Annotated in this window: 44 protein-coding genes and 4 tRNA genes (1 of these 48 running past the window's edge); 31 read left to right on the top strand and 17 right to left on the bottom strand. The window is 49.5% G+C overall.

The genetic code is table 11. From position 1 onward, the window contains the following. Window positions 1-1,250: the 5' portion of a quorum-sensing sigma-54 dependent transcriptional regulator LuxO gene (gene luxO / locus BZG83_RS03030; RefSeq protein WP_232112025.1), read on the bottom strand. Its footprint begins 196 nt before the window's first position; the window shows 1,250 of its 1,446 coding nt (coding positions 1-1,250); the start codon lies at window positions 1,248-1,250; its stop codon lies off the left edge, out of view. A 305-nt stretch (window positions 1,251-1,555) separates the two neighbouring features. Further along, a complete protein-coding gene (gene uvrB, locus BZG83_RS03025; protein WP_077455456.1) occupies window positions 1,556-3,583 on the bottom strand; it encodes an excinuclease ABC subunit UvrB in 2,028 nt (675 codons plus the stop codon). A 652-nt stretch (window positions 3,584-4,235) separates the two neighbouring features. On the opposite strand from uvrB, the gene BZG83_RS03020 reads away from it, so the two are divergent. From BZG83_RS03020 to gloA, 11 genes are all read left to right on the top strand, one after another. Continuing rightward, window positions 4,236-4,311 (top strand) — tRNA-Asn (locus BZG83_RS03020). 141 nt (window positions 4,312-4,452) lie between these two features. After that, window positions 4,453-4,528 (top strand) — tRNA-Asn (locus tag BZG83_RS03015). Between the two features lie 133 nt (window positions 4,529-4,661). Continuing rightward, window positions 4,662-4,737, top strand: a tRNA-Asn gene (locus BZG83_RS03010). Window positions 4,738-5,330: 593 nt separating this feature from the next. After that, window positions 5,331-5,915, top strand: a complete 585-nt coding sequence (gene rsxA / locus BZG83_RS03005) for an electron transport complex subunit RsxA (RefSeq protein WP_069590073.1) — start codon at window positions 5,331-5,333, stop codon at window positions 5,913-5,915. Beyond that, window positions 5,912-6,487, top strand: a complete 576-nt coding sequence (gene rsxB / locus BZG83_RS03000) for an electron transport complex subunit RsxB (RefSeq protein WP_077479315.1) — start codon at window positions 5,912-5,914, stop codon at window positions 6,485-6,487. The genes rsxA and rsxB overlap by 4 nt, the downstream gene beginning before the upstream one ends. After that, on the top strand, window positions 6,487-9,024 hold the full coding sequence (gene rsxC / locus BZG83_RS02995; RefSeq protein ID WP_077479314.1) for an electron transport complex subunit RsxC: 2,538 nt from the start codon (window positions 6,487-6,489) through the stop codon (window positions 9,022-9,024). Before rsxB ends, rsxC begins: the two co-directional genes overlap by 1 nt. 5 nt (window positions 9,025-9,029) lie before the next feature. Then, entirely contained in the window at window positions 9,030-10,109 is a 1,080-nt protein-coding gene (rsxD, locus tag BZG83_RS02990) for an electron transport complex subunit RsxD (protein ID WP_077479313.1), read from the top strand. Then, window positions 10,106-10,741 carry an electron transport complex subunit RsxG gene (gene rsxG / locus BZG83_RS02985; RefSeq protein WP_077479312.1) on the top strand — a complete coding sequence of 212 codons (636 nt, stop codon included), beginning with the start codon at window positions 10,106-10,108 and terminating at the stop codon, window positions 10,739-10,741. Before rsxD ends, rsxG begins: the two co-directional genes overlap by 4 nt. After that, entirely contained in the window at window positions 10,741-11,439 is a 699-nt protein-coding gene (locus BZG83_RS02980) for an electron transport complex subunit E (protein WP_443216366.1), read from the top strand. Before rsxG ends, BZG83_RS02980 begins: the two co-directional genes overlap by 1 nt. Before the next feature lie 12 nt (window positions 11,440-11,451). After that, the gene (nth, locus tag BZG83_RS02975) at window positions 11,452-12,093 is read left to right on the top strand and encodes an endonuclease III (RefSeq protein WP_069590063.1); all 642 of its coding nucleotides are present in this window, start codon (window positions 11,452-11,454) and stop codon (window positions 12,091-12,093) included. A 44-nt stretch (window positions 12,094-12,137) separates the two neighbouring features. Continuing rightward, window positions 12,138-12,554, top strand: a complete 417-nt coding sequence (gene gloA / locus BZG83_RS02970; RefSeq protein ID WP_069590061.1) for a lactoylglutathione lyase — start codon at window positions 12,138-12,140, stop codon at window positions 12,552-12,554. 86 nt (window positions 12,555-12,640) lie between these two features. Here gloA and motY read toward each other — a convergent pair whose 3' ends face one another. Beyond that, window positions 12,641-13,498, bottom strand: a complete 858-nt coding sequence (gene motY / locus BZG83_RS02965) for a flagellar protein MotY (protein WP_232112026.1) — start codon at window positions 13,496-13,498, stop codon at window positions 12,641-12,643. A gap of 177 nt (window positions 13,499-13,675) precedes the next feature. Here motY and rnt point away from each other — a divergent pair, with 177 nt between their 5' ends. The 3 genes from rnt to BZG83_RS02950 all read left to right on the top strand — a co-directional run bounded on the left by rnt (window position 13,676) and on the right by BZG83_RS02950 (window position 17,773). After that, on the top strand, window positions 13,676-14,353 hold the full coding sequence (gene rnt, locus BZG83_RS02960) for a ribonuclease T (protein ID WP_077479309.1): 678 nt from the start codon (window positions 13,676-13,678) through the stop codon (window positions 14,351-14,353). A 476-nt stretch (window positions 14,354-14,829) separates the two neighbouring features. After that, window positions 14,830-16,137: an outer membrane protein transport protein gene (locus BZG83_RS02955; RefSeq protein WP_077479308.1), complete on the top strand. Its 1,308-nt coding sequence runs from the start codon at window positions 14,830-14,832 to the stop codon at window positions 16,135-16,137. A 313-nt stretch (window positions 16,138-16,450) separates the two neighbouring features. Beyond that, window positions 16,451-17,773 carry a Na+/H+ antiporter family protein gene (locus BZG83_RS02950; protein ID WP_077479307.1) on the top strand — a complete coding sequence of 441 codons (1,323 nt, stop codon included), beginning with the start codon at window positions 16,451-16,453 and terminating at the stop codon, window positions 17,771-17,773. An 84-nt stretch (window positions 17,774-17,857) separates the two neighbouring features. Here the strand turns inward: BZG83_RS02950 and BZG83_RS02945 are convergent, their stop codons facing one another. Then, window positions 17,858-18,196, bottom strand: a complete 339-nt coding sequence (locus BZG83_RS02945) for a Grx4 family monothiol glutaredoxin (RefSeq protein ID WP_069590051.1) — start codon at window positions 18,194-18,196, stop codon at window positions 17,858-17,860. A gap of 283 nt (window positions 18,197-18,479) precedes the next feature. Here BZG83_RS02945 and sodB point away from each other — a divergent pair, with 283 nt between their 5' ends. After that, on the top strand, window positions 18,480-19,064 hold the full coding sequence (sodB, locus tag BZG83_RS02940; protein ID WP_069590049.1) for a superoxide dismutase [Fe]: 585 nt from the start codon (window positions 18,480-18,482) through the stop codon (window positions 19,062-19,064). Window positions 19,065-19,230: 166 nt separating this feature from the next. On the opposite strand, the gene asd is transcribed toward sodB, so the two are convergent. After that, complete coding sequence (gene asd / locus BZG83_RS02935) at window positions 19,231-20,352, bottom strand: aspartate-semialdehyde dehydrogenase (protein ID WP_069590083.1); 1,122 nt, start codon at window positions 20,350-20,352, stop codon at window positions 19,231-19,233. A gap of 545 nt (window positions 20,353-20,897) precedes the next feature. Here asd and nhaC point away from each other — a divergent pair. Beyond that, on the top strand, window positions 20,898-22,325 hold the full coding sequence (gene nhaC / locus BZG83_RS02930) for a Na+/H+ antiporter NhaC (protein WP_069590047.1): 1,428 nt from the start codon (window positions 20,898-20,900) through the stop codon (window positions 22,323-22,325). A gap of 100 nt (window positions 22,326-22,425) precedes the next feature. Here the strand turns inward: nhaC and BZG83_RS02925 are convergent, their stop codons facing one another. The 4 genes from BZG83_RS02925 to yejK all read right to left on the bottom strand — a co-directional run bounded on the left by BZG83_RS02925 (window position 22,426) and on the right by yejK (window position 26,673). Further along, a complete protein-coding gene (locus BZG83_RS02925) occupies window positions 22,426-23,817 on the bottom strand; it encodes a TRAP transporter large permease (protein ID WP_077479306.1) in 1,392 nt (463 codons plus the stop codon). Next, window positions 23,814-24,386, bottom strand: coding sequence for a TRAP transporter small permease (locus tag BZG83_RS02920; RefSeq protein WP_077479305.1), 573 nt, complete (start codon window positions 24,384-24,386; stop codon window positions 23,814-23,816). Before BZG83_RS02920 ends, BZG83_RS02925 begins: the two co-directional genes overlap by 4 nt. A 71-nt stretch (window positions 24,387-24,457) precedes the next feature. After that, the gene (locus BZG83_RS02915) at window positions 24,458-25,438 is read right to left on the bottom strand and encodes a TRAP transporter substrate-binding protein (RefSeq protein WP_077479304.1); all 981 of its coding nucleotides are present in this window, start codon (window positions 25,436-25,438) and stop codon (window positions 24,458-24,460) included. A gap of 218 nt (window positions 25,439-25,656) precedes the next feature. Next, a complete protein-coding gene (yejK, locus tag BZG83_RS02910) occupies window positions 25,657-26,673 on the bottom strand; it encodes a nucleoid-associated protein YejK (RefSeq protein WP_077479303.1) in 1,017 nt (338 codons plus the stop codon). 77 nt (window positions 26,674-26,750) lie between these two features. Between yejK and BZG83_RS02905 the strand changes: the two genes are divergently transcribed. From BZG83_RS02905 to BZG83_RS02895, 3 genes are all read left to right on the top strand, one after another. Continuing rightward, window positions 26,751-26,969 carry a YejL family protein gene (locus BZG83_RS02905; RefSeq protein ID WP_069590037.1) on the top strand — a complete coding sequence of 73 codons (219 nt, stop codon included), beginning with the start codon at window positions 26,751-26,753 and terminating at the stop codon, window positions 26,967-26,969. 42 nt (window positions 26,970-27,011) lie between these two features. Further along, window positions 27,012-28,886, top strand: a complete 1,875-nt coding sequence (locus BZG83_RS02900) for a DUF3413 domain-containing protein (RefSeq protein ID WP_077479302.1) — start codon at window positions 27,012-27,014, stop codon at window positions 28,884-28,886. 107 nt (window positions 28,887-28,993) lie between these two features. Continuing rightward, window positions 28,994-29,070, top strand: a tRNA-Pro gene (locus BZG83_RS02895). A 43-nt stretch (window positions 29,071-29,113) separates the two neighbouring features. On the opposite strand, the gene BZG83_RS02890 is transcribed toward BZG83_RS02895, so the two are convergent. Then, on the bottom strand, window positions 29,114-31,186 hold the full coding sequence (locus tag BZG83_RS02890; protein WP_077479301.1) for an alpha-amylase: 2,073 nt from the start codon (window positions 31,184-31,186) through the stop codon (window positions 29,114-29,116). A gap of 118 nt (window positions 31,187-31,304) precedes the next feature. Beyond that, window positions 31,305-34,253 carry a bifunctional diguanylate cyclase/phosphodiesterase gene (locus tag BZG83_RS02885; RefSeq protein ID WP_077479300.1) on the bottom strand — a complete coding sequence of 983 codons (2,949 nt, stop codon included), beginning with the start codon at window positions 34,251-34,253 and terminating at the stop codon, window positions 31,305-31,307. A 235-nt stretch (window positions 34,254-34,488) separates the two neighbouring features. Here BZG83_RS02885 and BZG83_RS02880 point away from each other — a divergent pair, with 235 nt between their 5' ends. Continuing rightward, complete coding sequence (locus tag BZG83_RS02880; RefSeq protein ID WP_077479299.1) at window positions 34,489-35,247, top strand: sulfite exporter TauE/SafE family protein; 759 nt, start codon at window positions 34,489-34,491, stop codon at window positions 35,245-35,247. Window positions 35,248-35,257: 10 nt separating this feature from the next. Here BZG83_RS02880 and BZG83_RS02875 read toward each other — a convergent pair whose 3' ends face one another. The 3 genes from BZG83_RS02875 to BZG83_RS02865 form a co-directional block, all read right to left on the bottom strand. Continuing rightward, window positions 35,258-37,210: a DNA topoisomerase III gene (locus BZG83_RS02875; RefSeq protein ID WP_077479298.1), complete on the bottom strand. Its 1,953-nt coding sequence runs from the start codon at window positions 37,208-37,210 to the stop codon at window positions 35,258-35,260. Window positions 37,211-37,308: 98 nt separating this feature from the next. Then, window positions 37,309-37,857, bottom strand: coding sequence for an NAD(P)H nitroreductase (locus BZG83_RS02870; RefSeq protein WP_069590027.1), 549 nt, complete (start codon window positions 37,855-37,857; stop codon window positions 37,309-37,311). A gap of 113 nt (window positions 37,858-37,970) precedes the next feature. Next, window positions 37,971-39,983, bottom strand: a complete 2,013-nt coding sequence (locus tag BZG83_RS02865; RefSeq protein WP_069590026.1) for an NADPH-dependent 2,4-dienoyl-CoA reductase — start codon at window positions 39,981-39,983, stop codon at window positions 37,971-37,973. A 214-nt stretch (window positions 39,984-40,197) separates the two neighbouring features. On the opposite strand from BZG83_RS02865, the gene sppA reads away from it, so the two are divergent. From sppA to BZG83_RS02845, 4 genes are all read left to right on the top strand, one after another. Beyond that, complete coding sequence (gene sppA / locus BZG83_RS02860) at window positions 40,198-42,084, top strand: signal peptide peptidase SppA (protein WP_077479297.1); 1,887 nt, start codon at window positions 40,198-40,200, stop codon at window positions 42,082-42,084. Between the two features lie 134 nt (window positions 42,085-42,218). Further along, complete coding sequence (gene ansA / locus BZG83_RS02855; protein ID WP_069590079.1) at window positions 42,219-43,232, top strand: asparaginase; 1,014 nt, start codon at window positions 42,219-42,221, stop codon at window positions 43,230-43,232. Window positions 43,233-43,339: 107 nt separating this feature from the next. Then, window positions 43,340-44,008, top strand: coding sequence for a glutathione S-transferase family protein (locus BZG83_RS02850; protein WP_077479296.1), 669 nt, complete (start codon window positions 43,340-43,342; stop codon window positions 44,006-44,008). Between the two features lie 124 nt (window positions 44,009-44,132). Continuing rightward, a complete protein-coding gene (locus BZG83_RS02845; protein WP_077479295.1) occupies window positions 44,133-45,437 on the top strand; it encodes a YjiH family protein in 1,305 nt (434 codons plus the stop codon). A 57-nt stretch (window positions 45,438-45,494) separates the two neighbouring features. On the opposite strand, the gene BZG83_RS02840 is transcribed toward BZG83_RS02845, so the two are convergent. Beyond that, window positions 45,495-45,776, bottom strand: coding sequence for a YeaC family protein (locus tag BZG83_RS02840; RefSeq protein ID WP_077479294.1), 282 nt, complete (start codon window positions 45,774-45,776; stop codon window positions 45,495-45,497). 152 nt (window positions 45,777-45,928) lie between these two features. Between BZG83_RS02840 and BZG83_RS02835 the strand changes: the two genes are divergently transcribed. The 3 genes from BZG83_RS02835 to BZG83_RS02825 all read left to right on the top strand — a co-directional run bounded on the left by BZG83_RS02835 (window position 45,929) and on the right by BZG83_RS02825 (window position 49,127). Then, entirely contained in the window at window positions 45,929-46,786 is an 858-nt protein-coding gene (locus BZG83_RS02835) for a DUF2989 domain-containing protein (protein WP_077479293.1), read from the top strand. A gap of 359 nt (window positions 46,787-47,145) precedes the next feature. Beyond that, window positions 47,146-48,141, top strand: a complete 996-nt coding sequence (gapA, locus tag BZG83_RS02830) for a glyceraldehyde-3-phosphate dehydrogenase (protein ID WP_077479292.1) — start codon at window positions 47,146-47,148, stop codon at window positions 48,139-48,141. A gap of 92 nt (window positions 48,142-48,233) precedes the next feature. Beyond that, entirely contained in the window at window positions 48,234-49,127 is an 894-nt protein-coding gene (locus tag BZG83_RS02825) for a D-hexose-6-phosphate mutarotase (RefSeq protein ID WP_077479291.1), read from the top strand. A 95-nt stretch (window positions 49,128-49,222) separates the two neighbouring features. Here BZG83_RS02825 and BZG83_RS02820 read toward each other — a convergent pair whose 3' ends face one another. After that, a complete protein-coding gene (locus BZG83_RS02820; RefSeq protein ID WP_077479290.1) occupies window positions 49,223-49,978 on the bottom strand; it encodes a MipA/OmpV family protein in 756 nt (251 codons plus the stop codon). A 319-nt stretch (window positions 49,979-50,297) separates the two neighbouring features. Between BZG83_RS02820 and BZG83_RS02815 the strand changes: the two genes are divergently transcribed. Genes BZG83_RS02815 through BZG83_RS02805 form a run of 3 tightly spaced genes read left to right on the top strand, consistent with a single transcriptional unit; the run spans window position 50,298 to window position 55,134 of the window. Then, window positions 50,298-52,232: a PrkA family serine protein kinase gene (locus BZG83_RS02815; protein WP_069590012.1), complete on the top strand. Its 1,935-nt coding sequence runs from the start codon at window positions 50,298-50,300 to the stop codon at window positions 52,230-52,232. 41 nt (window positions 52,233-52,273) lie between these two features. Then, window positions 52,274-53,548, top strand: a complete 1,275-nt coding sequence (locus tag BZG83_RS02810) for a YeaH/YhbH family protein (RefSeq protein WP_077479289.1) — start codon at window positions 52,274-52,276, stop codon at window positions 53,546-53,548. A gap of 41 nt (window positions 53,549-53,589) precedes the next feature. Further along, on the top strand, window positions 53,590-55,134 hold the full coding sequence (locus BZG83_RS02805; RefSeq protein WP_077479288.1) for a SpoVR family protein: 1,545 nt from the start codon (window positions 53,590-53,592) through the stop codon (window positions 55,132-55,134). A gap of 124 nt (window positions 55,135-55,258) precedes the next feature. Here BZG83_RS02805 and fadR read toward each other — a convergent pair whose 3' ends face one another. Then, the gene (gene fadR / locus BZG83_RS02800; protein ID WP_077479287.1) at window positions 55,259-56,110 is read right to left on the bottom strand and encodes a fatty acid metabolism transcriptional regulator FadR; all 852 of its coding nucleotides are present in this window, start codon (window positions 56,108-56,110) and stop codon (window positions 55,259-55,261) included. Window positions 56,111-56,515: 405 nt separating this feature from the next. Between fadR and nhaB the strand changes: the two genes are divergently transcribed. After that, the coding region (gene nhaB / locus BZG83_RS02795; protein WP_077479319.1) for a sodium/proton antiporter NhaB at window positions 56,516-57,671 on the top strand (1,156 nt) is incomplete at its 3' end.

Here is a 57,671-nt window from a genome sequence, read left to right as displayed (position 1 = left end):
CGTGCCGTCAACGTTTGCAGTGCCACCTCTGACCGAGTGTCCGGATGGGACGATGCAATTTCGACACCAGATGCGCGCGCGAAAGGAGGCGGAAGCATTTCGGCAGTGACTTCCTCACCATTGTGCAGCACCACTATATTGCGGATTACGTTCTGGAGTTGGCGAACATTTCCGGGCCAATCATACTCAAGCAATTGTTTTACAACGGCTTCATTGAAGCGACAAAAGTCTTTTCCTTCCTCGGCAGAAAACAGCGCCAACAGGGCATTGGCTATTTCTAGGACATCACTGCCTCTGTCTCTTAATGGTGGAAGCGCGAGAGGGATCACATGGAGTCGGTAGTACAAATCTTCACGAAACTTTCCTTGCTGAACCTCTATCCAAGGATCACGATTTGTGGCGCACACAAAACGGACATCCACTTTTTTTACTTTAGAAGAGCCCACTTTTTGAAATGTGCCGGTTTGGATAAATCGCAGCAATTTGGATTGCAAATCCAAATCCATTTCGCAAATTTCATCCAAAAACAAGGTGCCGCCATCCGCTAACTCAGCTGCCCCATCACGCTCAGCCGCTGCACCTGTAAACGCGCCTTTCACGTGACCAAATAGCTCACTTTCAATCAAGTCTTTAGGAATCGCCGCACAGTTCAAGGCAATGATGGGTTTATTGCTGCGCGTACTTGCCGCATGGATGGCTTCAGCACACACTTCTTTACCCGTACCACTTTCCCCGGTAATAAAGACGGTGGCTTTACTGGGCGCCGCCGATTCTATAACCCGATAGACCGCTTGCATGGGTAAACTGCGACCGATGAAGCCATGATATTCTCCCTCTTGCCGTTCAGACTGCGATTGACTCGCTACTTTTGGCTTGAGTGATTTATTCACCGTCACCCTAAGTTGATCTGCTTCACACGGCTTGATCAGAAAATCGTTGGCACCATTGCGCATCGCATCCACCGCCGCGTCAATAGACCCATGCGCGGTCATAATGATCACCGGCAAACTTGGCGCGTTCGCACGGACATGAGCCAATACGTCGATCCCCGACATATCCGGTAACCGAAGATCGAGTATAATTAGCGCGAGCTGATCACCCTGTTGTGCAAAGAAATTCAGCGCTTCCTGACCCGTCCCAACGATCTCTACCTCCACATCAAGTGGGTTTAGGTAAGATTTGTAAAGGGCAGCCACTGACGCGGTGTCTTCTACCATCAGTATGCGTTTACTGTTTGATAGTGTTGGCATTTGTCCTCCGAGGGTGGCGTCTCGCATCCCATAATCGATGAAATTGTTATGCGTCACGCTCATGATGATCGCACGAGCGTATGCGAAATGCGTTGCATTATGCAATCACATTTGCAGCTTAATGATAACAACTCACTAAAACCACACGGTTTGTCCATGTAAAGCCGCATTATAATAGTTGGCACGCTGAATGCATAATAGAGGATGACCCTTTTGGGGTCACCTAGCCAACTGACGTTGTTTGTGAGTACATGCTCACTGAAACACTACAGCCAACCTGTCGTTTTAGGTTGGCTTTTTTTTATTTAGCTATTCGCGATAAACTGCTCTCGCAGCACTTGAATTTGATCGCGTAATTGTGCCGCGCTTTCGAACTCTAAGTTTTGCGCCGCTTCATACATCTGTCCTTCCAGCTTCTTAATCTGAGCATCAATGGCTTGAGGCGATTGCAGTGTATAATCTGCATCCGGCTCTGCCACAGCGCGAAGCGACTTCATGGCTGGCTTACCTTTCTTCACGCGTTTGCCCGCCGCCATTTCCATCACGTCCATGACTTTTTTATTCAGTTTCTGCGGGGTGATGCCATGTTCATTATTATAGGCAATTTGTTTAGCTCGACGTCGCTCGGTTTCATCAATCGCGCGCTTCATCGACTTTGTAATACTATCGCCATATAAAATCGCTTTACCATGGAGGTTACGCGCCGCCCGCCCAATGGTTTGAATCAAAGAACGCTCCGAGCGCAAGAAGCCTTCTTTATCGGCATCCAAAATAGCGACCAGTGAGACTTCTGGCATATCGAGTCCCTCACGAAGCAAGTTAATCCCGACCAATACGTCGAACTCCCCCAAGCGTAAGTCACGAATGATTTCCATACGTTCCACCGTATCAATATCAGAATGAAGATACCGAACGCGAACACCATGCTCTTGCATATATTCAGTCAGATCTTCGGCCATGCGTTTGGTGAGCGTAGTCACTAACACCCGCTCGTCACGTTCTCGGCGTGCTCGAACCTCGGAAAGCAAATCGTCGACCTGCGTCGCGACAGGCCGTACCTCAATCTCAGGATCAATCAGGCCGGTAGGACGCACTACTTGATCAATCACATCTCCCGCGGACTTCTCAAGCTCATAATTACCCGGCGTTGCGGAGACATAGACCGTTTGCGGTGCCAGGGCTTCAAACTCATCAAATTTTAGCGGACGATTATCAAGTGCTGATGGCAACCTAAAGCCATAATCCACGAGGGTTTCTTTTCTTGAGCGGTCGCCTTTAAACATTGCCCCGATTTGAGAGACAGTCACGTGCGACTCATCGATAATCAAAAGTCCATCCGCAGGCAGATAATCGAACAGCGTCGGAGGCGGCTCACCTTCAGCGCGTCCACTCAGATAGCGCGAATAGTTTTCAATCCCTGAGCAATAACCCAACTCGTTCATCATTTCGATATCGAACTGCGTCCGCTGAGTAATGCGCTGCTCTTCAAGAAGTTTGTTATTGTCGAGCAGATACTTTTTCCGCTCAGCAAGCTCAACCTTGATTTTCTCGACCGCATCCAAAATCCGCTCTCGTGGTGTGACATAATGCGTTTTGGGATAAATCGTACACCGCGGAATATCTCTAGCACTGACTTGGCCAGTTAAGGGGTCAAACACGCTAATGGTTTCAACTTCATCATCAAATAGCTCAACGCGGATGGCATCTTGATCAGACTCGGCGGGGAAAATATCAATGACTTCACCGCGCACCCGAAACGTGCCACGCTCAAACGCGAGATCGTTGCGCGTATACTGAAGCTCGGCGAGCCGCTTTAAGATAGTACGCTGATCGAGCAAGTCGCCTCGGCGAATATGCAGCATCATTTTTAAATAAGAATCGGGATCCCCCAAACCGTAAATAGCCGACACAGAGGCCACGATTACCACATCGCGTCGCTCCATCAGCGCCTTGGTGGCAGAGAGTCGCATCTGCTCTACGTGATCGTTTATGGATGCATCTTTCTCAATAAAAGTATCGGTAGAGGGCACATAGGCTTCCGGCTGATAGTAGTCGTAGTAGGAAACAAAATACTCAACCGCATTATCAGGGAAAAACTCTCTCATCTCTCCATAAAGTTGCGCCGCTAATGTTTTGTTAGGGGCAAGGATCATGGTCGGACGGTTAAGCTCAGCAATCACATTCGCCATGGTGAAGGTTTTTCCCGACCCCGTGACCCCTAACAAGGTCTGATGTGCAAGCCCAGCTTCCAACCCCTCACATAATTTATTGATTGCTTCTGGTTGATCACCGGATGGTTGGAATGAAGAACGAAGAGAAAATGTTTTACTCATCAAGCTATCCTTTTGGGCCACAAGCCAATCACGCTATTGTCCGGACTCACTTTGTCGAGTCAATCTGTCGAGCCATTTTACCAAAGCGAACGACAAATCGATCTTTTTTATCCATAAACGTTGACCTTAAAAAACGACCTAGATAGACTGTCTATCCGCTTTAGGAAATCCCCGCTAAAGACACTTTCAAAACGCCAGTATCTAGGCAAAATCATCGATGTTTTCGATAATCTATCCCCGCTATTCACTCATCGTTTATTTTTCATACCGTGCATAAACACGCACCGCTCTTCGTTTTCATCACTCTTCAAAAATTAAAAATCGCGAAATTTCAGTACTCTATAGGTTAACCATATAAGTTTAATTATGATCAATTGCATAAAATCAACACTATAATGATTTCCTCAAGATCTGCACACACACTTATCCACAGATTTTGTGGGTAACTCTACAGAGGCCTTGCGTACTCTGCCTTCTCACAAGTCAAGACATACCATGCAAGCCAAAGCTGCAAAACTTACCGTTTTGTGCGAATTGTCAACATATAGCGTTTACCTTTTCAGCATTCAGTCAAAAAGGTCAAAATTCTTCACTGCATCCCGTTGACACCCCTAAATCTGCTCGCTAAGATTCGCCCCGCTTTCAAGGCAATTCCCCCTTAGTTCAGTTGGTAGAACGGCGGACTGTTAATCCGTATGTCGCAGGTTCGAGTCCCGCAGGGGGAGCCAATTTTTGTGAAAAGCTATGCGTTGCGCATTACCTGTACCACTTCTGCTACGCAGAATATGTCGCAGGACTAGGCGTCCCCGTTGAGTACCGAGCGGGAGCCACTTTTCATCACATGGTGAACGTTATTCTTGAAAAGCAATTCCCCCATAGTTCAGTTGGTAGAACGGCGGACTGTTAATCCGTATGTCACTGGTTCGAGTCCAGTTGGGGGAGCCAATTTTATGTCCGATGACAGACTTAGTTATTCAAGCTAATCGTTCCGCAATGCGGAATATGTCACTGGGCTAGGCGTACCCAACTAGGCGTTCCCGATGACTCCAGTTGGGGGAGCCAATATCAAAAAATCTGTTCCCCCTTAGTTCAGTTGGTAGAACGGCGGACTGTTAATCCGTATGTCGCAGGTTCGAGTCCCGCAGGGGGAGCCACCTTACTTATCACATTGAGACTGTCTGTAAGTGTTTATCCTATCTGCTGCGCAGATTATGTCGCAGGACTAGGCGTCCCCGTTGACTGCCGCAGGGGGAGCCACCTTCTTTATCACATCGATACTGTCTGTAAGTGTTTATCCTATCTGCTGCGCAGATTATGTCGCAGGACTAGGCGTCCCCGTTGACTCCCGCAGGGGGAGCCATCTTCTTTATCACATCGATACTGTCTGTAAGTGTTTAATCTATCTGCTACGCAGATTATGTCGCAGGACTAGGCGTCCCCGTTGACTCCCGCAGGGGGAGCCAYCTTCTTTATCACATCGATACTGTCTGTAAGTGTTTATCCTATCTGCTGCGCAGATTATGTCGCAGGACTTTCTCAATCACTCTCCAAGCCGCTGCGCTTTTTTGCACCACCACAAAACTGATCGTCTTATTGTTCCATCCACTACCCTCAAGTAAGCGTTGTGATGGTCCGTTACGCAGTCCTTACACGAGCCAACACAAAAACCCTGCTTTACAGCGGTTGTTATAGCCGCGCCAAAGGCCGATAATAGGCAGATCACAAAAACATTAAATGATTAAACAGCATGGCTGAGTATTTGTTGCTTTTAGTGGGCACGGTATTGGTCAACAACTTCGTACTGGTGGAGTTTTTGGGCCTGTGTCCATTTATGGGCGTTTCAAAAAAACTGGAAACTGCAATAGGTATGGGTCTCGCAACGACGTTTGTACTGACCCTTGCCTCGGTGAGCTCATATTTGGTTGAAACCTATATACTGGTCCCACTTGAGCTGGGTTATCTGCGAACACTGAGTTTTATCTTGGTCATCGCGGTTGTTGTGCAATTTACCGAAATGGTGGTGCACAAAACCAGTCCCACTCTGTATCGCTTGCTCGGCGTATTCCTGCCTTTAATTACGTCGAACTGTGCCGTTCTTGGGGTCGCACTGCTTAATATCAAGCAACAACACAGCTTTATCGAGTCCATCATCTATGGGTTCGGCGCGGCCTGTGGTTTCTCGCTGGTGCTGGTGCTTTTTGCTGCCATGCGTGAGCGTATTGCGGCCGCTGACGTACCCGCTCCATTTCGTGGCGCCTCCGTGGCAATGATCACGGCCGGGTTAATGTCTCTCGCCTTTATGGGCTTTACAGGATTGGTGAAGTTGTCATGAGYGGAATTGTTATTGCCGTTGTGGTTCTTGCGGCACTGGCAGCCATCTTTGGTGCCATCCTCGGTTTTGCATCGATCCGCTTTAAAGTGGATGCCGACCCAATCGTGGATCAAATTGACGCGATTTTACCCCAAACCCAATGCGGCCAATGTGGCTATCCGGGCTGCCGTCCTTATGCCGAGGCCATTGCAAACGGCGACGATATTAATAAGTGCCCGCCAGGCGGCCAACAAACCATTGAGAACTTAGCCGACTTGATGGGGGTCGAAGCAACAGAACTGGCGCATGACGAAGAAAAAAGCGTCAAAAAAGTCGCCTTTATCCACGAAGAAGACTGTATTGGGTGCACCAAGTGTATCCAAGCCTGTCCAGTGGATGCCATCGTGGGTAGCACAAAAGCGATGCATACCGTTATCGAGCAAGACTGTACCGGTTGTGACCTGTGTGTAGCCCCTTGCCCCACGGATTGTATTGAAATGATTCCGGTACAAGACACACCGGAGACTTGGAAGTGGAAACTGGAACAAATTCCTGTGGTTGACGTAACAAATAAACAGGGAGCACAAGCTTGATGTCAAGCCTTATTGAGCAAATCAAACACGGCCAAGTTTGGGACTTCCATGGCGGCATTCATCCTCCTGAAAACAAAAAACAGTCCAATCACAGTGCCATTCTACCGGTAGCCATGCCAGAAACCTTGGTGCTTCCGCTTAAACAACACATTGGCAGCAAGGGTAAACTTCTGGTCAAGGTTGGCGATCAGGTCTTAGCCGGCCAACCACTGACCGAAGCCGATATGCAGCAATGCGTTCCCATCCATGCCCCAACGTCAGGAAAAGTGATCGCGATTGAAGAGAGAACCATCGCGCACCCATCGGGCTTATCGGATCAATGTGTGGTTATCGCACCGGATGGCAAAGATACTTGGGGACCAAAGCCACATTTACGGCAATATCGCGAACAAGCTCCAGAACAGCTGATCAACCACATTCGTGCCATGGGTATTGCCGGCATGGGAGGTGCAGGCTTCCCGACTGCACGCAAATTACAAAGTGGCGTCGCCCGCACCGAGATCCTGATTATCAATGCAGCAGAGTGCGAGCCTTACATCACGGCAGATGATCGTTTGATGCAAGATTGTGCCAACGAAATCATCACCGGCACCCAGATCCTCATGCATATTGTCAAACCAAAACTTGCCGTGATTGGTATTGAGGACAATAAACCCGAGGCCATCGCGGCATTAAAAGCAGCGGCAGCACAAGCTGAGCAAGAGATCTTAATTCAAGTGGTGCCCACCAAGTACCCATCAGGTGGTGAAAAGCAACTGATCAAACTGATCACGGGTAAGGAAGTACCGGCCAAAGCGTTTCCCGCCAGTATTGGTGTGCTGATGCAAAACATCGGAACGACCTACGCGATTAAGCGTGCGGTGATCGATGGCGAGCCCTTGATTCAACGTGTGGTCACCCTTACAGGGAAAACGTTACAAACGCAGCAGAACCGCTGGGCATTATTAGGTACACCCATTGCGTTTTTGCTTGCCCAGCATGGCTACAAGCAAGATAAAAAATTACCCCGTGTGATTATCGGCGGCCCTATGATGGGCTTTACGGCACCTCATGACGAGGTTCCTGTGACCAAAACCACTAACTGTATATTGGTCCCCACTCGCCGAGAAATCGCCCCAGCTCAACAGGAAATGGCCTGTATTCGCTGTAGCGCCTGTGCTGATGCCTGCCCTGTTAATTTACTTCCTCAGCAATTGCAGTGGTACGCCAAAGATCAAGACTACGACAAATGCCAAGATTACGATTTATTTGACTGTATCGAGTGTGGAGCTTGTGCGTACGTGTGCCCAAGCGAAATCCCCTTGGTGCAATACTATCGCCAAGCAAAAGCTGAAATACGTGAAATAGAAGCAGAGAAAGAGGCCGCCGAGCGCGCACGTCAGCGCTTTGAGGCTAAAAAAGCACGTATGGAGCGCGAAAAGCAAGAGCGTGAAGAGCGACACCGCCAAGCTGCAGAACGCCGTAAGCAAGCCGCTCAGCAGAATGCAGGTAACAATGATGCGCTCGCAGCTGCTGTTGAGCGTGTTAAAGCGAAAAAAGCCGCCCAGCAAAACAGTGACGTAAAACCTGCCGTTGCAGCAGCCATTGCTCGCGCTAAAGCAAAACAAGCGGAAGCCGCTAAGGCGGGACAAGAAACACCCGACAACAGCGAAATGATGAAGCTGCGAGAGGCACGCAAGCAGCAGGCTCGTGAGCGAAAAGCAGCAAAAGCTGCCGCAACGCCTGTAGACGCAGAGCAAAACAGCGAAAAGAAAGATGCAGTCGCCGCTGCCATCGCCCGCGCCAAAGCACGCAAAGCGGCTGAGCAATCCGATGCGCCTGCGAAACCCGCTTCTGCGACATCAGACAGCAGCGATGCGGGTGATAAAAAAGCGGCGGTCGCAGCGGCCGTCGCCCGTGCCAAAGCGCGCAAAGCGGCACAGCAATCCGATGCGCCTTCGGAACCCACTTCCGCGGCACCGGAAAGCAGCGATGCGGGTGATAAAAAGGCTGCGGTGGCCGCAGCCGTCGCCCGTGCTAAAGCCCGTAAAGCAGCACAGCAATCCGATGCGCCTGCTAAACCCGCTTCCGCTACGTCAGACAGCACCGATACAGGAGATAAAAAAGCGGCGGTGGCCGCGGCCGTTGCCCGCGCCAAAGCACGCAAAGCGGCTGAGCAATCCGATGCGCCTGCTAAACCCGCTTCCGCGGCACCAGGCAGCACTGATGCGGGTGATAAAAAAGCTGCAGTCGCAGCGGCCGTTGCCCGCGCCAAAGCACGCAAAGCGGCTGAGCAATCCGATGCGCCTGCGGAACCCGCTTCCGCGACACCAGACAGCACTGATGCGGGTGATAAAAAAGCTGCAGTCGCAGCAGCCGTTGCCCGTGCCAAAGCGCGTAAAGCAGCACAGCAAGAATCAACGGATAGTGAGGCGAGTCATCAAGCGTCTACACCATCCGCTGAGCCACAAAATGACAAGAAAGCAGCTGTCGCAGCCGCCGTTGCGCGCGCTAAAGCGAGAAAAGCTGCCCAACAAACCAGTGAAGATAAGGAATAATTGCCGTGGCGTTTTTTATTGCTAGCTCTCCGCACGCCCACAACAAGCGCTCAACCAGTCAAATCATGCTTACAGTCCTTCTGTGTGCACTACCTGGTTTGGCGGCCCAGTGGTACTTCTTTGGTTGGGGAGTCATCATTCAGTTGGCACTTGCCATCTCGACAGCATGGGCAGCTGAAGCGGTCGTTATGCGACTTCGTCAACGCCCCCCGCTTGCTTATTTGCGTGATAATAGTGCGCTACTCACTGCATTTCTGCTCGCTGTGGCCATTCCACCGCTCGCGCCTTGGTGGGTCATCGTGATTGGTACGCTGTTTTCAATCATTGTAGCGAAGCATATTTATGGCGGCTTGGGACAGAATCTATTCAACCCTGCCATGGTTGGCTATGTGGTGCTTTTGATCTCATTTCCTGTGCAAATGACCACTTGGCTTCCGCCAGAGAGTCTCGCCGCCTATCCACTCACCTTAGGCGATGCTTTATCTGCAATTTTCAGTGGTTTCACCTTAGACGGCTTTAGCGTTAACCAATTACGCATGACCGCTGATGGCGTCACTATGGCCACGCCTCTCGATACGATTAAAACAGCACTCGCTGGGGGTAAAACGGTCAGCGAAGCGCTTCAACAGCCTATTTTCAGTGCCATTGCTGGCGAAGGGTGGGCATGGGTAAATGCCCTATATTTGGTGGGCGGATTGGTGCTAATTCAACGTGGCATCATCAACTGGCATATTCCAGTTGCCATGCTCTCCGCCTTGCTGACATGCGCTTTAATCGGCCATTTGATCGCGCCCGACCAATTAGCCTCTCCGCTCATTCACCTCTTGTCGGGGGCAACCATGCTCGGCGCTTTTTTTATCGCCACGGATCCAGTTTCTGCCTCCACCACTGATAAAGGGCGTTTGTGGTTCGGCGGTATTATTGGGGTATTGGTTTTCTTAATTCGTACTTGGGGCGGTTATCCAGACGGTGTGGCTTTCGCCGTGATTATCGCCAACTTGTGCGTCCCTTTGATTGATTATTACACCAAGCCACGTACCTATGGCCACACCCATAAACGTGCAGAGAAGAAGTCACAATCATGATTGAAACCATTCGCAAACACGGTGGGATCCTTGCGATAGCGGCACTGCTCTCCACCGCGTTAGTTGCTATTACACATGCGCTCACCGAAGACACGATTCAAGAGCAACAACAAAGACAGTTGGCGAAGGCCCTGAACCAAGTGATCCCTGAATCGATGCACGACAACGCCTTACACAAGACCTGTCGCTTGATTCAAAATACCGATGCATTAGGTACCGACGAAGCACAGCCTTTTTACGTTGCCACCCAAAATGACACAGTCACCGCAGTGGCCATTCAAGCCATTGCTCCCGATGGTTACAATGGCGCGATTAGCGTGCTCATTGGGATGGATGCCACCAGCCATAACGTATTGGGTGTGCGTGTTCTTGCCCACAATGAAACACCAGGGCTGGGTGATAAAGTCGATATTCGTGTTTCAGACTGGGTTCAAAGCTTTGCGGGTAAAAAAGTGACGGCAGAGAACGATAATCGGTGGGCCGTGCGCAAAGATGGCGGACAATTCGACCAATTTACCGGCGCGACAATCACGCCTCGAGCCGTGGTAAAAGCGGTGAAAAAGGCAGCTTGGTTTGTCAGCCAGAATCAAGATGTACTGATCAATCAGCCCGTTAATTGTGGAGGTCAATGATGAACACCGCCCATAAAGAGTTGATGARAAACGGCTTGTGGAGTAACAACCCAGCCTTCGTACAACTTTTAGGCCTATGCCCGCTGTTAGCAGTATCAGCAACCGTCACCAATGCCCTCGGATTGGGGGTGGCGACCCTCGCGGTTCTCGTCGGCTCAAACCTCATTGTATCTGTGATTCGAGATTGGGTACCCAAAGAGGTCCGTATCCCGATTTTCGTGATGGTCATTGCCTCTTTGGTAACTTGTGTTCAGTTGGTGATGAATGCCTATGCCTTTGGCCTTTACCAATCACTAGGGATTTTTATCCCATTAATCGTCACCAACTGCATCATTATTGGTCGTGCAGAGGCCTTTGCCTCTAAAAACCCGGTGGGACTGTCAATCAGTGATGGCTTTTGGATGGGGACAGGAATGACAGCCGCTCTCGTGATTCTTGGCGCCATCCGCGAAATACTGGGCAACGGCACCTTATTTGATGGTGCTGACCTATTGCTCGGGGACTGGGCCGCTGCGCTCAGGATTGAGATTTTTCAATTTGACACCAGCTTTTTGCTCGCCATTTTGCCCCCCGGCGCTTTCCTTGCGGTCGGGTTTCTCATTGCGCTGAAAAATATTATTGATAAGCACTTGGCCAGCAAAACAGAAAAAGACCAAAAACCTGTTATCGAGCGCGCGCGGATCACAGGGAATCAGTAACTGAGTAGCACGATGAACAAACAAAAGCGTCAAGAGATACTAGAACGACTGAGAGACAATAACCCTAACCCTCAAACGGAGTTGAACTGGTCAACTCCTTTTGAGTTGCTTATTGCAGTGTTACTCTCAGCACAAGCAACAGACGTGAGCGTAAATAAAGCCACGGCAAAGCTCTATCCGGTAGCCAATACACCACAGGGGTTACTGGATTTAGGCGTTGAAGGCGTTAAACAGTACATCAAGACCATCGGGCTGTTTAACTCAAAAGCAGAAAACGTGATTAAAACCTGTCGCATCTTGGTCGAAAAACACCAAGGCGAAGTGCCTGAAAACAGAGAAGCCTTGGAAGCCCTTCCCGGTGTCGGGCGTAAAACGGCCAACGTGGTACTCAATACGGCATTTGGTTGGCCCACTATTGCGGTCGATACGCATATTTTCCGCGTCTCGAATCGCACCAAGTTTGCCGTGGGCAAAAACGTGAACGACGTAGAAGAAAAGCTGCTCAAGGTGGTGCCAAAAGAATTCAAAGTTGATGTTCATCATTGGCTTATTCTGCATGGACGCTACACCTGCCTGGCGCGCAAGCCGCGCTGCGGGAGTTGCATCATTGAAGATCTGTGTGAATACAAAGAGAAAGTCTACCCCGAAAGCTAACCGCTACAGGTTAGTGACTGGTAAACGAAAAAAGGAGCAACGTCATGTCGAACGGCAGAATTTTACATACCATGATCCGTGTAGGAGACCTTGATCGTGCCATCAAGTTCTACACTGAGGTGATGGGAATGCGCCTACTGCGCACCAATGAAAATGAGCAATACAAATATAGTTTGGCTTTTGTCGGCTACAGTGATGAATCTGAAGGGGCGGTGATTGAGCTCACTTATAACTGGGGCGAGAGCGACTATGATCATGGCAACGCATTTGGTCATATCGCTATTGGTGTCGACGACATCTACGCGACCTGTGAGCAAATCCGTCAGGCTGGTGGAAACATTACCCGTGAGCCAGGTCCAGTAAAAGGTGGCAGTACTGAAATTGCCTTTGTGACTGACCCAGACGGTTACAAGCTCGAGCTGATCCAGAACAAAAGCGCGTCTGCCGGCCTAAACGGCTAACTCACGCGGTTAATTACCACGATTTACGCCGTGGTGAGAATAGAAAGCCCAGCGGTCATGCTGGGCTTTTTGACATTCAATCAGGGCTACAGCAAGGTCCGTCCTAAAGAGATCACCACGCGTCGGTTCTTGCTTCGTCCAATCGGGTCGTTATTGTCTGCAATTGGACGTCGCTCCCCATAGGCTTCCACCGTAATCCTATCTTCAGGAAGTCCAAGAGACGTAAAATAGTCGCGTAACTTTTTGGCGCGCCGTTCAGACATTTGCTGATTAGCGGCACGTGTTCCGCGGGAGTCCGAATACGTTGCCACAAGGATAAGATCGATATCATCACTGTAACGAACAAACTCTGCGATCTGTGTCAGGCGCTGCATACTCGCTTTCGTCAGTTCATCACTGTTTTCTTGATACCGCAGCACCGTAAATGAAATATCTTCAAACGCATACGGCAGTAGGCTATTTAAGCAACGGCTAAACTCATGATATGGCGCACCAAACGCCACCGCAGACAGCGCAATATCAACACGCTGCTGTTGTCGTTGCCAATCTTGAAAGCTAAAGGTAGGGAATCGCCCATCTTCTAACTCACTGAGCATCGCCCATGCCGTTTGTCCGCCAACATAACCATCAAATTGCTTGAAGAACTTCAGTTGATCCATATATTTCGCCGGCTCACCAGGCATCCAGTCTGCGGGCATAGAGAGCAAAGAAACGTCTGCGGTTTTTCCCATCGGACGCTGCATATCGAGTTCAAAGTCTAAATTCATCTCTTTACTGGCGCGAGAGGTAAATGAGGCTTGCCCATAACGAGGAATGATGTGCTCCAAGCGACACTCAATCGGCGTATCTATGGTGACCGTCCAGTTGGATTCCCCTAACGGCGCGACGTAAAGCTTGTTTGCCCATGCGGGTAAGGCCAGCCATAGCCCGCTGACTGCAACCATTATCCCGAACACCGACGGGCGACTCATTGTCCTAAAAACCGATTTTCGCATCATACTCTCTTTACGCTTTAGCGCAGTGTGTAACTTAAGATATCGACGTGAGTCACGCCGACTTTAGCTTAACGCCGCGATTTGCGATAATCACGCTTTTATTCTTCCCAGTAAAGTGACGACTGCATGAGCCAAGATCTCGATCCAAATAGCCTTAAAGCCCGTTTCCGCGGCTATTTTCCTGTTGTTGTGGACGTAGAAACCGCAGGATTTAACGCAAAAACCGATGCTTTGTTAGAAATCTGCGCCGTCACCCTAAAAATGGATGAACAAGGCTGGCTGACACCAGATAAAACCATTCACTTTCATGTCACGCCATTTGAAGGCGCAAACCTTGAGCCAGCGGCGCTCGAATTTACTGGCATTCGAGACCCATTTAGCCCACTGCGTGGCGCGGTTGATGAAGGAGAAGCACTGCGCGAGATTTTCAAGCTGATCCGTAAAGAGCAAAAGGCGGCAGAGTGCCAGCGCGCGATCATGGTCGCCCACAATGCAAACTTTGATCATAGCTTCGTCATGGCCGCCGCTGAACGCGCGCAATTAAAGCGCAACCCTTTCCATCCTTTCGCGACATTTGATACAGCGGCACTCAGTGGGCTTGCGCTCGGACAAACGGTATTAGCAAAAGCCTGCCAAGCCGCTGAGATTGCATTCGACAATAAAGAAGCACATAGCGCCCTTTATGATACTGAGCGCACCGCAGAGCTCTTCTGTGAGATAGTTAATCGCTGGAAACGCCTAGGCGGCTGGCCACTAGCCATCACGTCCGAGAACAGCGATGCATCGACGGCATCGGAGACCTAAGATTATCCATGCATGAGGCGACCCAATCGGGTCGCTTTTTTCACCCAGACACCTTCCCTCGACTTTAGGCTCTTAAGCTTTAAATACGCCCTATTCATTTTGTTAACAATATGTTTGCCATCACATTTTTGCGATCTGGTTGTCACCTAACCTTAACGCTTCCACAAAGAGAATTTAAACAGGCACACAAAGCATGCGCAACAAAGCACAGCAAGAAAAAAGGCGTAAAATCAATAAGTATTTTAATAAATCATTGAGTAGAGTTTTTACTTAAAACGTCCAATACAAACGCATGCTAACAATTCTCGCATATCACTTAGCTTTCCCTTTTGAAACCTCCCTTTAACAAATGGCAAATCGGTGCCACTATTAGGTGTGAATAACATCCGACCACTTTTGTAGCCCAGAGAACATGGGCACGGAAGGGGGCGGCCCTAAAGGACAAGAAGCTAAATAATCAAGGAGTGAGGCGCGCTATGTCATCACTATTTAAAAAATCGCTAGTGGCAACCAGTTTATCTTTGCTAGCCGTGCAAGCTCATAGTGCCGGCTTCCAAGTGTCAGAGACCTCGGTATCCGGTTTAGGGCGAGCCTTTGCCGGTGAAGCCGCGATTGCGGATAATGCCGCAGTCGGCGCACGAAACGCTGCCGCCCTAACCCGCTTCAATACCACCGCGTTTTCGGGTGGTTTAAGTATCATTGACCCAGATGTGCATGCGGACGTTCAAAGCGCAAACAATGGTGCAGTATCAAAAGCAGCTCTAGAAGCTCTAGGAATGTCTACAGAAGCGAAAGATATAGCGCCAACCGAGTACGTACCTAGCTTCCATTTAATCCATCCTATCGATGACCAAATTGTTGTTGGCTTTTCCGCCTTCTCTAATTTTGGCCTATCTACCGAATATCCTAAAGATTTTGCGGCTGGTGTGGGTGCTGGGGATACAGCACTCGTCACGATGAATTTCAACCCTAACATCGCATACAAAATTAACGAACAATGGAGTGTCGGCGCGGGCATTAGCGCAATTTATGCAGATGCAGAGTTGAATCGATTTGCTGGTGCCGCTGCGGGAACACCCTCATTGCCTGGTACATCTTCAGCAACGGATCGCATCGCGCACCTCAAAGGTGATGGCTGGGGTTTTGGATGGAACCTTGGTGCTCTATGGGAAGTTAACGAAGATAATCGCTTCGGACTTTCTTATCGTTCACAGTCTGATATTACCCTTGAGGGTAACTATGAAGGGCTAGCCACAGCTTCTGTAGGCAAGCCTGGACAATCAGTATCAGGCGAACTTGAGCTAAACCTCCCCGAAATCATTGAGTTTTCAGGCTTCCACCAGCTYAACCAACAGATCGCACTACACTATAGTGCTATGTATATCGGATGGGATAGCTTCCAAGAGTTAAAGGCGACTAGCTCTCCATCAAACTGTAATGACGGCACCGCCGGGCAGTGTTTGCAAAAAGATGAAAACTGGGATAACAGCTGGCGCTATGCGTTGGGTGCCACCTATACCATGGACAACCACTGGGCGTTCCGAGCGGGTTATGCGTATGACGAGAGTCCTGTAAACGCTAAAGATCGCACACTGAGCATTCCTGACTCTGATCGTCATTGGTGGAGTCTAGGTGCAACCTATACTGCAAATGACAACCTTTCTATTGATGCTGGATTTGCGTACTTGGACGGAGAGCAGGTAGACGGAAGCGAGGATGGCTTTGCTTTCTCAGCCGGTGGTGACGCGTATATCTACGGGTTGCAGCTGAACTACTTGTTCTAACCTCAATCAGCAAATACTCGTATCAAACGGCCAGCTTTATGTTGGCCGTTTTTTTGTTCGTGTCGAAGTAATAAAAATCTTTTCTGCTGCAGAAATCAACCTGCCAAATAGGTAGACAACCAAACAAACTGGCAAGCCAATTTTTTAGCGCTTTAGCGACCTTCACTTTTTTTGATGAAATAAAATAACAAAAAAAGTCGATTCCCCCTCGACACAGACAAATTTTTGCGCAAACTGGGTGGCTTAATTACAAAACCATAGATAGACCCCGCAGCTTAGCTGCAGTCACAATGCCCATAACAGGAAAGTTTTCATGAACCCGGTAGTTATTTCGGTCTGTGTCATGCTGGCACTGGCGCTAATGCGCGTCAATGTCGTGGTTGCGTTGACATTTAGCGCCGTCTTAGGTGGATTGGTTGGCGGCTTGAGCTTGTCAGACACCATCAGCGCCTTTGAAGGTGGATTAGGTGGTGGCGCCACTATTGCTCTAAGTTATGCCATGCTTGGCACATTTGCCGTAGCAATTAGCCGTTCGGGGATCACAGATGTGCTCGCCCATGCGGTCATCCGTAAACTCAATGCACGCCCAACCGACGCTGCGACAACCACATTCAAGTATCTTGTCTTAATTTTACTCGGCTTACTCGCCATTTCGTCTCAGAACGCGATCCCCGTACACATTGCATTTATTCCTATTGTGATCCCACCGTTACTGCATGTGTTCCAACGCTTAAAGCTCGATCGCCGTTTGGTAGCTTGTGTGCTGACCTTCGGTTTGATTATGCCGTATATGGTGTTACCCGTTGGCTTTGGTGGCATCTTTTTGAACAACATTTTGCTCAAAAACCTGAATGAAAATGGCCTCGATGTGGTTGCCGCTCAAGTACCAACCGCAATGTTGCTTCCCGCCGCTGGCATGGTCGTGGGCTTACTGATCGCCACTTTTATTAGCTATCGCAAGCCACGGCAGTATCAGGAAGGCGCAATTCTCGATGCCGAACCTGAAAACAATCAGGTTGAGTCTCGTAATCTTTGGGTCGCTGGCGTCGCAATTATCGCCGCCCTAAGCGTTCAGTTGATGGCAGGCTCAATGATTGTGGGCTCATTAGCAGGCTTTATGGTATTTACCTTTGGCGGCGTGATCCGCTGGAAAGACACCCAAGATGTGTTCACCAAAGGGGTCCACATGATGGCCATGATCGGCTTTATCATGATCACGGCGGCGGGATTTGCGGCGGTGATGAAGGCCACCGGCGGCGTTGAATCGCTCGTCAGCTCCTTATCTGGCTCAATTGGCGACAACAAGCCGCTAGCCGCGTTTCTGATGTTGGTCGTTGGCTTGTTGGTGACCATGGGCATTGGCTCATCGTTCTCGACCATTCCGATTATCGCAACCATCTATGTGCCATTGTCTTTGGCGTTTGGTTTCTCACCAATGGCGACTATCGCATTGGTCGGCACGGCTGCCGCGCTTGGTGATGCGGGCTCCCCGGCATCCGACTCGACTTTAGGTCCAACATCAGGGCTCAATGCCGACGGACAGCACGAGCATATTTGGGATACAGTGGTTCCTACCTTTATCCACTATAACCTACCTCTGATTGCCTTTGGCTGGTTAGCGGCGATGGTGCTGTAATCGCAAAGGCCTCTGTCAGCGATAAAAAAGCCACGTTTCTCAACGTGGCTTTTTGCGTACTTCAGCGAATGTGTGTCTTCTCAATCACTCATTTTCGCTCGCGTCACGACGCTCTGCCGCTTCTTTGACGAGTGGCTGTAACTCACCCTTTTGGAACATTTCCAAAATAATGTCACAACCGCCGACTAATTCACCCTCAACCCAAAGCTGTGGAAAGGTTGGCCACTGGGCATAAACGGGGAGTTCAGCGCGGATATCTGGGTTTTGGAGTACGTCTACATAAGCAAACTTTTCGCCACATGCCATCAGCGCTTGTGATGCTTGTGATGAAAAACCACAACTTGGCAGCTTAGGAGAGCCTTTCATATACAGCAGAATCGCATTTTCTTCGATTTGCTGCTTAATCTTATCAATCGTTTCCATTGCTTCCTCGAACACTGTCTTTGAGTCTTACCCTTGATTCTACTTGCTAACCGATTGGAAAAAAATGCCTAAATCCATTGTGGGATTAGCAACAAAAATTTTGCCGCCATCCTTTTAATAAAGTAAAAACTTGCTAAACTAGGCGGAGCAAAACGAAAAAGAGTAGCCACACCGCCATGGGGTCATGTTTTACAGCGGTATCAGCTGAGAACATTCCCTCTTTAGAGAATGTCGGTGTCGGACTACAGGAAGCACTCCCCATATAAAAACGGAGATATAAGCAATGTCATTCCAACTACCTGAACTGCCTTACGCGAAAGACGCGCTAGAGCCACACATTTCAAAAGAAACCCTCGAGTATCACTATGGCAAACACCACAACACTTACGTGGTTAAGCTCAATGGTCTGATCGAAGGGACTGAATTCGAAGGTAAATCACTTGAAGACATCATCAAAACCTCTTCAGGCGGTGTCTTCAACAACGCAGCTCAAGTGTGGAACCACACCTTCTATTGGCATTGCCTAAGCCCGAACGGTGGTGGCGAGCCAACTGGTGAGCTAGCAGACGCAATCAACAAAGCGTTTGGCTCTTTCGAAGAGTTCAAAACTCAGTTCACTACCTCAGCAGTGAACAACTTTGGCTCTGGCTGGACTTGGCTGGTCAAAAAAGCGGACGGTTCTGTGGCAATCGTGAACACCTCAAATGCCGAAACACCAGTGACTCACGACGGTGAAACGCCACTGATGACTGTTGATGTTTGGGAACACGCTTACTACATCGATTACCGTAACGTACGTCCAGATTACATGGCTGCGTTCTGGAAACTGATCAACTGGGAATTTGTCGCGAAAAACTTCGCCGCTTAATGACCTAACGTCACATACCCAGTCAGAAGGAGGCGGATATCGCCTCCTTTTTTATGGTTCATATTCAGTATGACACACTGGCGACAGTGAGCTGGCGACGATCCTTAAATGGTGGGCAATAAAAAGCCGCCCAAATTGGCGGCTTGGTTTGGCGAAATAGCCATCATTAATCTTGCGCGGTTTCCGCTAAGATAATGCGCAGCGAGCGACGCAGTGGCTCAGCCGCCCCCCAAAGCAGTTGGTCACCCACCGTAAAGGCATTAAGAAAATCATCACCCATTGCCAGTTTACGCAGGCGGCCTACCGGGATCGATAATGTGCCAGTCACCTTCGCTGGGCTCAAGTCAGTCATGGTCACTTCACGTTCATTAGGTACCACTTTCACCCAATCATTGTGCGAACCAATCATCTCTTCGATTTCATCCATTGGTACTGCTTTTTTCAGCTTCACCGTTAAGGCTTGGCTGTGACAACGCATTGCACCAATACGTACGCAAGTGCCATCGATAGGGATTGGATTGTCTTGTAGACCTAAGATTTTGTTGGTTTCAACAGTCGCTTTCCACTCTTCCTTGCTCTGACCATTATCACGTTTCACATCAATCCAAGGGATCAGTGAGCCCGCTAGTGGCACACCAAAGTTATCGGCAGGGAAATCATCGGAGCGAAGGGTCTGGGCGACTTTACGGTCGATGTCGAGAATCGAGGTCGCGGGACTGGCCAGATCGGTGTTGACCGCATCGTTAATCACGCCCATTTGACTGATCAGCTCGCGCATATGCTTGGCGCCAGAGCCAGACGCGGCTTGATAGGTTTGCGCCGTCATCCACTCGACCAAACCTGATTGGTAAAGACCGCCTAGGCCCATTAGCATTAAGCTAACGGTGCAGTTACCGCCCACAAACGTGCGTGTACCGCCGTGGATCCCTGCTTGAATCTGTTTAAAGTTAATCGGATCCAAGGTGATGATACTATCATCTGCCATTCGCAATGATGAGGCTGCATCAATCCAGTAGCCTTTCCAGCCAGCTTGACGCAACTTAGGATAAACCGCGTTGGTGTAATCCCCGCCTTGGCAGGTGATAATAGCATCTAGGGTTTTAAGGGCCTCAATGTCGTAAGCATCTTTAAGCATGCCCGCATCTTTGCCGAAATTCGGGGCCGCGATGCCAACTTGTGAGGTGCTGAAGAAGACAGGCTCAATATGGTCAAAGTCTTTTTCTTCTACCATACGCTGCATCAGCACAGATCCCACCATGCCACGCCAGCCAATTAAACCTACTCGCATCATAATTTCACACTCCATGTTGTGTGACTGAACCAAACGCTTAACCAGATAAGCACGGTTCGGTCAGTGAAAAAACGCTTTTGATACTAACACGTCGATTTACGATAGTCAGGTCAAGGTCATTAACTGTTCAATTCCTCATCAAACCAAAGGAATCCAGACAGATGTGTATGAAGACATTTAACGTACGTGCGACGAAAAAACACACAACTAGCAACAAAATAAAAACCATATTTTAATTAATTTAAAACCAACTCTTTCCCTAGAGTTAACCTGGATACGGTAATCGCAACCTAATTCGCGGAAGACTCACATTACTGGCAAAAATGTTTCCCATCTCTTTGTGGTGTTAGCTAGAGTATGTCGCCTCACAAACGGAATAGGATACTGACACACGGAGAGTGATGTGAGTTTAGCCCTGGTTAAAGGGGTTAAATTGCGCAGGGAGTAGTCGCGTTATCACATTAGGTCCACCTTCCAATAATGATGTCGATACGTTCGCCCCACGGCTTTGCAAGGAGTGCGACGTGAAGAAGGTTAAGGTTATGACAACACAACAAGCAAGACTGCCATCAGTCTTTCAAGTGATTCTCTCGCTCGGTATATTTCTCGCGCTAGCGTTTTCATTTACGGCAAAACTCGATCTCCCGATCCAATTGGCCCTGTTTATCGGCTGGTTCGTGATCATGGTATTAGGCCTAAAACTCGGTCATCAATATAAAGACCTTGAGGCTGCTGCCACGAAAGGGATCTCAAATGGTTTAGGCGCTGTGCTTATTCTGCTTTCGGTCGGTGCCTTAGTCGGTACATGGATTGCAGGTGGTATCGTTCCAACCATTATCTTCTATGGTCTGAAAGCAATTCACCCTTCTATTTTCCTTCTTGCGACCATGTTGATTTGTTCCCTCACCGCATTGGCTACCGGAACCTCTTGGGGCTCGGCAGGTACAGCCGGCATCGCCATGATGGGCATTGGGCAAGGTTTAGGTATTCCCGCCCCCATGACCGCAGGCGCCGTGCTTTCTGGTTGTTACTTTGGTGACAAAATGTCGCCGCTCTCAGATTCGGTGATTTTGGCCTCATCAATGTCAGGCGTTGAGATCGTTGAGCACATTAAAGGCATGCTGCCAATTGCGCTTATCAGCTACATCATCACCGGTATTCTCTTTACCGCTGTAGGATGGCACTACGCGGGCAACGTGGACATGGGCCAAGTTGAGACCGTGATGTTGGCCATGGAAGATCAATTTGTGATCACGCCGCTCTCTTTCATTCCTGTTTTGGCGGTGTTGGTATTGCTTGCGATGCGTCTACCCTCGTTCCCTGTAATTAGCTTTGGCTCGTTACTCGGTATTGTATGGGCGGTGATGCTGCAAGACATGACTCCCGTGCAGGCAATCAACACCGCATGGGCGCCTTTTCATATCTCCTCGGGCGTCGACTTTATTGATGCCATCTTAAACCGTGGCGGCATGGAATCGATGCTGGGCTCGGTTGCGGTGATCGTGTTTGGTCTTGGCTTCGGCGGATTGCTGGAAAAAGTCGGCGTTTTACATACCATCGCAAATCTGTTTGAGCGTCGCGTTAACAGCGCAGGTAGCCTCGCCACCTCAACTATTGGTACGGCGTTTATGGGGAACATTTTTGGTTCAGCGATGTATGTATCACTGATCCTGACACCAAAAATCTGTGCCAAAAACTACGACCGCTTAGGTTATCAACGCAAAAACCTATCACGAAATGCTGAGTTCGGTGGCACGCTGACATCAGGCATGGTGCCGTGGAGTGACAATGGTATCTACATGGCCAGCATTCTGGGTGTTGCAACCCTGTCTTACGCCCCGTTTATGTGGTTAAGCTTTGTGTGTATCGCTGTCACCATCGTAACCAGCTACATGGGATGGTTTGTTGACAAAGTAGATGACAAACAAACTGCGGCGGAAACCATGACGCCTGCTGCAGAGAAAGCATAATCTTTTTTGTCACGCGGCACGCTCGCCGCGAGCAATCTGAAGACAAAGAAGGCGCCGACTCGGCGCCTTCTTTGTTTGCATCACCAGCACTCAACTCTCGCTAGCGCAATGAATCGAGGTACTCAGGTAAAAAGAGCGAAATTTGCGGAATGTAGGTAATCAGCATTAAGAACACCAGTAGCAAGCTTAGCCAAGGCAGCGCCGCCTTGATTGCCCAACCGATGGACTCACCAGTAATCCCCGCCGTCACAAATAGGTTCAACCCAACCGGTGGGGTCAGCATCCCGATTTCCATATTGACCACCATAATGATCCCCAAATGAATGGGGTCGATACCCAACTGCATGGCGATGGGGAATAAAATCGGCGCCATAATCAACAAAATCGCCGACGGCTCCATAAAGTTTCCCGCAATCAATAGGAGGATATTGACCACGATTAAAAAGCCCCACGCAGGCAGCCCCCATGCCACAATGCTTTCGGCAATGGTATGTGGAATGCGCTCAGTGGTCAGCACATGGGCAAACAACATCGCATTGGCGATAATAAAGAGCAGCATAATGCTAACCTTGGCAGCATCTTTTACCACATGGGCCACTTCTTTATCGGTTACCGAGCGTATCATCACCCAAGGCAGCTGGACGATATTACGTCCCCAAGCACGAATTGATGACTCGCCCTCAAAACGCCACGGGGTGTCTTTCAGCGGTCCGATATCACGGTACCCCCACACACTCACCAACCATGCGTACACAGCCGCAACTGAAGCCGCTTCAGTCGGGCTGGCTATGCCACCATAGATAGAGCCCAACACAATGATGATAAGCATGAGTCCGCCCATCGCTCGCGCCCCTGAGCCAAGCACTGCGCTAACGCCTGGGAAAGGCTGCGAGGGTAAGCCTTTAATGCGTGCGACAATGTAAATCGCGACCATCAGGATCCCGCCCATCATTAAGCCCGGAATAAAGCCTGCCATAAACATCTTCGAGGCAGATACTTCCGTTGCCGCCGCATATACCAGCATCACAATTGACGGAGGGATCAATATCCCCAAGGTGCCCGCATTGGCGATCACCCCAGCGGCAAACGCTTTTGGATAGCCTGCTCTTACCATCCCCACAATCACAATCGAGCCAATGGCTGCAACCGTTGCAGGCGATGAACCTGAGACTGCCGCAAACAGCATGCACGCCATGACAGATGCCATCGCCAATCCACCACGTACATGGCCAACGCAATCAACCGCAAAATTAATTAACCGACGCGCCACTCCTCCAGTTGAGAGAAAGGCAGAAGATAGGATGAAAAAAGRAATCGCCAACAGCGTGTAATGGTGTGTCGTCGCTTCAAAAAGTTTCAGAGAAATCGAGGCAAGGGAATCATTGGAGAACAGTAAAATGGTACTGACGCTCGATAATCCCAGCGCAATGGCAATGGGCATGCCCATGAACATGCACAAAAACAATAACCCAAACAAAACCGCAATGGTCATTTTGATTCCTCCTTGCCTTCCGCTGAACGGCTTGTTGACATACCCTCAACACCCTCTTCAGCAAGATGCATGCTCTCCTTCGCTTCATCAGCAAAGCCAAAACCAAGACGCTTACCTTGAATGACTTCGATAGCCACAGTGATCATGCGCAGTCCAAGCAAAGCGAACCCGATCAGCAAGCACAGCATGGCTTTCCACTTTTCTATCGGAATATCTTCCATTTCAATCGCAATCAGCTTCATCTTGCTCAGGTAGACCCAACTGCCATAGAAAAACAGCACGCAGTACACCATGGCGAGCGCCAGTGCAATTAAGGTCACTGTCTTTTGCAGTGACGGTGAAAATGTTTTCACCAAGGCATCTACCCCAATATGCGCGCCTTCTCGGATCCCCCATGACGCGCCAATCAGCACCATCCAGGCCGATAAATACAAGGTGGCTTCTTGTGCCCAAAGTAAGCCTTCGTTAAAGAAGAAACGCAGCACCACCTCAACAAAGACCAACAAGGTCGTCGCGACCAGTAGCAATCCAATGACGGTTTCTTCGAATCGATGCAAGAACTTGATCATCCTACACTCCCTACGGATGAACCCGGTCAGACCGGAGATAAAACAAAAGCCGGGGCATCCCCGGCTAGATATTATTGATTGGCTTGTACCGCCGCTTGAATCAAGTCAGCGCCAATCTCATCCTCAAATTGCTGCCACACTGGCTGCATGGCTTCGACCCACTCACCGCGCTCTTTATCGGTCAAAGTGAGAATTTGGCTGCGTCCTGAGTCAATGATCTTCTGGCGGTCATCATCTGCTTTTTGTTGCGCAATTTGATTGCCATAAGCCACTGACTCATCCAACGCTTTTTTCAGCACTTCACGGTCAGCATCTGGGAGTTGCATCCAAAATTCCGCCGAGGTGGTAACCATGTAATCAAGCACACCATGGTTTGATGCTGTGATATAAGGCTGAACTTCAAAGAACTTCTTCGAATAAATGTTTGACCAGGTATTCTCTTGGCCATCGATGGCTCGGGTTTGTAGAAGGGTAAAGACTTCCGAGAAGGGCTTTTTAAGCGGCACTGCGTCTACCGCATCAAATTGTGCCGCCAACACATCCGAACTCATGATGCGGAATTTCTTACCAGACGCATCACTCGGTACCCGCAGTGGCTCACTGGCAGACAATTGCTTGAGGCCGTTATGCAAATAGCCCAGCCCGATCATGCCTTTACCTTTGACCGACTGCAGCAACGATTGCCCCGCATCTGATTGCTGAAAACGGTCAACCGCTTCCATGTCCTCAAACAAAAATGGCAAATCGAAGACTTGGAGTTTTTTGGTGTACTTGGAGAATTTAGATAAAGAAGGGGCAATAAACTGGACATCACCAAGTAGGAGCGCTTCCATCTCCTTGCCGTCACCAAACAATTGCGAGTTTGGATACACTTCCACTTCGTATTTGTCACCAATACGCTCAGCGACAAGATCTCGGAAATGCAGCGCCATTTGTCCTTTGGGCGTGTTTTCTGCCACCACGTGGGAGAACTTAATCACTTCAGGGGCAGCGTGAGCTGCACTCGCTAACGTGATCGATAGTGCAATTGCAGACAATGTCAGCTTTTTCATTGTTCAACCTCTTTCCTTGTGCCAGTGAGGTCACTCATGACATTTGAGTGACGTTTAAATAACGTTTCGTTTACGTTTTAGGCGCTCAAGGTCAATCTGTGAACAAGGAAGCAGGAACAATTCAGCGTGGATCGACGAAAACGGGATCGGACCAAAAAGAAATGGGTGGAAATTCACCCATTACTGATTAGCCTCATCGATCACTTTGGTCTTGATGATTAGTCGTCGCGACTGGTTAATCGTCGCTGCAGTTGATCACGCAGATTAGGGGGGGTGCCTTTGATAGTCAGGGTATCGGTGTCTGGGTCATAGAAGACGCGTTCACCTAACAGCATGGCATCGAAGTTTACCGATAGGCCGCCACCAGCCCCTACAAATTTGGTAAGCTTTCGCATCGTAGTCCGATCGGCAGGAAATTGCTCTTCAAGCTCATAACCTTGTTGATTGGCATACTGGTAGAAATCAACACCGTCAGGCGTCGGCGGTAGTTCTTGAGCAAGCTCTTTCACTACCACTTCATCTCCTGATTTAAGTTGATCATTACAATAATCAAAGACCTGCTTGCGATACGCGTTCTTTTCTTCTTTTTCCAAACGCGCATCATCACAGTAATCTTCCACGGCCTGCATCAACACTTGGTTTTGCTGTTTACTGTCCATGCCCACTTGCGCTTGCAAGAAGTCGAGGAAAAAGTCAGCAATTTTGCGCCCGACTCGGCCTTTGATGAAGGACAAATATCGATTGGAGTCGGCTTCCGTTTCCCACGTGGAGAGATCGATCCGCGCCGCAATATCCATCTTACTCACGTCAAGATACTCAGTCGCGTTGACGTCAAGCTCTTCCGTCACCCGCAAACTGTGCTTAGATTCGACCACGCCAATAAACAGATAATCGGTCGCAAGCGCACGATAATGCGCCATGATTAATGTACCGCTGTCGGCAAAAGGATACTTAGCAAGTTCATTACGCAAACGTTCGACAGCTTTTTCAGAAAAAGTGAGAAAGTCGAGGGCTTGGTCACGATATTCCTTTAACCACTGCTGAAATTCACTGTCAGTGTCAAATAAAGCAAACCCTTTGCCTGCTTTTGCGTGATATACCCGATGTACATCGGCCATCAGATTGTCAGTTTGATCGTTGAGCGGTAACGGTCCGTCACGAAGATGAACGTTAAGCGAATCATCATCTTGCTTAACGATTTGATGCAATATTACGTTAGAAAGCGTGAGGCTCATGATTGAAAAGATTTTCAGTAAGACTAAAGTGTGGGTTATTATACGCAGCTTTGGTTTTATTACGACAAGACGAATTTATGCCTGTAACTTCAAAGTATGACGACAAACAAGTGGAACGCATCATCAGTGATGTTGTCAACGTGTTAGAACAACACGATGCGTCAACAGATTTGTCGCTCATGGTGGTCGGTAACGTCGCCACCAATATCCTGAATCAGAATATTCCTGCCGCGCAACGTCAGGCTTTTGCCGAGAAATTCGCCCAAGCGTTGTTGTCTTCTATCGACAAACAATAACGCACCGTGCAGCAGCATCTTAAAAGAGAAGAATAAAGACGTATGGTTGATAGCGGAACATCGTATCGTGACAAAGTATCTCAGCTGATTAGCTGGGGGCATTGGTTTAGCTTTTTTAACATCATTGCCGCTATGTTGCTTGGCACACGCTATATCAGCCAGTCAGGATGGCCCGAAACACTGTTAGGACAAACGTACCTGATTTTTAACTGGGTCGGCCATTTTGGCTTTCTTGTGTTTGCGTTGTACATACTGGTCATCTTCCCGGCGAGTTTTATCATTCCCTCACAGCGCTTAATGCGCTTGTTTGCCGTACTGGTGGCGACCACGGGTATGATGGTGTTGCTGCTCGATATTTATGCCTACGAAACCCTCCACCTCCATCTTAACCCCTTGGTGTGGGAGCTGTTGTTAAGCGGCGAAAAAACTGACATGAATGCACACTGGCAATACCTCTTTGTTGCCGTGCCAGCTATCTTTATTCTCCAATTAATCATGTCAGAATGGGTGTGGCGTAAACTTCGTAAACTGACGCGCAAGCGCATCGGGATCCCGGTCGCGACCGTGTTTGCAATCTGCTTTATTTCTAGCCATCTGATCCATATTTGGGCTGACGCTTTTATCTATAGTCCCGTGACTGCGCAACGCTCGACCTTCCCTGTCTCCTACCCGATGACGGCGAAGACTTTTATGGAAAAATATGGCTTGCTGGATAGACAAGAATACCAACGTCTCCGCGAACAGCGGGGTCAGGAAAATAGCGAGGTTATTCGCTATCCGCTGGAGCCACTCGCGTTTGCACCTGATGCGAGTAAATATCAGAAAAACCTATTGATGGTAATGATCGAGGGGCTGCGTGCCGACATGCTCAATCCAGTGACCATGCCGCATCTTTACCACTTCGCCAATGACAACCTGTGGTTTAAAAATCACTTCAGCAGCAGCAATGACGACATGGCAGGGCTGTTTGGGCTCTTCTATGGTCTTCCCGGCAGCTATGCACAAAGTGCACGCACCGAAGGCCTGCGACCGGTGCTCATGAATACATTGAATAATCGTCGCTACCAGCTCGGGCTATTTAGTGGCGATGGCTTTACCAATCCAATTTATTATCAAAGCATCTTTAGCGCCGACTTACAAAGCGATGATCAGCCTGATCTTCCCGCTTGGCGGGCCGATGCTGAAGCAGTCTCTCAGATGCAAGCATGGCTTGCGGCACGCGATACATCGCCTTGGTTTGGTTATCTGGAGCTCGCCACCGTAAGTGAATACGAGCAAAGCGGTGACTATCCACAGCCATTCCAACCGTCATTAGATAGCGCGATGGCAGGCGTCGATACCCAAACGGCGCTGGTATTGAAAAACAGTTACAACAACGCCGCGCACTATATCGATGACCAGCTTGGCGCTTTATTGGACGACTTGAAACAATCGGGCCAGCTCGAAAACACTGTGGTTATGATCACGTCCAACCATGGTATGGAGTTTAACGAAACCGGTTTAAATACCTGGGGCTCCAACACCAATTACAGCCGTTATCAGTTGCAAGTGCCCTTGGTCATGCATTGGCCAAACCAAGCCCCAGAACAAATTACGAATTACAGTAGTCACCTWGATGTGGCTCCCACTTTGATGGAGTCCATGCTGTCGGTGAGTTCACCGGCTGAAAACTATAGCAGTGGGACCAATTTGTTCGAGTTGAAAAATCGCCCGCGTAAATGGGTTATTGCTGGGGATAGCCGTGATATCGTGGTCGTCCAACCACAAAAGACCACGGTAGTGGATAAATTCGGTAATTATAAAGTGTATGACAAACACTATACCCCCTTACCGGAAGGTAAGCCGCAGCTGTCTGTTTTGATGCAAGTCATGCATGAGTTGAAGCGTTTCTACCATCCAGAAGAGCATGACCGTTAATTTCAGTCTCGAAGTGGCGCATTAATAGCCAAACGATTGAAAAACAGGAAAACAATGCCGTTGAGTAATTGACAGCTGTGAGGGTGATTCGTAATATAGCGCTTAGTCGGTCTGTAGCGCAGCCTGGTAGCGCACTGTCATGGGGTGTCAGGGGTCGCTGGTTCAAATCCAGTCAGACCGACCAATCTTCTCGCCCGCCACTCTTCGAGTGGCGGGCTTTTTCATTTCTACGGTTGGCTTGTGGTTCGACCGACAAAGGCGGCAACGATGGTGTCATCACCTAGCTGTCGGGAAAAGACATAAGCATTGTCTTGGGCAATGGCCCGATGTATCCCTGCGCCTACGGCGGGATGCTGCTGCCTAAACTGAGCGACCTTACGCCAATGGGCTAACAAACGCTGTTGCTCTGGAGTACGTGACCACACCATGTCAGAACGCGTGCCTTGATGGAAATCATCTCCATAGGGACCCAAGTCTCGGCCAACCTCATCGCCGTAATACACTTGAATAGCCCCAGGTGAGAGCAAGAGTGCATTGGCCGCGCCGCGTTGCATCGCCATATCTTTGAAGCGACTGAAGAACAGCTCGGTATCATGTGACGACATATAGCTCACTGGAATAAAATCCGCTTCGTTTTGCATCGTTTGGGCGTAAGCATTATACGTCTCTTCCATTTGGCTGAGACAGTACGCGCCTTTGTCCATCTGTTTTTGCAGGTCAAAGTTGATGAGCGCATCAAAGCCTTGATCGAAATAAGGGCTACGATAAGCACTGTGGCCCCACACTTCTCCCATCATCCAAAAAGGCGCACCGGACTGCTGATGCTTCTGTCGCCAAGATGCCAAAGCGGCACTGGCTTTTTGCTTAAGCGCTCGCCAGATCTCACCGTCGACATGTTTAACCGTATCGACACGAAACCCATCTATCCCAAAGCGTTCAACCCACTGAGTTTGCCACTCAAGTAAATAATCACTAACCGTATAGCCATCTTGGACTTTTACACGTGTGCCAGGATTGTCGAGCAACCACTGAGGCGGCGTCACTGACTTGGTCGATTCGGTTTTAAAATCGGGAAGCCCTGCCAAGGTCAGGGTTTGATCGCTGGAGCCCGGTGCATCATAGCCCGGTAGTCCCGCGCGTACCCAATCTTTACCCCACCAGTGCTGCCAGTTTGCGCTTTGATAATCCACCGCTTGGTGAAAGTCATGCCAACTTTGCCCTTTTTTGGGGTGCCAATCTTGCCATTTTGCCGGTAATGCATCCGCATTGACCACCTTAATACCATCTTGTTGTAAGTCCGCTAAAGTGGCGTAACCAGGATGGTTAAGCACTGCATCAAGAAAGACCTTCATGCCACGTTGATGTGCGGCCTCTACCAGTTTTTTCAGCACCGCATCATCGCCAAAGTTTTGGTCTACTTGGGTAAAGTCTCGCGCCCAGTAGCCGTGATAAGCATAAAAAGGAAACGCGCCTTTACTGCCACCCCCAACAAAGCCGTGTACCTGCTCGACAATAGGTGACAGCCAAATCACGTCAGTACCCAGTGATTGAATATAATCGAGCTTCTCGAGCACTCCCTGCAAATCACCGCCATGGAAAGTACCAATGTTCTGTTGATTATCGGAATGGCGACCATAGCTGTGATCATTGCTTGGATCGCCATTGTGAAAGCGATCAACCATCACAAAGTAAATATTGGCATTGCGGTAGGTAAATGCCTGAGGTTCGCGCTCGGTCGGCGCTAACAATATCAATCCACCGCTATTTGATGCTGGGGTCAGCGTCACCTGATGGTCACGAACACGAACAACCTGACCACTGAGCGCTTCTGTCAGTTGTGTGCCATCCGCGAATGCCTCACCAACAGAAAGGGTGACAGGGCCACCGCGATAAACTTGGCATTGCACATCGGGCAAAGGCCGTTTAAACACGGTCGCGGTTTTTTTAGGTTCTCGCTTAATACTCAGTGTGTGGGTGCTAGGCTCAAAATAGAAACCATAGTCACCGGCAAAGCGAATATTGACCTCAAAGTGGCTCTCCGCTTGGCACGACAAAGGAATTGGCGTGTTAAACTTTACACGCGTGGGTGAGGTCGCCTCACATTCACCATCAAGCCCACTGACCGAGACCTTGTAAATATTTTTACCCAATGAGAAAACAGTGGGATGCTGGTCAGTAAGCGGCCCATCCGTTTGCGTGGTTGAGGTTGAAACTGTGATATGTGGCGCTGCAGACACCGAAGCTGAACAGGCAACCGACACAGCCAGTGCAATGCGCCGCCAAGAGAATAAGGGGATCATGATCGTGCTCCTTGCCGTTTTCTCATAGGGTAAAAAAACAGCAAGGTCATAACATCATTCTTGGCTCTCAACCCCAAAAGTGTGAGGGCTAACCATAGAGGGCGGAGTTAATCGGTTTTCAGAGACTCTCATCAATGCCGAATAGCTCGGCGATCTCGTCTGCGGGCACCGGGCGGCTATACAGAAAGCCTTGTCCGAAGGTACAGCCTAGCTCACGCAATATCGCTTGTTGGTGAGTGGTTTCAATCCCTTCTGCCACCACGCCCATGCCGAGACTATCGGCCATCGCGATCATCGCAGACACGATCGCCACTTCCTCTTCATCCGGTGCTTCACTTTGGATATCTTTGATAAAGTGTCGGTCGATTTTCAACTTAGAGATCGGGTATCGTTTTAAATAGGCCATCGACGAATACCCAGTCCCGAAATCATCAATCGCAATCCCCACCCCTTTTTCTCGCAACTGCTCTAACACTTTCAGTGCACTGGCTTGATTTTCAATCAGGGTGTTTTCGGTGATCTCCAACTCGAGAAAGCGCGGATCGGCGCCCGTTTTTTCCAGTGCTTCGGCAACGACCTGCGTAAAGGTAATATCGGCCAGATTGCGTGGTGAGATATTTACCGCCAACGAGACCATCAATCCCGCATCTTGCCACTGTTTTAACTGACGACACCCGGTTTCCACCACCCACTGCGTGATGTCGTGAATAATCGAGCGCTCTTCAGCCACATCAATAAAATGAAACGGCGAAAGCACGCCCCGTTCAGGATGGTGCCAACGCAATAGTGCCTCGACACCAATAATGTTACCGGTCACAAGATCCACTTGTGGCTGATAGAAAAGCTCAAGTTCTTCGTTTTGCACGCATTGCCGTAGCTCGACCGCCAAGCGCAATTTATTGTTGGCTTCGACGGTTAGCGCATCATTGTAAAACGCATACGTGTTGCGACCCGATTTTTTGGCGAAGTACATCGCAGAATCGGCAAAGGTCAGCAGCTCTTCGGTATTAGCAGCATTGTCTGGGTATTGGGCAATACCGATACTGACACCGATCTGAGCATCAATCCCCCCGCTGAGCACAAACAAGCGGTTCATCGCCTGAATAATGTCTTCGGACAAACTGACGCATGCGGCTTTGTCACTGTGAATTAAACGCAGGACCACGAACTCATCCCCGCCCAGTCGCGCTAAGGTGTCCCCTTCTCTTAACAAACCATACAAGCGTTGACTCACCAGCTTTAGCAGCTCATCGCCCACGGCGTGTCCGTGGCTATCATTAACAAATTTAAACTGGTCAAGGTCGAGGAACATCAGAGCCAGTTTGCCATGAGCCCCCATGGGCATCTTGAGTGCTTGTCTAGTGCGAGATGCCAATAGTAAGCGATTTGGCAAGCCGGTCAGTGCATCATAGTGCGCGAGATCAATCAGCTTTTTCTCTGAATCTTTCAGCTTGGAGATATCTGAAAAGACGCCAACATAATTCACCACCTCACCGGCGTCGTTCTTCACCACACTGATAGAAAGCAGTTGTGGATATACCACCCCATCTTTGCGCCGATTCCATATTTCTCCTTTCCATCGGCCTTGTTGGGCAACCTCTTCCCACATTGCGCGGAAAAAGGCTTTATCATGACGCCCCGAGTTAAGAATGGACGGATCATTTCCTAGAACATCTTCTTCTTGATAGCCGGTAATGGCGCTAAAGCCGCCATTGACTGCCACAATCTTGGCGTCTGCATCCGTCACCAGTACCCCTTCGCTCGATTGTTCGAAGATTTTTGCGTTGAGCATCAGCTTACGCTCAACCTCAAGTCGCTCTGAAACATCATGGATCACGGAAAAGAGTAATTTGACATGACCTATGGTGATGGGTGAAGAGTGCACCTCAACCTGACGCACCTCACCGCTTTTCAAACGGTGAGAGAAGATAAAGTAGTTTTTATCACGCTGACGCGCTTGGGAAAGGCTTTGACGCAACGCACTCTCGGTATGGGTATTAATATCGCTGATCCGCATGGATGTCAGCGTCGCATGATCATAGCCGTAAAACTGTTGCGCACTGTCGTTGGCATCGACAATGTCGCCACTTTTGGCATCCAGCAGTAGCATCACGGCATCATGACGCTTGAAGATACTGCGGAAACGATGGCTATCATCTACAACCCGACCAATTGACTGTGCAAAGCTGCGGCCAGCATTATAACGACCGTAGAGTCCTCCTAGCCAAAAGCCGAGTACAATCACTCCCATTAGCCAGACTTTCGGGTGCCAACGCACACCGTGCCAGCCATCTTCAGGGATCCCAAGTAAACGCCATTGACCTGATGGTAAACTCATCGTCAAGATAACCGGATCTTGGGTATGTATTTGCGGCGTACCATAAATAGGTTTGAAAGGCTCAGTCAGCCGTCGGCGCCCTTCTAAGGCAACTTGAACGGGTAACCGCTCCCCTTGAGTAAAGCTATCGGTAAACAACGCCTCAATGTCTAGCACCGTGGAAAGCACGCCCCACGGCAGGTTTTTACGGGCATTGGTAATGCTTTGTCGCGCGATTAAGGCTGTTCCACCTTGCAGCAGCTCAACAGGCCCTGAGATGACGGGTTTATCAGAGGCATGGGCGTTACGCACGCTTTCCAGTTGTGCCGGGATATCATGATAATCCGTACCAAGCAGAGTTTCGCCCACCGACTCCGGATAGACATGACTAATCACCCAATTTCGCGCGGCACCAAAATTAAGAATATGGGTAGATTGAGACATCAATTGCGCCGCGAACTCGGCAAATGCCTCTTGGGTAAGCTCAGGATTTAAACTGATATAGGTTGCTAGGCCGTAGCTTAAATCCATGTTCTGTGTCACGTTAAGCTCTATACGAGACCGATAGGCCAATAATGCCGCGCGCACTTTATCTATCTGTTTATCATGCTCTTGTTGGTATAGCCAGAACTCCACTGACGCGACAACAAGCACGAAGACCATAATAGAAATCAGTATATTGTATATAAACCCTACTCGGGCCGAACGACGGGCGACAGAGTCTAGCGCCGAGGGAACTGCTTGCTGCATGACGCAATACAACCTTATTTCGCCCACTTTTTTAGGCGAACATGATGAACAACTTCAGGCGTAGCACGGGATTATATAACCGCCGCGTAGAATCGCCAGCACTTAGGGCCGGTTTATGATGAATGGTTTCCGACAACATGGTTCAGATCAAGTAACACACCAAAGGCGTTGCACGATGCATAATACGTATTGACATAGTAAGGTATGCTGGCTTTTTAGACATCAGGAGACAAGGATGACACTGACCATGGAGTATGGCGCGATATTGGTCGCGCTCGGGTTTATTGCCGGTATTATAAATACCTTAGCAGGCGGTGGCTCCAACCTGACCCTTCCAGCGTTAATGGTCATGGGGATGCCCGCCGACGTCGCGAATGCGACCAATCGCGTTGGCGTGTGGTTGCAGTGTGCCTCGGGGATGGCAGGCTTTAAACGCCACGACAAACTTGATACGCAAGATATCTGGCCTGTGCTGATACCCAGCCTGATTGGTGGCTTACTTGGCGCACTTGCCGCCGCTTGGCTGCCCACCAGCTGGGTCAAACCTCTTTTACTGGGGACGCTACTCACCATGACAGTGGTGATGTTAGTCAAACCGACCACCCTCACCCCGCCACCGGGAACACCGATTAAAAAAGTGAAAGACACACCGAGTGCATGGCTGGGTTTATGTTTAGCTGGCTTCTACGGTGGCTTTGTGCAAGCTGGGGTTGGCTTTGTGTTACTGGCGGCCTTATGCGGCACCTTGAATTATGATCTGGTGCGCGGTAACGCGCTTAAGCTGGCTTGTACACTTGCATTCACCACCTTATCGCTGCTGGTTTTTATCGCCGATGATCTGGTGCATTGGCTACCCGGTTTACTCCTTGCTATCGGCACCATGACTGGCGCGCGCGTAGCCGTCAAGTTTGCGATTTCAGCCAATCCAAAGACGCTCAAACTCTTTTTGTTTGTCATGACGCTGGCGGGCTGTATTGCCGCTTATGCGTTTTAATCCCATAGCATCAGCCTGTAGACGCTTGTCGTTTGGGTGCACGCTTGCGCCGCGTTGTTTTCTCACCCGTGCGACGTTTACGGGTAAATTGACGCTTAGGTGGCGGCGGTAAATTCTTCAATGACGTAGGTGGCGGTGCGGTTTTTACCGTCTCAATCRAACCTTGTAATTGTTCGGTCAATGCATGCATAAAAGGTTGATAGGCGCATTTTTTTTCTGCCATGTCTTGCAGTTGGCGCTCCCATTGCGCGGTCATATCTGGATAGGTGGCGCTATCCGGCAACGCGGCAATCAGTCCTTTCCCACTCGGTGTAGCATGTAAGGTTTTGCCTTGGCGCAGTAACAAGCCACGCTTTAGCAACAACTCGATGATCCCAGYTCGGGTTGCTTCAGTCCCTAAACCATCGGTTTCTCGTAAAATATCCTTCAGTTTTTTATCTTGCACATAGCGACCGATCCCCGTCATCGCCTGCAACAGGCTCGATTCGGTAAAGGCGGCTGGCGGTTCTGTCATACAATCTTTTATCTCACCGCGCTCACACACTAGTTGCTCGCCCGGCTGTAAGTGAGGCAAGGGGCTCGCTGACGCCTCAGCCACTTGCGTATTCGGCAGTAGCGAACGCCAACCTGCAATGGTCAAGACTTTTCCTTTGGCAATAAAGCAACCGCCCGCGATATCAAACACCAGTTTGCCTTCTGCATATTCCGCCGGTGGATAAAATTGCATGAGATACTGGCGCGCGATGAGCTGGTAAAGTTTGGCTTCATCACTAGAAAGCCCAGCAGGCGCCGCTTTTGCGGTGGGAATAATGGCATGGTGCGCGCCGACCTTTGCATCGTTCCATGCTTTGTTCTTTCTAGAGGTATCTGCCTGATCGCACGCATCGATAAGCGGTTCGCACCCTTGTCGAATCGCTTGCACGACTTTACCTGCCTCCGCAAAGTGGCCCTTAGGCAGGTATCGACAGTCCGAACGCGGATAGGTAATCAATTTATGTCGCTCGTAAAGCTGCTGGCAGATATCTAGCGCTTTTTGCGCACTAAAGCCAAACCGTTTGGATGCATCAATTTGCAGGGCCGACAAATTATAGGGCAGCGGCGCAGCCTGCTTGCGGGTTTGACGCTCGGCCTCTGTCACCTTTGCTGGTTGGCCAGCAATACGATTGGCAACATTTTCGGCCAGCGCGCGAGAAATCACGCGCCCTTGCGGATCTTGCCATTGCGCGCACGCGTCACTAGGCTGCCATCTAGCTCGGATCATTTCACCTTGATACGGCAACAGAGCATCGAGTTGGTAGAAAGGGTGTGGGACAAAGTCTTCGATTTCTTGATCGCGACGGACCACCAAACCCAGCACTGGGGTTTGGACACGCCCTACAGACAACACGCCTTGGTAGCCCGCTTGTTGACCAAGTAACGTGTAGGCGCGCGACAAATTCATCCCATAGAGCCAATCAGCACGAGAGCGCGCCAACGCTGATACGGACAGCGGAACAAAGGCGTGATTGTCACCCATTTTGCTGAGCGCTTTTTTCACGGCCGACACGTTTAGATCGCTGACTAACAAGCGCTGAATCCGAGCCTTTTTCGCTGCACTCACTCCCGCATAATCAATGACTTCATCAACAAGTAGTTGCCCTTCGCGATCAGGGTCGCCGGCATGCACGAGATGATCAAACTGCTTGATCAGTTTTTTCACGATCGCTAATTGACCGGCCGCTGATTTGCGCGGACGCAGTTTCCATTGCTGAGGTATGATGGGCAGATGTGCTAACTTCCATTGCTTGTACTGGCTGTCATACGCGTCCGGCTCGACTTGCTCAAGCAAGTGGCCGATACACCATGTCACCACATCACCGTTGGCGGTTTCGATATAGCCTTTGTGGTTTTTTTGCGGTTTGGACAAACCGGTGGCAATGGCTCTGCCGAGGCTGGGCTTCTCGGCGATAAATAGGCGCGCCATATCACTCTCTAACTCTGTGCAATGAACCACATGTTATGCAAAGCGTATGGCGGGCGCAATAAAAAACCTGTACATATGCACAGGTCTTTAAAAGTGAATTAGAGATACTTCACGTATTTGCTGGTATCACGCGTTGGTGCATTGGCCGGTGCACAATCTGGAGTACCGAGATACAAAAAGCCGACAATCGCATCATCACCATCTACATCTAGCGCTTGGCGCACAACAGGGTGATAGGCAAAGGTGCCGGTACGCCAAAACCCTTGAAAACCTTGCGCAACTGCTGCCATTTGCATTGCTTGGGTAGCACAACCGGCGGAGATATGCTGTTCAATCGTCGGGACTTTTTCATGAAAGCGTGTACGCGCAATGACCGCAATGACCATGGGTGCACGAAACGGTGCTTGTTTGGCTTTTTCTATCGCAGTATCGTCCGCGCCATCGGCTTTCGCGGCCTCCACTAAAATCTGAGATAGCCGCGTTAATCCTTCACCTTCACACACCACAAACTGCCAAGGCGTTAATGCGCCATGATCAGGGGCGCGCAATCCAGCTTGWAGAATGTTCTCTAACGTTTGGCCGCTTGGCGCTGGCTCGGCTAAACGTGGAATAGAGCGGCGCTGTAATAGCAAATCAAGTGCGTTCATGGTCTTTTCCTTGTAACCCGTATATGCAGCCACGGTATCACCGCAGCGTATCGTACTGATTGCTTTATGCTAACACAGACACTGCGCGACAAAGTCGCGCAGTTTATACGGGTTTACAGCGCGAGTGCGGTTTCAATGCCCTGACGAATGGCCCGTTTAGCGTCTAGCTCTCCCGCATGCTCCGCCCCGCCAATCAAATGGAATGGCAAACCTGCCGACTCAAGTGTCTTGGCCAACGCATTCACAGACTCTTGACCGGCACAGAGAATAATCTGGTCGGCAGGAATGACATGAGGCTCATCTTTGATGCTGATGTGTAATCCCCCATCATCAATTTTATGGTAGGTCACACCGCCCACTAAGTTTACGCCTCGTTTTTGCAAAGTTTTACGATGGATCCAACCCGTGGTTTTCCCTGGGCCTTTGCCAACGCGGCCTTCCCGACGCTGCAGGACCCATACTTGCTTGTCACTCTTAGTGTCATGGGCAGGGTACAATCCCCCTTCGTGGGAAATGGTTTTATCAATCCCCCACTCTTTCAACCAATCGTCCAGTTGTTGATTCGCAGGTTCAGTGATCATAGTGGCCACATCCACGCCGATCCCGCCCGCGCCGATAATCGCAATGTGACTCCCCAGCTCAGGTTGCTCACGAATAAAGGTTTGATAGTCAATCACCTTAGGATGATCAATGCCCTCAATCGCGGGGCGGCGAGGCTTAACCCCGGTTGCAACCACTACCTCATCGAATTCCCTGAGGGTGTCGACCTCAACACTGTGATTAAGATGGACGGTGACACCGGCTTTCTCCAAACGACGCAAGTAATAGCGAATGGTCTCTTGGAACTCTTCTTTGCCGGGAATGGTCATCGCCAAGTTAAACTGCCCACCCAAGCGATCAGATTTTTCAAACAAGGTCACTGTATGGCCTCGCTCAGCCGCTTCGGTGGCACAGCTGATCCCAGCCATTCCGCCTCCCACGACAGCCACTGTTTTCACTTGCCGAACTGGCGTCGCCACCAACTCTGTTTCGTAACAAGCTTTCGGGTTCACCAAGCAACTGGCTCGCTTGCCTTTAAACACATGATCCAAGCACGCTTGGTTACAGGCAATACAGGTATTGATGTCCTCCGATTGCCCAGCCTTAGCTTTGGCAACAAAGGCAGCATCGGCCAAGAAAGGACGTGCCATCGAAACCATATCAGCCTGACCGCTGGCGAGAATCTGTTCGGCCACCTCTGGGGTATTAATTCGGTTGCAGGTAACCAGAGGCACCGACACCTCACCTTTGAGTTTTTCTGTCACCCAACTAAAGGCGCCGCGAGGAACTTGCGTTGCGATGGTTGGAATGCGCGCTTCATGCCAGCCAATACCAGTATTAATAATGGTGACACCGGCCTGCTCTAGGCCTTTCGCTAGCGCGACCACATCGTCAAAGGTGTTGCCTTGCTCGACCAAATCCAACATCGATAATCGGAAGATCACAATAAAATCGTCACCGGCCGCTTTTCTCACTGCCCGCATGACTTCCACGGCAAAACGCATGCGATTTTCCACCGAGCCGCCCCATTGATCATAACGGCGGTTGGCACGATGGCAGAAAAATTGGTTGATGAGATAACCTTCAGATCCCATGATTTCAACCCCATCATAACCCGCTTCTCGTGCGAGCGCGGCGCTGCGGCCGAAGGCTTTGATCGTGCGCCAAATCGCTCTCTCGCTCATGGCAAAAGGCGTGAACTTACTGATCGGAGCGCGGATTGCGGAAGCACTTTGGGCAAACGGATGGAAGGCATAACGCCCAGCATGAAGCAATTGAAGTGCAATCTTTCCGCCATTGGCATGTACCGCATCTGTGATGGCTCGATGAGTACGAGCGGCACGCCCAGAGCTAAACTGTGCGCTAAATGGAGTCAATCGACCGCGAAAGTTCGGCGAAAAGCCACCAGTGACAATTAAGCCAACGTCGCCTTTCGCGCGCTCTGCATAAAAGGCTGCGAGCTTTTTAAAACCGTCATTGGCTTCTTCCAATCCGGTATGCATCGAGCCCATCAGAACGCGGTTTTTCAATGTTGTAAACCCGAGGTCTAGCGGGGCTAGCATATGGGGGTAAGAGTGCTGTTCCATTGCTTGCTCACTTATTGTTGTGGTCTGACCAGACTATAGCGCTGTCGGCTACTGTTTTTCAAACGTTCGTTTACAAACTAGCAACATCGATTGTCGAATAGTTGATCTCAGTAGGACTTTCCTCCCCACTCTGTCGGATACGGGATAAGCTTGGGCTATCGATCCTTGCAGTGATCAGCTAGGATATCAGCGACATATATCGATGGATTAGAGTATGAAAAAACTGTTTCGCTTCATTGCATCTTTGTTCCGATGGCTTTGGGTTGCTATCGGTTTCGTGCGTCAGCTTTTGTTAAATGTGCTTTTCATTGCTGTTATCGTGGGCATTTATTGGGCGATAACCGCCGACTCGCCGCTGCCAACCGGTGACACAACCGCGAAGAAAGCCACTCAAGCTGAACCCGCCCCACAGGCGTTGTTACTGAATATAAACGGCCCGATTGTTGAACAGCGCCGTCGTATCGATCCTATCGATACCCTCTCACGCAACGCGCTCGGACAACCGATTGAAACCGAAAACGTACTCTTTGATATCGTCGATACCATCCGCCATGCCGCGACGGATGACGATATTAACGGGTTGGTGCTTAGCCTAGGCGATATGCCATCCACGAGCCTAACCAAGCTTCGCTACATCGCCAAAGCTATCGACGAGTTCAAGCAAAGCGGTAAAGAGGTCGTGGCGATCGGTGGAATGTACAGCCAAAGCCAGTACTATTTGGCGAGCTATGCTGACGAAATTCTGATGTCACCAGATGGCATGGTGATGCTCCAAGGGTATGGCAGTTACAACCTGTACTGGAAGGATCTGCTCGATAAATTAGATGTCTCGACTCACGTTTTCCGAGTCGGCACCTATAAGTCCTTTGTCGAACCCTATACACGCACCGACATGTCTCCCCAAGCGCGTGAAGCAAATCAAGCATGGCTCGACCAGCTCTGGAACGCGTATGTAAGCGATGTGGCGAAAAACCGTGGCATTGAAGCGACGATGTTCTCTCCGTCTGCCGATACACTCATTACCTCATTAGAGGCGTTTGGGGGAGATTTTGCGTCACTTTCCAAGCATATTGGCATTGTCGATGAGTTGATGACACGCCAAGAGATCCGTCGTTATCTTGCCGATAAATTTGGCAGCGACGGGGAAGACAGTTTTGAGTACACCAGCTACTACGACTATCTACCCAAAATTCAATCCCGCTTTACCATCCCCGGGGACAATAATATTGCCGTCGTTGTCGCCAGTGGTCCTATTATGGATGGCGTTCAGCGTCCGGGCACCGTCGGTGGTGATACCACGGCGGCGATGCTGCGCGATGCACGCCTTGACGACAGTGTTAAAGCAGTTGTGTTGCGTGTAGATAGCCCAGGCGGTAGTGCGTTTGCTTCTGAAATTATCCGCAATGAAGTCGATGCACTGCGCGAAGCCGGCAAGCCAGTAGTGGTTTCTATGTCTAGCGTCGCGGCTTCCGGCGGCTATTGGATCTCAGCCAGCGCGGATCGCATCGTAGCGCAGCCAACTACCATCACCGGCTCTATTGGTATCTTTAGTCTGTTCACCACCTTTGAGAACACGCTGGAAGATATTGGTGTCCACACAGATGGCGTAGGCACAACCCCCTTCTCGGGAGTTGGTGTGACCCGCGCCTTGCCTGACGATGTTAGCCAGATCATGCAACTTGGCATTGAGCACGGTTATCACCGCTTTATTTCCTTGGTTAGCACGCACCGTAATCTGTCTTTGGAAGAAACAGATAAGGTGGCTCAAGGTCGCGTATGGACCGGTAGCGACGCGCTGAAATTCGGATTAGTCGATCAATTAGGCGACTTTGATGATGCGGTGACACAAGCGGCAGAATTGGCGGGCCTGGAAAACTACCAGCTGGATTGGATGCAAAAACCGCTGACGCCGTTTGAGCAGTTTATGACTGAGATGCTCGGCCAAACCGCGTCGGTGTTTGGCCAAGCCATGCAAGCGAATATCCCGACGTTTGCAAGCCAGTTACTAGCGTCACCGCAGTTACAGTCGGTAACAATGCTCGAACAATTTAACGACCCTCAAGGCCGTTACTTGTTCTGCTTAAACTGCCAATATCAGTAACACGCTTTGCTCCGGCCGTTCTGGTCGGAGCTTTATCCCAAAGTTTTCCTCGATTCTGTGTGGTTACGCAGTACCAACCATGTAACGGTTACATGTATACTGTGCTCACGCTCATTTAATGCAGATTTGTCATGATGGAACGTAAACATATTTATATCGCCTACACGGGCGGCACCATCGGCATGCAGAAATCCGATCATGGCTATGTGCCTGTTTCTGGGTTTCTACAGCAACAGCTCGAAAACATGCCAGAATTCCATCGTCCAGAAATGCCTCGTTTTACCATTCATGAGTACGAACCACTCATTGATTCATCGGATATGACGCCAGAGGATTGGCAACGCATTGCTGACGATATTGGAGCGAATTACGACGACTACGATGGTTTTGTGATCTTACATGGTACCGACACCATGGCGTACACCGCCTCGGCGTTGTCGTTCATGTTAGAGAACTTGGAAAAACCTGTGATTGTCACCGGATCTCAGATCCCCATTGCCGAGCTTCGCTCTGACGGACAGGCGAACTTATTGAACGCCCTGCATATTGCAGCGAACTATCCGGTAAATGAAGTGACTTTATTCTTCAATAATCAATTACTTCGCGGTAATCGAAGTACCAAATCGCATGCGGATGGATTTAATGCGTTCACTTCACCGAATTTACCCGCACTGTTGGAAGCGGGCATTCATATCGAAGTGAAAGCCACCGATCTTAATCAGCCGGCACAAGGTCCGTTTAAAGTACATACCATCAACGACCAGCCAGTAGCGGTGATTATGATGTACCCGGGAATCTCACCCGACGTGGTACGCAACGCATTAAAGCAACCTGTTAATGCCATGATTTTACTTACGTTTGGGGTAGGGAATGCTCCGCAAAACCCTGAGCTACTGTCGCTACTCAAACAAGCAACAGAACGCGGAGTGTTGGTGCTGAACCTAACCCAATGTTTGGCTGGACGTGTCAATATGGGGGGATATGCCACTGGCTGTGCCCTTGCTGATGCCGGCGTACTCAGCGGCTATGATATGACGCCTGAAGCAGCTCTCGCCAAACTCCATTTCTTGCTCAGCCAAGACTTGCCTTTTGAAACCCTACGCACCATGGTGCAAAAGGATCTACGTGGTGAGCTGAGCTATTACTAGCTTGCCTCAAGTTTGGTCAAAAAATCATGAGTTTGTGAAGCCGACAATGATGTCGGCTTTTTTATCTGCTAATTTATTCATACATTTCGCCGATCAGGGTCTCCACAATGATGGTGTTGCACGGTGATTCTTTATCACCACAAACGCGAAAAATTGCGCTGGCTTTACGATTTAAACAACTGAATTACGAACTGGTCCCAGCTTCTCCGTTTGAAGCGCATGAAGTTGTGCTGCGCCACCCGCCCATGCAAACAATCGTTGCACTGCTCGATGGCGGGCATACGATTTATCACGATACAATCGTGGCCGAGTACCTTGATGATGCGTACCCTGATCCTCTTCTTTATCCTGGCAATGCCCGTCACCGTGCCGATATACGCTGGATTGAGTGGTATTGTCGTCACCATCTCAGCCCTTTAATCGTGGATACCTTGTTTTATCAGCGTGTAGTTCGGGGTCATATGCTCGAAAAAGACATAGACCACCAAGCCGTCAATAATGCGTTAAAAACGCTACCAGAAGCTTGCCAATACCTATCACAACTCCTTACCCATATTCCTGCGGATAAGGTCAATATGGCAACCATCAGTGTATGGAGTCTATTTCGCTGTGCTCAAATGGCAGGGCTGGTGCTCGACAGCAGCTACACCCAGCTAAATCAGTATCTTGAAGCACTCAGCCAGCATCCGCTGTTTGACGATTATGCGCAGGAAGAGAACCACCAATTGACGCCTTTTTTCGCCAGTCCAATCAGCCTCTCTGCGCCAAACGACTAGTTGGGATCAATGCTCACTGGTGGTGGAAACTGTGAGTCCCTTTACGCTTTTCGCCGACCAGCATTCCTTACACCCTGTATTCTGGTATATACAAAACTAGGATTTTGTATAGCTGGAGGCTGACATGGAGCACGTCAGACAAGTTACTTCCCATTCGCAGGTGTTATGGCGCCTGTTCGGCCTGAGTGCCATTGGCATTGTGTTTTTCTTCGTCCCTATTTCTATTGATGGCAATACCACCATTCCGCTCGATCACCTTGTCAGTTGGATAAAAAGCACCTTTGGCAACCTGATCAACCTGTATGTGCTCATGATTATTTTAGCCGGTGCCATTATGCCACTGTGGACGGGGCAGTGGCGGCAAAGCGGCGGACAGAAGCTATTCACGTTATTAAAATGCATTGGTGCCGTTAGCGCGTTCATGGCGCTCACCAAAATTGGCCCAGCCTTTCTCCATGAGCCCGATATTCTGCCCTTTCTGTTCAACAAACTAGTGGTCTCAGTCGGCGTGATTGTCCCCGTCGGTGCGATTTTTCTGTCCTTTTTGGTCAGTTACGGTTTACTTGAGCTTATCGGTATTTTGCTCCAGCCGATTATGCGCCCCATCTGGCGAACCCCTGGCCGCTCAGCCATTGATGCGGTCGCCTCGTTTGTTGGCAGTTATTCACTCGGCTTGCTCATTACGGATAATGTCTACAAGAATGGGCAATATTCGGTCAAAGAGGCCACCATTATCGCAACCGGTTTCTCGACCGTCTCAGCCACATTTATGATTATTGTGGCCCGTACCCTCGATTTAATGTCTCACTGGAATCTGTATTTTTGGAGTGCGTTAATCATCACCTTTATCGTCACCGCCATTACGGTGCGACTACCGCCTATTAAAGGCTTAAGTGACAATGTGCTAGCGCCGGAACCGCAAGCCATCAAGGGACAGCGCTGGGGACTGGCCTACCAAACCGGCTTATCTCAAGCCGCTCAAGCAGGCCGAGTCAGTCACAACCTGATTGCCACAGTGAAAGACGGCTTGTTGATGACGATGACAATCTTGCCTGCGATCATGTCGGTGGGGTTGTTAGGGTTGTTAGCTGCCAAGTACACCCCCGTCTTTGAGTGGTTAGGCTGGATTTTTTATCCCATCACCGCACTATGGGGACTAGATAACGGCCATCAGCTTGCTCAAGCTGCATCTGCCGGCTTAGCAGAAATGTTCCTGCCCGCGCTGTTGCTGAGCGAGGCAGACTTTGTATTACGTTTTAGCGCGGCGATTACTTGCGTATCGAGCGTACTGTTTTTCTCCGCATCGATTCCCTGTATTCTCGCCACCAGCATTCCAATCAGCGTGTTCCGATTGGTGGTGATTTGGGCATTGCGTACGGCATTAAGTTTAATGCTTTCTATCCCGCTCGCATTGCTCATTGCTGGCTAAGTAACACGAAAATGCGCCGCTTTAACAGGCGGCGCGTACCATCGACGCGTCAAAACATCAGTGCTTGGTTTGTACATCGATGCGTGCTTCGTCCGGTTTCGCAAACTCACGCTTTAACTCTGCTTTCGACTTGAACGTCACCTGTCCACCTTTAGCAACCGTCATATGCTGTGGCTGTTCGTTATGTCGCGATTGATAAAGCATCACCGCTTGCAGTGCTTGATCACGCTGGGTTTGGTTAAGCGCTGTTCCATCGGGCCACTTTCCCGTTTCGACGGCATAACATAAGCGATCGTAAACCTCTGGTGTCATCGCTTTTAACAGTTGTTCAATATCCATGGATGGCTCCGCTTTTTGACATGTCCCTATTATGCCTTAACCGACCTGCCTTTCGGCATCTCGAGTTCAGTGCGCAAAATCACGCTTTAGGACATAAACTACACTTAGATTTGAAGTATACTCACCGCAACTGATTGAGGATACGAACAACCATGCCTTTAAGATTACCTAAATCACTCACTGCTGCTTCTGCTGGCGCAATGCTTTTGCTACTGGCTGGTTGTGAGGGAGAACCGACCACCAACCAAGTGTGTGATACGCATCCTGAATTGTGCGAAGGGTTAAATATTGGTGATGGCCAATGCCGTTTTGAGCGTTCAGACTTGATTTTCAAACGGTTAGCGGTGGATGAAAAGCCCAGTGATCTTAATAAGCTGGCCGAGCTCAAACAGACTCAAGTCTATTTACGCTGCATGGAGCTGGTTGCGGGAATCGAACCAACCACTCTAAAAGAGCGAAAAACGAAGCGTACCGAAGCGGTCTATCACGCCTATGATTCTATCGAACGCTTAGAACGTGAATTGAAAGACTCGTATCAGCCACCGGTGATTTATTACCGCTGGTCACAAGGCGATAACAGCGCTTTACCTCAATTTCTAAAACTTGAGGGGACACAGCATCTTGAAACGCCTCAGCTTCAACTTGGACTCGCCACCTATTACGTCTCCCGAGACAGACACAAAACCGTTCGTATCTTATTGCATGTGCTTGAGCTGTATGACGGCAACGATGAAGAGGTACGTGACGAAGTGATCCCTGAAGCGATTAAATCCTTAGCGACCACTAACCATGCATTAGAGCGCTTCGATCATGCGTATCTATGGGCCAAAGTGGGTAAAGACTATAACTTACCCATAGCTGACAGTGACCGATTAGCACGGCTCTATCCTCTATCAGAGGAGCGCCGCAACCAGTTGGAATCAATAGCAAAAGATATCTCTGCAGCAATCCGAGACGGTAATTTCGAAGCCACTTTAGTCAACGCAATTGATCCCAAAGAACCGACCTAGCATCAAGGCGCCTGCGATCGCGGGCGCTTCTCTCTATTTGTCAGTTATTTTCAAACCCAGCTCTCTTCGACAGATAACGGAATTGATGTGCTTGCCTTTCACGATCGCGCATCTGCTTCTACGCTTTTCAATACACCAGCTGTCATCCAATACCTCATCCTTTCGCTTTGTACCAATTGGTCAAAGAAGGGACAGGTAGAGTCGCAGGGGCGCAAAATGTTTAGGTGATGTAAAAAAAATCCGTACTTTTTTTTGACTTTAAACAATTTTGGGCGCGATTACCCTTGCATGGACGGGTCCTATTCTGTAATTTTACTACCAGTTTCATCTCACTAGAAATTAAGTTGTGGAGCAACATAATGACTATCAAAGTAGGTATTAACGGTTTTGGTCGTATCGGCCGCTTCGTATTCCGTGCTTCTGTAGAGCGCGAAGACATTGAAGTAGTAGCAATCAACGACCTGATTGACGTTGAGTATATGGCTTACATGCTGAAGTACGACTCAACTCACGGCCGCTTCAACGGCACTGTTGAAGTGAAAGACGGCAACCTGATCGTTAACGGTAAGAAAGTACGTGTAACGGCAGAGCGCAACCCAGCAGATCTTAAGTGGGATGAGGCTGGTGTTGACGTTGTTGCTGAAGCAACCGGTATCTTCCTGACTGACGAAACAGCACGTCAACACATCCAAGCGGGTGCGAAGAAAGTTGTTCTGACTGGTCCATCTAAAGACGCAACCCCAATGTTCGTAATGGGTGTTAACCACAGCGAGTATGCGGGTCAAGATATCGTTTCAAACGCATCTTGTACTACTAACTGTCTTGCGCCAATCGCGAAAGTACTGAACGACAAGTTTGGTATCGAGTCTGGCCTGATGACTACTGTTCACGCAACTACTGCAACTCAGAAAACTGTTGACGGTCCTTCTGCGAAAGACTGGCGCGGTGGCCGTGGTGCGTCTCAGAACATCATCCCATCTTCAACTGGTGCAGCGAAAGCAGTAGGTAAAGTACTTCCTGAGCTGAACGGTAAACTGACTGGTATGGCGTTCCGCGTACCAACTGCCAACGTTTCTGTTGTTGACCTGACTGTCAACCTAGAGAAAGCAGCATCTTACGAGCAAATCTGTGCCGCGATGAAAGAAGCGTCTGAAGGTGAGCTGAAAGGTGTTCTTGGTTACACTGAAGATGCGGTTGTTTCTCAAGACTTCATCGGTGAAGTACAAACATCAGTATTCGATGCCAAAGCAGGTATCGCACTGACCGACAAATTCGTTAAAGTTGTATCTTGGTACGACAACGAAATCGGCTACTCAAACAAAGTACTTGACCTAGTTGCACACATCTCTAAGTAAGTTGCAATTAGCCTAGTATTGATTAAAGGCGGCCGTTGGCCGCCTTTTGTTTATGAGCTCTATGCCGTTTCTGCGCAATAAAGGACGCGATTATGACTTCTCATACTCTGCACTTCGAGCGCCGGCTCTCGGCGTCAGTTGATTTATGTTATCGCCAAGCCGTCCCCGTTCTTCGGATTCAACATCCAGCCTGTGATGCGACTATCAGTCAATTTGGGGCACACTTACTGTCATTTTCTCCACGCGATGCGGAACCACTGATTTGGATGAGTGGCAATGCAGTCTATGACGCAAAAACGCCTCTACGGGGTGGCATTCCCGTTTGCTTTCCTTGGTTCGGCCAAACGGGATCTCCCTCACATGGTTTTGCACGTCGCGTTATGTGGAACATCCAACACATTGAAGAAAATACGCAAGGTGTGACGATACAATTATCTCTGACGCCCTCGGAGACGACCCGTGCCCTTTGGCCACACGATTTTGAAGCCGTTATGACATTCACGCTCACCCACACGCTCGATGTCGCTTTAACGGTAAAAAACACTGACTCGCTGCCATTTGAGTTCGGAGGCGCCCTGCACAGTTACCTTTCCGTTGCGGATAGTGAACAAGCAACCGTAGCGGGTGTGGGAAGCCACTATCTCGACAACTTCAGCCACGGACAGAGAAAGCCCGCCTCTGGCACCGTGACTTTTGAAGAGCCCGTCGACCGCATTTATACCGACTCTGCCTCGTCATTAACCCTGACTGATACGGCAGGGTATCGACGTATTGTCGTCAATAATCAAGGCGAGACGAGCGCAGTCGTCTGGAATCCAGGCCAAGCGGCTTCGGTACAAATGTCTGATATGGACGACGACGGCTATCTACATTTTGTCTGTATTGAAGCCGCCATTGAGCAACCCAGTATTCAGCTAGCACCGGGAGAAAGCCACACGCTGAACACCTGTATTCATGACGAAAAACATGGTGAGTTACTGCTCTAGGTAATCTGCAAACACGAAAAAGGCAGCCTACGCTGCCTGTTTGCATGTTGGTCGCGGCCAAGCGAACAGGCTGACCGCTCGCTGGGGGGCCTGAATCAATAAAAAATATAATTCATTCCAAGGTAGCCTGAAGTCGCCGTTGATTGGTCTACCATTGGGCTATCTGCAATGTTGTCATCTAAATTGGTGTAACGCACCCCACCAAGCAGCTGGATGCGCTCTGTCAGCATCACATAACCACTAGCACCGATAAAATAGTGTCCCGCAGAGCCGGGCTCGTAGGCGGATAATCCAGAGCGTGATGCCTCCGCGGCGCTGATCCCATAAAGGTGTTGATTAAGGTCACTACTGTTGTAGGAATACCCCACTTCCGGGGAGATCCCCCATCGCTGGCGGTTCATCCCATATTTCCAGCTGACTTCCCCATACAGGCCATCTCTATCATGGGTCACCCCCTCACCGACTAACGCTTGAAATCGACCGATTGGCGAGTGGTATTGATACGCTAGAGCCAAAACAACCGACGTATCGCGTTTATCAAGTAAACTTAGCTGTGGGTCATCGGTATCTGCAGGATCAAAACGACGTGGATCATAGGTCGTCGATAGGACGAGGTTATGCGTGGCATCTTTTGGCGCCAAACGCGCGCCTGCGGTAAGTCCTCGGAAATAGAAATGGTCAGTATCGACATTAATGGTCGGTACAATCAGCGGGTCGGTATCAGTGTCCTTATAAGGTTGGGGAGAAAAGGCGGCGAGGACACCGGCAGACACACGTGTTTCTGCGGAAACACTTCCCGCGGCGAGTAGTAGGCATGATGCCACCGCCGCTTTAACAAGCTTTTCAGTCATTCTTCTTCCTTAATTTGCTGGTCAACGCACAATTTAGAATTAGGCCAGTAGCTGTCCATACACCACACTTATCGTGGACACCATCACTGATATTACCCTCTCAACGTGACAGCCTACTACAACAACTTGAATCTAAGCTGTCTTACACGTGGCTATTTGATTTACCTATCAATGGTAGGGGAAAAAATATCGAAAAAACAATCAATTCTTTCACGCAAAATCGTGGATTGGGGTCTAACATTATTATGAGGAAAAGGGAAATTCAGCCAAAGGACCACCTTTTCTTTATGAGTTATCAGACGATTTAGGGGGCAGGACCATGACTATTTTCGATCATTATCGTCAGCGTTACGAAGATGCAAAAGACGAAGAATTGAGCCTTCAGGAGTTCTTGGATCTGTGCCGAGACGATCGCAGCGCTTATGCCAATGCCGCCGAGCGCCTGTTGATGGCCATCGGTGAACCAGAGAAGATTGACACCTCCCTCGACCCACGGCTCAGTCGTATTTTCTCCAACCGTGTTATTTCACGCTATAAGACCTTTGAAGACTTTTATGGCATGGAAGAGTCGATTGAGCAAATCGTCTCCTACCTCAAACACGCCGCGCAAGGGCTGGAAGAACGCAAACAGATCCTTTATTTACTCGGCCCTGTCGGCGGCGGTAAATCCTCGCTTGCAGAAAAACTGAAAAGCTTGATGCAGCAAGTACCGATTTATGTGCTAACCGCGAACGGCGAACGCAGTCCGGTCAATGATCATCCTTTCTGCCTTTTTGATGCTGAAGAGGATGGTCACCTGCTAGAAAAAGAGTACGGTGTCCCGCAGCGTTATATTCGTAGCATTATGTCGCCTTGGGCCGCCAAGCGACTTAAAGAGTTTGGTGGCGACATCAGTCAATTTAAAGTCGTGAAGGTTCGCCCCTCAGTACTCAATCAAGTCGCCGTGGCGAAAACCGAGCCCGGGGATGAAAACAATCAGGATATTTCCTCCTTGGTGGGCAAGGTCGATATCCGTCAGCTCGAACACTTTTCGCAAGACGATCCTGATGCGTATTCCTACTCTGGCGCACTGTGTAAGGCCAATCAGGGGCTGATGGAGTTTGTGGAAATGTTCAAAGCACCAATCAAGGTGCTGCACCCCTTGTTGACGGCGACGCAAGAGGGCAACTACAACGGGACCGAAGGTCTGTCTGCCCTGCCGTTTGATGGCATCATTCTCGCTCACTCCAACGAATCGGAATGGCAGTCATTCCGCAACAACAAAAACAATGAAGCATTCCTCGACCGTGTTTACATCGTCAAGGTGCCTTATTGCTTACGCGTCTCCGAAGAGATCCGTATTTACGACAAACTCTTGTCGCACAGTGAGCTAAAACAAGCGCCTTGTTCACCAAGTACGCTAGATATTCTCGCTCGCTTTACGGTGCTTTCTCGCTTGAAAGATCCTGAGAACTCGTCCATTTATTCGAAAATGCGCGTCTACGACGGTGAAACCCTCAAAGACACCGATCCCAAAGCGAAGTCGTACCAAGAGTACCGCGATTACGCCGGGGTTGATGAGGGCATGGATGGGCTCTCAACCCGCTTTGCGTTCAAGATCCTATCTCGTGTGTTTAACTTTGACCACGCAGAAGTCGCCGCAAACCCGGTCCACCTCTTTTACGTCCTTGAGCAACAAATTGAACGTGAGCAATTCCCACAAGAAATTGCAGAGCGTTACCTCGAGCACCTAAAAGGCTATCTAATCCCGAAATATATCGAGTTTATCGGCAAAGAAATTCAAACGGCGTATCTCGAGTCTTACTCGGAGTATGGTCAGAATATCTTTGACCGCTACGTAACTTATGCAGACTTTTGGATTCAAGACCAAGAGTTCCGCGACCCAGACACCGGCCAACTGTTCGATCGCTCGGCACTCAATAGCGAGCTGGAGAAAATTGAGAAGCCTGCCGGGATCAGCAACCCGAAAGACTTCCGTAACGAGATCGTCAATTTCGTCCTACGTGCACGTGCCAATAATGAGGGAAAAAACCCTGCTTGGACCAGCTACGAGAAGCTGAAAACGGTCATCGAGAAGAAAATGTTCTCCAATACCGAAGACTTGCTACCGGTGATTTCATTCAACACCAAAACGTCTAGCGACGAGCAGAAAAAACACGACGACTTTGTCGCTCGTATGATGGAAAAAGGATATACCCGCAAGCAGGTTCGCTTGCTATCTGAATGGTATTTGCGCGTACGTAAATCGTCGTAGCATATCCCTTTCAGGGCGGACACACGTGACGGGAGAGAGTTATGGCGCATTTTATTGATCGTCGGCTCAATGGCAAAAATAAAAGCACCGTCAATCGACAGCGCTTTTTACGCCGCCACAAAAGGCAGATAAAAGAGTCAATCGCCGACGCCGTCAACAACCGGTCAATCACTGATGTCGAAAGTGGCGAGGATATTTCGATTCCATCACGCGACATCCGTGAACCGACCTTTCACCAAGGCAAAGGAGGACAGCGTGATGCTGTCCATCCTGGCAACGACCAATTTAGCCCCGGCGATCGTATTGCACGCCCCCCCGGTGGCGAAGGCGGTGGTGGCACAGGTGACGGACAAGCGAGTCCAGACGGTGAAGGCCAAGACGATTTTGTCTTCCAAATTTCGAAAGATGAGTATCTCGACTTGTTGTTTGAAGATCTCGAGCTACCCAATCTGAAGAAAAATCAAATGCAAAAAATGGTGGAGTATAAGACCCACCGTGCGGGGTATACCTCCAATGGCGTACCCTCAAATATCGCCATTGTGCGCTCGTTGCAAAACTCGTTGGCGCGTCGCACCGCGATGTCTGCGAGCAAGCGCCGAGAGCTGGCAGAGCTAGAGGAAGCGCTGGAAAGCTTGCGTCACTCTGAGCCAGCACAGCCTTTGGAAATGAAGCGACTTGAAGAGGAAATTGCAGCACTGAAAAGCAAGATCGCCGCGGTACCTTTTATTGATACCTTCGATCTTCGCTATAAAAACTACGAAAAACGGCCACAGCCCAGTAGCCAAGCGGTGATGTTCTGTCTGATGGACGTATCAGGGTCAATGGATCAGGCGACTAAAGATATCGCAAAACGCTTTTATATCTTGTTGTATTTGTTCCTAACCCGTACCTACAAAAATGTAGAGGTAGTCTTTATTCGCCATCATACCCAAGCAAAAGAAGTCGATGAGCACGAATTCTTTTACTCGCAAGAAACCGGCGGCACCATTGTCTCCAGTGCATTGCGCTTGATGGATGAGATCATCAAAGACAGGTACAACCCCACAGAGTGGAACGTGTATGCCGCCCAAGCGTCTGACGGCGACAACTGGGCAGACGATTCACCGGGTTGTCGTGAGCTACTGCAGAAAAGCTTACTGCCGGTCAGCCGCTATTACGCCTATATCGAGATTACGCGCCGCGCGCATCAAACGTTATGGCGTGAATATGAGGCACTCGCGGAAAGTCATGACAACTTTGCGATGCAGAATATTCGTTCGGCGGAAGACATCTTCCCCGTGTTCCGCGAATTGTTTAAGCGTCAGGTCGAAGCCTGACGCCATCTCTGCATCGGTATGTTTTTTCAGGGAGATTAGGTATGGCTGTCACTAAAGGCAAACGTAAGACGCCGCTCCATGATGGGCCGGATTGGACCTTTGACCTGCTTGAGCAGTATCACAAGGAAATTAAGCGCGTTGCCGAGCACTACAGGCTCGACACCTACGCCAACCAGATTGAAATTATCGCTGCCGAGCAAATGATGGATGCCTACTCAAGCGTTGGCATGCCGATAAACTACAACCACTGGTCATTTGGCAAGAAGTTTATCGAGACAGAACGTCACTATAAGCACGGTTACATGGGACTTGCCTATGAGATAGTGATCAACTCAGACCCTTGTATTGCTTATTTAATGGAAGAAAACACCATCACCWTGCAAGCATTGGTGATGGCTCATGCCTGTTATGGGCACAATTCTTTTTTTAAGGGCAACTACCTATTCCAAACCTGGACCGATGCTGGCTCAATTATCGACTACCTGCTGTTTGCGAAAAATTACATCAGTGAATGCGAAGAGAAGTATGGCCTCGCCGAAGTCGAAAACTTGCTCGACTCTTGCCATGCGCTGATGAATTACGGGGTAGACAGATACAAACGTCCACAGAAAATTTCTCTCGCGGAAGAAAAAGCGCGACAAAAAGCCCGCGAAGATTATTTGCAAACCCAAGTGAATGAACTGTGGCGTACCATTCCTGGTGGTAATAAAGAACAGGAACAAGAAAAACGACGCTTCCCCGCCGAGCCGCAAGAAAACCTGCTGTATTTCTTTGAAAAACACTCGCCATTACTAGAGCCTTGGCAGCGTGAAGTGGTGCGCATAGTGCGCAAGATTAGCCAGTATTTTTATCCGCAAAAACAAACTCAAGTGATGAATGAAGGGTGGGCAACCTTCTGGCATTACACCATACTGAATCATCTTTACGATGAGGGCTTGGTGACGGAAAGCTTTATCATGGAGTTTTTGCACAGCCATACCAATGTGGTCGCACAGCCGCCCTACAACAGCCAATACTACTCAGGGATTAACCCCTATGCACTTGGCTTTGCCATGTTCCAAGATATTCGCCGAATGTGTGAAAACCCAACCGAAGAAGATAAGTACTGGTTCCCAGAGATTGCAGGCAAGGACTGGCTCGATACGGTGCATTTTGCGATGGCAAACTTTAAAGACGAGAGCTTTATCAGCCAGTTTTTATCGCCCAAAGTCATGCGCGATATGAAGCTTTTCGCCGTCAATGATGACGATAAGCAAAGCTATATCGAAGTCACCAGTATTCACAATGAACAAGGCTACCGTCAGCTGAGAGAAAAACTTTCAGCCCAATATAACCTCAGTAATCGTGAACCCAACATCCAAGTCTATGATGTCGACTTACGCGGTAATCGGTCACTCACCCTGCGCTATGTGCCTCATAACCGCATCCCTTTGGCCAATTCCTATGAGGAGGTGCTGAAGCATGTCCATCGACTTTGGGGATTTGAAGTTATCCTCGAAGAGGAAACCAGTGAAGGACGAGGGAAAATATTGAGTAGCTGTCCGAAACGGCCGCAGTTTGACCCTGACATGTTAGTCGGTAGTTAGTGCCACCTGTCCCGTCCTAAGATAGATAGACAAAAAAGCCAGAGGCACAAGGCCTCTGGCTTTTCACTGTTTAAACCGATGAGACGCAAAACAATATCGCACCTCGGTTGAGGTAATGCGTCAGCTAGGCCTCTTCTTCGGCCATATTGGCTGCAATGGTTTCACGATTGCCAAACCACAATGCACCACTTTCACGACCGTACTGCTTCACCCGATCGCTGATGGCATTATGTTGATTGTTTTCAATCAAACCACGCAAGTCGCTGTAGAAGCGTAATGCAATCTCACAAGCACGGCGATCCATAAAGTAGTATCCACCTACTCGCGAATAAATCTGACGCATGCCATTAATGGTCAATACATACACTTTATTACCAGAATAATGTGCCATGCCTTGGAACAGCATGTAATCGAAGTGGTTAAAGGCACGTCCCATTGAGATCCGCTCACACAATGCGGGATCTTGCTTGCCGTACTTATCTTGAATCTTCTTGACGTCTTTAAGCACCTCGGCTTGCTCATCAATCAAGGCAATAAACTGATCAAAGCTCTCACTTTCAAGCACTTGCTCACAGCGTTTAATCACATGATCGATAAGATTAATGCACTCTTGCGGGCGATTTTTTGCCGCATAGCGCATATRAACACCGCTAATATCGGTGCGCGCCGCCAGCAAATCTTCGAGCACACCGTGAACATCTTGGCCTTCCAGCGTCACTAACGTATCGAGAATGCTCAGCCCAGAGGTGCGCATATAATCGTTTACACGGGTCGGTTTGCCATGTTGGATAGTTAACCAACCATCGCGCGCTAAGCGCTGCAAGACTTCACGTAATGTGGTTCGGGTCACACCGATAAGCTCTGATAATTCACGCTCAGCCGGTAAAATCGACCCTTTCGGGAAGTGATTATTCCAAATACTTTCAATTATATATTTTTCAGCAAACGTTGCTGGGCTATCCGCCTTTATAACCATTGAATCTTAATTCCAATTTGCTTCTTGCTCTGATTAATAACTCATCATACCACTAGTCTTTTCAGGCAGAAACCGCTACGTGTTTTCAGGGCCAATGAAGTGACATCCTGCAGATTTTTGTACCAGATCAATGAAAATCTGGGCATAATTCGCAAAATTATGTCATACAAGATGTAACAAAGTATGTCTAAGGCAAAATAGCGCACATCCGTCATGCAGTTGCGACCAACCGCCTACGCTGCTCGCCATTGCCGAACACCGAATTTGTACAGTGACCCGCTCCTCGTACTGGATCCATCGCTCTCTCAAACGGGCTGCTATGGTTTCTGTGTACGTGTGTTTTCTCGCCATGCGCCGCCTGTACGATGCATACATAACCATGAGACYTTCACTATGGCTAAGACCATGACACTCAGAACCGCTTTTTTGAAGAACTTTCTCGGTAAAGCGCCAGATTGGTACAAACTGGCCATTGTCGCCTTTTTAATCATCAACCCGATTGTATTCTCGATTGACCCCTTCATTGCCGGCTGGCTACTGGTGGTTGAATTTATATTCACCTTAGCCATGGCGCTAAAATGCTACCCTCTGCAACCGGGCGGTCTGCTTGCGATTGAGGCCGTCGCCATCGGTATGACAAGCCCCGCGCAAGTAAAGCATGAATTGGTCGCCAACGTTGAAGTCTTGCTGCTACTGGTCTTTATGGTGGCAGGGATTTACTTTATGAAGCAGCTGTTGCTGTATATTTTCACCAAAATCTTATTGGGGATCCGTTCCAAAATTGCACTCTCTCTCGCGTTTTGTGTCGCGGCGGCGACGCTATCCGCCTTCCTAGATGCGCTAACCGTGATTGCCGTGGTGATTAGTGTCGCCGTGGGCTTTTACTCAATTTATCACCGCGTTGCCTCAGGAAAAGAATTTGGCGCCRCGCATGACCACACCTCAGATGAAAGCCTGAGTGATGATCTCAGTCGCAACGATCTGGAAAACTATCGCGCCTTCTTGCGCAGCCTACTGATGCATGCGGGCGTGGGTACCGCGCTCGGTGGCGTCATGACCATGGTAGGTGAACCTCAGAACCTGATTATTGCCGATCAAGCTGGCTGGCATTTTGGTGAGTTTATTCTGCGGATGGCACCAGTGACTCTGCCGGTCTTTGTCGCAGGCCTCCTCACCTGTGTGTTGGTGGAAAAGTTACGTCTATTCGGATACGGCGCACAGCTTCCAGATAACGTTCTTAAAATTCTGGTGGAGTACGATAAAGCACAACGCGCCAAACGCACACCACAAGATGTGGCTAAACTCGTGGTTCAAGCGTTGATCGCCGTTTGGTTAATTGCCGCCCTTGCCCTTCACTTAGCCGCAGTCGGCTTGATTGGTCTTAGCATTATCATCTTGGCAACCTCGTTCACCGGGGTAATCGATGAACACCACATCGGCAAAGCATTTGAAGAGGCGCTGCCCTTTACCGCGCTGTTGGCAGTGTTCTTCTCGGTAGTCGCCGTGATTATCGACCAACACTTATTTGCGCCTGTGATCGATCTCGTCCTGTCGTTGGAGG

Origin of the sequence: Salinivibrio sp. PR919 (genome assembly GCF_001995355.1) — a bacterium.
GTDB lineage: Bacteria > Pseudomonadota > Gammaproteobacteria > Enterobacterales > Vibrionaceae > Salinivibrio > Salinivibrio proteolyticus.
This window is presented reverse-complemented; position numbering and strand designations above follow the sequence as displayed.

Coding starts and splice junctions, on each gene's coding strand:
- uvrB (WP_077455456.1), bottom strand. CDS start 3,583: ATGAGTAAAACATTTTCTCTTCGTTCTTCATTCCAACCATCCGGTGAT.
- rsxA (WP_069590073.1), top strand. CDS start 5,331: ATGGCTGAGTATTTGTTGCTTTTAGTGGGCACGGTATTGGTCAACAAC.
- rsxC (WP_077479314.1), top strand. CDS start 6,487: ATGTCAAGCCTTATTGAGCAAATCAAACACGGCCAAGTTTGGGACTTC.
- rsxG (WP_077479312.1), top strand. CDS start 10,106: ATGATTGAAACCATTCGCAAACACGGTGGGATCCTTGCGATAGCGGCA.
- nth (WP_069590063.1), top strand. CDS start 11,452: ATGAACAAACAAAAGCGTCAAGAGATACTAGAACGACTGAGAGACAAT.
- gloA (WP_069590061.1), top strand. CDS start 12,138: ATGTCGAACGGCAGAATTTTACATACCATGATCCGTGTAGGAGACCTT.
- motY (WP_232112026.1), bottom strand. CDS start 13,498: ATGGTTGCAGTCAGCGGGCTATGGCTGGCCTTACCCGCATGGGCAAAC.
- rnt (WP_077479309.1), top strand. CDS start 13,676: ATGAGCCAAGATCTCGATCCAAATAGCCTTAAAGCCCGTTTCCGCGGC.
- BZG83_RS02950 (WP_077479307.1), top strand. CDS start 16,451: ATGAACCCGGTAGTTATTTCGGTCTGTGTCATGCTGGCACTGGCGCTA.
- BZG83_RS02945 (WP_069590051.1), bottom strand. CDS start 18,196: ATGGAAACGATTGATAAGATTAAGCAGCAAATCGAAGAAAATGCGATT.
- sodB (WP_069590049.1), top strand. CDS start 18,480: ATGTCATTCCAACTACCTGAACTGCCTTACGCGAAAGACGCGCTAGAG.
- asd (WP_069590083.1), bottom strand. CDS start 20,352: ATGCGAGTAGGTTTAATTGGCTGGCGTGGCATGGTGGGATCTGTGCTG.
- nhaC (WP_069590047.1), top strand. CDS start 20,898: ATGACAACACAACAAGCAAGACTGCCATCAGTCTTTCAAGTGATTCTC.
- BZG83_RS02920 (WP_077479305.1), bottom strand. CDS start 24,386: ATGATCAAGTTCTTGCATCGATTCGAAGAAACCGTCATTGGATTGCTA.
- BZG83_RS02915 (WP_077479304.1), bottom strand. CDS start 25,438: ATGAAAAAGCTGACATTGTCTGCAATTGCACTATCGATCACGTTAGCG.
- yejK (WP_077479303.1), bottom strand. CDS start 26,673: ATGAGCCTCACGCTTTCTAACGTAATATTGCATCAAATCGTTAAGCAA.
- BZG83_RS02905 (WP_069590037.1), top strand. CDS start 26,751: ATGCCTGTAACTTCAAAGTATGACGACAAACAAGTGGAACGCATCATC.
- BZG83_RS02890 (WP_077479301.1), bottom strand. CDS start 31,186: ATGATCCCCTTATTCTCTTGGCGGCGCATTGCACTGGCTGTGTCGGTT.
- BZG83_RS02885 (WP_077479300.1), bottom strand. CDS start 34,253: ATGCAGCAAGCAGTTCCCTCGGCGCTAGACTCTGTCGCCCGTCGTTCG.
- BZG83_RS02880 (WP_077479299.1), top strand. CDS start 34,489: ATGACACTGACCATGGAGTATGGCGCGATATTGGTCGCGCTCGGGTTT.
- BZG83_RS02865 (WP_069590026.1), bottom strand. CDS start 39,983: ATGGAACAGCACTCTTACCCCCATATGCTAGCCCCGCTAGACCTCGGG.
- sppA (WP_077479297.1), top strand. CDS start 40,198: ATGAAAAAACTGTTTCGCTTCATTGCATCTTTGTTCCGATGGCTTTGG.
- ansA (WP_069590079.1), top strand. CDS start 42,219: ATGGAACGTAAACATATTTATATCGCCTACACGGGCGGCACCATCGGC.
- BZG83_RS02850 (WP_077479296.1), top strand. CDS start 43,340: ATGATGGTGTTGCACGGTGATTCTTTATCACCACAAACGCGAAAAATT.
- BZG83_RS02845 (WP_077479295.1), top strand. CDS start 44,133: ATGGAGCACGTCAGACAAGTTACTTCCCATTCGCAGGTGTTATGGCGC.
- BZG83_RS02840 (WP_077479294.1), bottom strand. CDS start 45,776: ATGGATATTGAACAACTGTTAAAAGCGATGACACCAGAGGTTTACGAT.
- BZG83_RS02835 (WP_077479293.1), top strand. CDS start 45,929: ATGCCTTTAAGATTACCTAAATCACTCACTGCTGCTTCTGCTGGCGCA.
- gapA (WP_077479292.1), top strand. CDS start 47,146: ATGACTATCAAAGTAGGTATTAACGGTTTTGGTCGTATCGGCCGCTTC.
- BZG83_RS02825 (WP_077479291.1), top strand. CDS start 48,234: ATGACTTCTCATACTCTGCACTTCGAGCGCCGGCTCTCGGCGTCAGTT.
- BZG83_RS02820 (WP_077479290.1), bottom strand. CDS start 49,978: ATGACTGAAAAGCTTGTTAAAGCGGCGGTGGCATCATGCCTACTACTC.
- BZG83_RS02815 (WP_069590012.1), top strand. CDS start 50,298: ATGACTATTTTCGATCATTATCGTCAGCGTTACGAAGATGCAAAAGAC.
- BZG83_RS02810 (WP_077479289.1), top strand. CDS start 52,274: ATGGCGCATTTTATTGATCGTCGGCTCAATGGCAAAAATAAAAGCACC.